The following is a 55,348-nucleotide window of genomic DNA, read 5'->3' as shown; positions in this document are numbered from 1 at the left end:
TAAATACCGTATTTATAGAAGTTGAAATGCCCATAACTTCTCTTTCTACTGAAAAAGTTAGGAGATTTATTAAAGCGACATTAAGGAATGCCGCACCTAGCATTGAAATTGAAGAAATTAATATGATTAACATTATTGGCGTGGAAGATCCATTATAAACTAATAATGAAGTTATGAAGTACGTAGGAATTAAAATTCCAGAGCCTAAAATTAGGATCGGCTTAGGTCCTTTTAATGAAATACTCCTTCCTGCACTCATAGCTCCTATTATTTGTATTAATGCTAATGGAAGTAAAGATAGCCCAGTCGTGAAAATATCCAAGTTATAGCCTATAGGAGTTGGCTCTTCAAACAAGTAAGTTAAGGATTGGTAAGCCATGAATATAGCAAATCCTGCTACTACTGCAGCTAAGTTAGATATTAGGACGTTTCTCCTCCTTAATAAATTTACAGAAATTAGAGGATATTTGACTTTACTCTCAAAAAATATAAAAATACCAAATATTACTATAGATAAACTTAGTAAGCTTATAGTACTAAATGAAGTCCAACCCCAGCTAGGTGCTTCAGTCGTTCCTACGATTATTCCTGCTAAAGACGTACCAAGAATTCCTGCGCCTATATAATCTATTTTATAATCTTGTAACCTTACTCTAGATTCCCTTATTTCCTTAATTATGAGTACCGCAAGTATTATTACTAAAGGAATAACGGTGTGATAAGTATATTGCCATCCTAATGTTTGTGAAATATATGCACCTATGGGAAGAGATATTGCACTACCTATTCCAAACATTGCACTTATAGTACCTTGAGCTTTCGGAACTAAGTTGGGCGGAAACTCTTCCCTTATTAGACTAAACGCTAGTGGAAACATTGCTAAGCCTAGTCCTTGAATTGCCCTAAATATTATGAGTGCAATAAAATTTGGCGAAAATCCAGTCAATGTAACTCCTATTGCGTATATCCAGATCACGATACTCAGAATCTTTTTCTTACCATAAATGTCTCCTAATTTTCCTGCTATTGGGTTCATTATTATTCCACTTAGTAAATAAATTGAAATTATCCAACTTGCTTGAGATGTAGTTACATTAAATTCTCTTTCTATTGAAGGAAGTGAAGGTATTAACATTCCTTCAGTATACATTACCATGATTGCTAATGGAGCCATAATGTAAAGTGCTTTTTTAGCATAATTTAGGTCATAATCCATGTTAGAACGTATTTTAGATATATCTAAAGTTTATAAAACTTAGCTAAAGCTTGTTTAAATATTGATCGACTATTCAACAATTTTGTAATTAAAAGCGTATATAATTTCTACCAACAACTTAATTCTTATTAAAAATCAGATCATCGACCCTGTCTTCATTATTCCGTTTATGTCGGCATCATCATGTACCCCGTCCGGCTGTGAGTCCTCATTAAAGCATTACTGCTTTTCAGACCCAAATAGGGGACGGGGCATTTTCATTATTTTGTAAACTCTATATAAAAGGATTATTAAGACTACTTGACCTAAATCCAATTGCAATGCCTTAGCGCCATTATATATTATCTCTATAAAGAATGGGAGAATATACATTTGTGGATGCCACGTTAAGTAAATTACAGCATAATTCAAATAATTGAGGAAAATAAAAGAAATTGCAGACGAATCAATTATTATATTATACCAAGGATTTTTACTACCCCAAAGTATTACTGCAGATATTATGAAAACCATTAAAGAGATAAAGGCTGAAAATGAAACTCCTACTGCATCACCTAAATTGTAAATTTTACCGTCATAAGCATAAACCTTTGGTTCATCCAACGGGGCTAAAGGACCTAGGGCAAGAGAGATTAATATCAGAACTACTGCTACTATCCCTACTGTCATGTAATATTCTCCTTTAGTCGTAGGAGAAAAGCTCATAGGTAAAGCTTTATGCCTTTAATATATAGGTTTTTTCATATGTCGTTTTCAAAGAAGTTTTACGATATGCAGGACTTTATCCTATCAAGGACTGCACTAGAAAAGGTAAAAAGACACGTAGAGGAAAGAAAAGAAAATAGTATTTATAAATGGATTTCATCAGAATTAAATTATTTCATCAATAAATACGAAAATGAACCGGATTTGAAAGAGTGCATAAAAAGATTAAAAGACGGAATATCGGCAGAAAATTATACTTACATTTTACAAGGTTCCAAAGAATGCATAGAAATTCTTTCCAAAAAAATTAATGAGCTTTACGAAAGTTTAATGGAACAAGACCATTAGTCCATTAATATTTTCATACATAATGTAAATGGCTACGGCTATAATTATTCCTGCAAATATTTTCCTTAACATTCCTCTAGGCATTCTTGATGCAATAGAAGCTCCTGCATATCCTCCCGCTATTCCACCTACTAAATAAGCTATGCTGACTAGTGGAAGAACGTAACCATAATATGCATAAACTGCTGCCGACGTTATTCCAAAAGTTCCTACTGAGATTAATGATGTCCCTACTGCCTTAATCATGCATAGTCCAGTGCTGAATAAAAGTCCAGGCACTATTAGGAATCCTCCACCTATTCCAAAATATCCAGATGCAAAGCCTACTATGAAACCCGTAGGAATTACTTTCTTTATTGAAACGTCAGAAGTTAAGGATTTTATTGATAAAGCTGAGAATCCTCTCAAACTTATTTGAGTTGTTTGAGTTTTTGCAATAGTTTTTGTTGCCTGCTTTTGTGGCCTTAACATAAGTAATGCCACAACTATCATTAAAATTCCGAAGAAGAACAATAAGGACTGTCCAGGAGTTATATGACTAGCGTACCCGCCTAACATTGCACCTACAACGCCGGGTATTGTAAACATTATGCCTTCTGGCAACCTTACATTTCCTTTCCTAAAATGCATGTAACTGTTAATATACGCATTCAATCCTACAGCAAGTGCGGTGGTTCCTAAAGCTACGTGGGCAACATAATCAGAATATTCATGTGCCAAAGTAGGATTTGAGGCATATTGTGGAGGAACAGTAGCTAATCCTACGAAATACAGTAATAAAGGCACCGCTAGTATTGAACCTCCCCCACCAATTAAACCTAAACTAAATCCAACTAGAACTCCTGAGATTATAGCGAGAATGTATTCGATTGGGGTAACTACTATTGTTATCATAACTTTATTCTCTTTACTTTATATTTTAAAAAGTTTCGATTGTAAAAAGTTAAGGTATTTCTTCTCCATGAGGACAATTTGAAGGTTTTCCAAGAAATATGTATAGCTTCTCAATTATCTCTTCTGGAACCATTAAGTCAAATTGTTTAGAATACTTACAAGCTTCATCCTTACTCATGCCTAATTTAACTAGGAAAGATTCTATTACTCTATGAGCCCTAATAGCTTTAATAATGTATTGTTTTCCTTCATCGGTAATCCATATTTCGCTCTTATCCTTGATGATCAAACCTTTTTCAGCAAGATGATTTAGCTCTTCGAATGCACTGGCTGGAGCTACATTAATATCCTTAGCTATTGAGGTCAACCTTGCTGGCCTTCCACTATCGTTGTACCTCTTAATTATTAGCAAATATTGTAGTTCCCTATGAGAGTACCTCATCAAATTTATATTTCCTAAGAAAGTAATAAACCTTCACTATGAGTTTAGTAATAATATCTCTTCTTTATTTAGGCATAATGCTGATACTAGCAAAATTAATGGAAGAGGCTTTTTCCAGGTTAAGACTAGTGCCCTTCGTCGGTCCAATATTCTTAGGAATTATTCTTGGTCAAGGAGTTCTAAATTTTATAAGGGTTAACGAAATAATCTCATTCATAACGTCTTTAGGTATAGTATTTTTACTATTTTTAGCTGGTGCGGAAGAAATAGGTTTAAATGAAATAAATACTGATAAAAGCGTTTTAATATCATCTATCATACAATTAATATTACCATTTACACTTATCTTTCTTTTGTTATACTTTCTAGAAATACCAGACGCAATACTTCTTTCAATACCACTAGGTATGACAAGTGTAGGGCCATTAACTAGATTACTTCTTGACTTAGGAATATCTAAGGAGAAAATAGGAGTCGTGATATTTTACGAGGGAACAATAGTAGAAATAACTTCAGTAATAATTTTCGCTATTATAAGTAACTTTGCAAAGAATTTTATAATTACAATTTTAGGAATTCTAGGTATCATCCTTGGCATTTTTTTATTATCGCCTTATATAGCTAAAGCTCTTGAAAAAATAGAGATATACATAAATGCTAGAGAAGTTGAGTTTGCGAGTATAATATCTCTAATTCTTATAATTTCATTTATATCTGAGGCATTCAGCTTTAATTCTGCTATATCTGCATTATTTCTAGGGTTTTTACTCAGAGATTACTTTAAAGATAGAAAAGATCTTTTAGATAAACTTCACGGGTTTACCTATGGATTTTTTGAACCGTTATTTTTCGTTAGCATAGGACTTTACTTCACGAAATTGAATTTTTCTATACTTTCTATAGGTATTATAATAACAGCAGTAATAATTGCAAGTAAATTCCTAGCTGGATTTATATCCGCTATCCTAGTAAAAGTTCCACGTATGATTAACGCATTAGGAACTTCTACTAAAGGAGGAATCGACGCTTCGCTATTAATTAGTGCGCTGAGTTTAGGCCTTATAAATCAAATTGAATATTCGTTCTCGGCATTGGCAATATCCATTTCAGCTCTTTTAGTTCCATTAATATTCAAGGCAATATCAGGTTATAAAGTAAAAACTAGACAAAGAAATAAAAGTCTTATTGAAAATAAAATTTCAAATATTTTACCTAGTTTAAAGTATGTAACAGCTTCTTGCGAAGAGAACTTAAGAAGTGTCATTCAAAAAATAAACGAGTTAGGAGTTAATTCAATAATTGTATGTAATGAGGGAAAAGCGCTAGGATATATATCTACAGAAGAATTATTAGAAATAGAACCATCAAAATATGAAGAGTTAAGAGCTTGCGACGTCGAGCTTCATGAAATTATTACACTTTATGATGAGGATAAAATAAAGAAACTCCTAGACACCTTCAGAGAGAAAGAGGTTCCCGTTATAGGAATTTTGAATAAAAATGGAGAACTAGTAGGCACAGTGTATGAAAGAGATCTACTTAGATTATTATTAACGTTAAAGATTTAATCTTCAATTCTTGCAGAGAAGTATGAAAGGATTATTAACAGCTTTAGTTACTCCGTTTAATTCTTCTGGTGATTTAAACTTAGATGCCCTTGATACGCTTATAAAGTTCAATTTAAGCAGAGGAGTTGATGGTTTTTGGGTTCTAGGAACTACTGGAGAATTTAATATGCTCTCAATAGAGGAAAAGATGCAAGTAGCTAAGAAGGTTATTGATGTAGCTAAAGGTAAAGTACTATTGGGGGTTAACGAAAATTCCACATATAATTCTTTAAAATTAGCAAAATATTTTATTGACCTAGGAGTTAATGGAATTTTCTCTGTGCCCCCAATATATCATAAGCCTAGCGAAAAAGGTTTAATTCATTATTATGAAGACTTAGGTAAATTCGGAGAAGAGGTTTACGTGTATAATATTCCTTCCTTAGTAGGATACAATATTCCACTTACGGTACTACAGAAGCTTGTAGAAGATGGAATTATACAAGGTATGAAGTATACTACTTCCGATTTTGAGAGTTTAATAAACTACATGAGATTCCTAAAGAATTTAAATAGTAAATTTGAGTTTTTAGCAGGAAATGATAAATTTATACTTATATCATTACTTTATGGTGTAGATGGCATAGTATCAGGGGTCTCAAATTTCGCCCCAGAAGTGGTTTCGCAACTTTATAAGAATGTGAAGGAAGGTAAAATTACTGAAGCCTTAAAACTTCAAGAAATTGTAGACAAATTGGTCGAAGTTACTTCTTTAGCGGATTATCCATCAGGAATTAAGATTGCTTTAAGATACAGAGGAATTGACGTAGGAAGTAGTAGAAAACCCTTAGAAGAAAATATAACTGCTGACTCTGCAATTTATCATACTCTAAAGGAATTTAACTTGTGATGAACTCGATGAAGGATGAATAGATGAATAGAATATCCCCGGCTGATTTAATTAACATAAATTTGCAAGTACTGAGTACATGAATTAACCTTTATTGGAATAATCAAAAGTGAATCTTTTTGTAAATTGTTAAGTTTTATAGTTATTGATAGCAAAATTTTATTATTAGTCATATTTTCATAGATTGAACAAATATGATAATATCCTTCTCCTGCAGGTATACTTACATGGATATCGCAAATATTTGAATAAACATGAATTGATATATTAAAGGTTATTTTAGAGTTTCCAGAGTTAGTGCACACAAATCTGGGCAAAATATTAAAGCATACATTAGAATATTCGGCAGGACCTGCTATGATATTACCAACTAATGTTACATTAGGAGGGCCTAATATGAAATTATCAACTGTTACATTAGATAAGGAAGCTGGTATATAATATGTAATACCTGCCTCAGAATAGTTTATCTCTAAGTTTCGATAGTATGCTAGCATATAAAGATTTCCGTACTGTTTATTAGATGGTTGAGAATAAAATTCAACAGGCATCATTAGAACTACAAAGAAGGCTATTATTATAGCAAAAGCTAAGCCTATTATTACCATTAATAAAGGACTCACAAAATCTACCTACTTTTAAAAAGTTTTATACTTATTCATCATATATACAGTTGTATACAAACAGATTTTTATTTTAGTGTATAACATAATTTTGATAACATGGAGAGCATTAATAGCAATGAGACTAGGAAGAAAATTTATTATTATCTCCTTAAACAAGGAAAGCCAATAGGATTAAAGAAAATCCAGAGAGATTTAGGAATAAGCTCGCCGTCATTAGTTCATTATCATCTAAAGAGGCTTGAAGAACAAGGTCTAGTTAAAGAAACTCCAGAAGGTTATGTAATTAATAAGGTTTTACTCTCAGAATTTGTAAAAGTTGCCAATCATTTAATACCAATTTCCGCATTCTGGTCATCCTTTTTCCTTACTTCCTTAGTTTTAGAGATCGCTCTGTTATTAACTGGAAAAATAATTGATTCTGCAGTTTTTGGGATAATAATAGTTGCAATTTCCTCCGCATTAAGTGTAAAGGAACTAATTAAAAAGTACAAGGAGATTAAACTCTAGTAATATAATAATAAATGAGAATTATACTTAGAGTTGTAAAAACAGAGATTGCGAGCGAAGGATAAATTATAACTGGATTTCTATTAGAGCTCCACATTGAAAACGCGAATAAGTCAGATATACTATCTAAAGTTAGTAATATGGAAACTGCTAATAATACTGAAAATACCTTACTCTTATTGAACTCCTTTTTAAGTTTGTAAAACTCCGCTAATATCAATATGGATACAATAACTGATATTATGGCAAGCGTAATATGAATGTACCAGATCTCAAACATAAGATAAAAGTAAGAAGAGAGCTTATAAAGAATTTACCCAAATCTCGCGCTCAATTATAGTCAGAAAAAGTTTAAACATTTTAAACACAATAAACTTTTGAGTAATATGGAAAAGAGAATAAAGGTTATAATTGCAAAACTTGGTTTAGATGGACATGATAGGGGAGCAAAAGTAGTAGCCAGAGCATTAAAGGATGCAGGGATGGAAGTAGTTTATACTGGATTAAGACAAACTCCTTCTCAAATAGTTAAAACCGCAATCCAAGAAGATGCAGATGTTATAGGAGTGAGCATATTGAGCGGCGCTCATTTAGAGCTAATACCGCCATTAATTAATCTCATGAAAGAAAATGGGCTAACTGACGTAGGATTAATAGTTGGTGGAGTTATACCACCACAAGATGTTGAAAAACTAAAAAGTATGGGAGTAGATGAAGTTTTTCTACCAGGGTCTAGTCTAAAGGAAATCGTTGAAAAGGTTAAAAAGGTAGCTGAAAAGAAAAGAGGTATAAAAATTGGACAAACTACTTGAAAATGCATTAAAGGGAGACGAGCTTTCTATATCTAGAGTACTTACAAAAATTGAATACATGACCGACGAAGGAATGAAATATTTAGAAGAATTAAGTAAAAAAGCAGGTAACGCTCACACAATAGGAATTACTGGAATTCCAGGAGCGGGAAAGAGTACATTAATTTCGTCATTAATCGAAGAATTCTCAAAACGAAGGAATAAAAAAATAGGAGTTGTTATGATAGATCCATCTAGTCCCATTTCTATGGGCTCATTTATGGGAAATAGAATAAGAATACAAGATAAAACAATGATGAACAATGTTTTCATAAGAAGCATTGCTTCTAGGGGTCATTTAGGCGGAGTATCCTCTGAGGCTATAATGCTAATTGAAGCTATGGACGGCTTAGGGTTTAATCCCATAATAGTTGAAACCGTTGGAGCAGGTCAAACTGATACTGAAGTAGTCTCAAGTGTACACACAATTACAGTGGTTAACGTTCCCGGTACTGGAGACGAGATACAGGCGTTAAAAGCTGGAATAATGGAAATAGGAGATATATATGTAATAAATAAGGCAGAATATCCAGAAGCTGATGTACTTTATGATGAAATAAAATTTGCAATAGACAGTGGCAATTGGGATGGATGGAAGCCATTAGTTCTTAAGGTAAGTGCATTAAAGAAGATAGGAATAAAAGAATTAGTTGATGCAATTGAGGCTCATGAAAAATATCTAAAAGAAAGCGGGAAGTTTACCAAGAAGATAGACGAAAGAAGAAAGAAAATGATAGAACTAATTATAAGAAGGAAAATAGATGAGAAGATAAGTGAAGTAATAAATAAAGAAGCGTTAGATAACTGGACCGACCTTCTAACCATAGTAAATAGAATATACGATGATGTGAAAAAATCATTATAGATTATTTTGGTATAATACCTCTTCTTTTCATTTCCCTTACTACAAGCTCTCCAATCCTTGAAAGACCATAATACTTATGGTGCGTTCTTGTTTCTTTTTTAGGCTTTGATTTTCTGTCTCCAAATTTTATTATCTTAGCTTTTGCTTCCTCTAATAATCCCATCCTTTCTAGCTCTTCCAATTTTGGAGTAACTTCCTCTAAAGTCTTGTGAGTTAATTTGGCATAAGTTAAAGCATGATCAGCATTTAACTCCTCTGCAAGCCTTAAAATATCCTTAGCTAAATCATCATTTTTCACTAAATCAATGTAAGCCTTTATTAATTCCTTCTCATCTAGATTCCTTAAAAGATGATCTCCTTCTCTTGTAAGCCTATAATACGTATGGTGCTTATGTACTTCAGAACTTAATTTAAACTTTGCTTCAGTGTTCTTTAGCGTGGCTCCATGTACTCTTTCTATTAAGCCTAATGCTTCCAATTTATCCAAAATATCTACAACCTCTTGAATAGGTATTTTAGTGTTTAGCATTATTGATTTTCCATAATCTACATTAGCTTTCTTTAAATGTTGAAGAACTTGCAAGTATCGCTTATCTTTTAAAACCTCTTTGAGTTTGTCTTTTAATTCCTCCTCCATCATAAGCCCTTCAAGAAGTCCTTTATTTGTGAATTAAATCCTTCTGGATCGTCTAAATAACAAGCGTGTTGATTACCTACGTTAACGAACTTAGCTGTTTTGACATATTTCATGATTAATTCTGCATTTCTTTTAGGCGAAGTAGTATCATGGCGCCCCCATATTAAAAGAATTGGTAAACCGTCTAGGTTTTTTAGCTTGCTTTCATAAGAGCTTACTCCTACTGCGCCAACTAATATTAACCCTCCTAATTTATCAGCATGATCTACTGCATAACCTAAAACTGCCTCTCCTCCCATAGATGCTCCAAGAAGAATTGGTTTTTCTAATTTCATTGTCTCTATGAAATCTCCTATAAATTCAGAGAGAGATGAAAAGTTACCTTCTTCAGATTTTCCAAAGCCTGGAAAATCTATTGAGATTGCCCTATATCCTACTTCAGCTATTGCAGAGATTGTTCCTACCTCTTTCCAAGTATAAGCATTAAATCTTGCGCCATGGTGAAGAACGACTGGTCTTCCACTTCCTTCTTCAAGGTAATGAATTTTAGCTCCTTTTACTTCAATGAATTTATCTTCTAACTGCATACATATATCTGCGAATTAAAAAGATATAAAGTTTCTGAAGATTTTGTAGATTTTTAGATAAAAAACAATTTCGACGAAAAATTAACTAAGATGAATAACGTATAAACATTTTTAAACAAAAGTTTATAATTGTTAAAGATATAATGATATTCGATCCTGCATGACAAAAGTATTAGTGTTAGGAGGAAGATTTGGAGCTTTAACTGCAGCATATACATTAAAGAGACTAGTAGGGAGTAAAGCTGATGTTAAAGTAATCAATAAGAGTAGATTCAGTTATTTTAGGCCAGCTTTACCACATGTTGCTATAGGAGTAAGAGACGTCGATGAACTTAAGGTCGATTTAAGCGAGGCATTACCGGAAAAAGGAATACAATTCCAAGAAGGTACAGTAGAAAAGATTGACGCTAAAAGTAGCATGGTGTACTACACAAAGCCTGATGGCTCCATGGCAGAAGAAGAGTACGATTATGTAATTGTTGGAATAGGTGCACATTTGGCTACAGAACTTGTTAAAGGCTGGGATAAATATGGTTACAGTGTTTGTGAACCAGAATTTGCAACAAAACTAAGAGAAAAATTGGAGAGCTTCCAAGGAGGAAATATAGCTATAGGTTCTGGTCCATTCTATCAAGGACATAATCCAAAGCCAAAAGTTCCTGAAAATTTTGTGCCAAATGCCGACTCTGCTTGTGAAGGACCGGTCTTCGAAGTGTCCTTAATGCTTCACGGCTACTTCAAGAAGAAAGGAATGCTAGATAAAGTTCACGTTACAGTATTCTCACCAGGAGAGTACTTATCAGATTTATCTCCTAACTCCAGAAAGGCAGTAGCAAGTATATATAACCAATTAGGAATAAAGTTGGTTCACAACTTTAGAATAAAAGAGATAAAAGAGCATGAAATTGTAGACGAAAAAGGAAATACTATACCAGCAGATATTACAATATTACTTCCACCATATACCGGGAATCCTGCATTAAAGAATTCTACTCCAGATTTAATTGACGATGGCGGTTTCATACCAACCGATTTAAACATGGTCTCAATAAAATACGATAACGTTTATGCCGTAGGAGACGCAAATTCCATGACAGTTCCAAAGCTAGGATACCTGGCAGTAATGACTGGAAGGATTGCTGCACAGCATTTAGCTAATAGATTAGGAGTGCCGACGAAGGTTGATAAATATTATCCAACAATTGTATGTGTAGCAGACAATCCGTATGAAGGATACGCCGTAGCAGTAAAGGATGACACTTGGTACGGGGGAACAGTAAGCATAGCTGACCCAGCTGCAGTAAACCACCTTAAGAAGGAGCTATTCACTAAATATTACATGTGGACTAAAGGGGACATGGCACTAGAGAAGTTCTTGGCCAGCTGGTGACTTAAAACGGCAGAGGTTGAGCTTAAAGCTCTAGATGAAATTTTAACTCCTGAAAAACTACTAAGCGTAAATCATGCGCTAGAATTATTAGAAAAGTTGGACAAACTAGGCCTTATAGATGTAGTTAATGGACTACTTGATGATGAGGAATATTTAGGAAAAATAATGGGAGCAATAGTAAATGATAAGACTCTTAGTTTAATAAATAACTTTAATAAGATTACTGGATTGCTTGACTTTTTCATGGACGCAGAAACTATGGATAATATAAAATATGCCCTTAGTCTAGTAGGCAAACTAAAGAGTTCTGGAATTATAGATCCTATAATAGGAATTTTACAAGACGAAGAGTACATGAGCAAAATAATGGGGGCAATAGTAAATGATAAGGTACTAGAGTTAATAGGTAAATGGAATAATATAGTTGATCTTATATCTGATCTAACCGATGACGAGACTCTTTCTGCAATAAAATCTGTGGTTGGATTACTTAAAGATCTAAACAAAACAGGGATCTTAGATCCTATAAAAGGTATATTACGCGATGAGGAGTACATGGGAAAAATAATGGGGGCATTAATTAACGACTTCACATTAAACTTAATAAGTAACTGGAATCAGATAACGTCAGATTTATCTAAAATTGATCTAACAAATTTCAAGTACTATATACAACTAATAAACTCTATTGGAGAAGGATTGAAAGAAGGAAAGACAATGGATACTATAAACTTAGTAAAAGAGATCGCAAAAGAGCAATCGACAGTCAACTTATTAACGGCAATAGGAAATGCGTTAAAAGCTGAAAAAGTAAAGCCTATCGGATTAGGCGGATTATTATCGAGCCTAAGAGATCCACAAGTTCAGAAAGGCTTAGGAGTAGTAATAGAAATTTTAAGGAATATTGGATCGTATTATAAGTCATGAATTAAATAATCTATAATTTTATCATTTTTTGATGTAAATATCTCTAAGTCAAATGATTTTTCGATTTTTAAATATTTAATTAAGTTTGAAGTTCTTATTATCCAGGGCGGGAGAGAAAACAATGAAACAACTTTCCTAAATTCCTCTCCTTTTATTGCAAAAGCTTTAGCGGGCGAAACTAAGAAGACGTAATCAACATTAATTGCAGAAGGAATGGGAGCCGAAGCGTCATTGTATGATTCTATTATTTCATCTTCTCTATGTTGAATGCACGATTCTGTAATGTACCAAGAATTATTAATAGTCTCCCTTAACTCGTTACTGGATACAATCTCTGGTTTAAATCTCTCATAAATTTGCTGAAGAACATCTTTCATTGTTTTGGGAATTAGATGAGTTTCCGTGGCATAATATTTATCATTATTTCCACAAGAAATTCTGATCATTACTGGATAACCGTTAGCCATAAGGGAATTATAATATTCTACATTAAAGTTCAATATTTCTAAGTCTACTGGAGATAATAGTACAGCAAAAGGATTTATTTTTCTTATGTCTTCCTTTGTTTCATCGTAATACTTTAAAGCATCATTACCTACTAATATTCCAAGATCATAGCTTCTTAATAATGTATTGAAACTATACCAAGCATTATGACCTGCAACCGGCTTTAGTGGAAATAATTTTATTCCAACAGCTTTTAACTCTCTTATGAGCATTAGTGAAAAAGTCGTTTTACCAGAATCAAAGGGCAATAATCCGTTTACTAGGATTTTCATATTGTTCTCATTTTCATTGGTCGTTAAAAAGTAAGCTTCAAATACGCAAAAAATAAAATAGATGTCATGGAAACTCCTAAGATAAAGCCTTGGAAAGGAACTACCACTGTAGGCATTTTAGCGAAAGATGGCGTAGTATTAGCAGCAGATAGAAGAGCTAGCGAGGGATTTTTTGTTGCAAATAAGATGGTGAGAAAGATACTATATATAACAGATAATATTGGTATAACCACGGCAGGGAGTGTGGCAGATTTACAATTTCTATACTACGTATTAAAAAATTTATACCATTATAATTATATCTCAGGAAATAGACCTACTACTGTAAAAGCTTTAGCAACGTATTTGGCTAATACTCTTTCTCAGACTAAGTATTTCCCCTATTTAGTTCAGATTCTGATAGGAGGATATGATACTCAGCCTAGATTATATAACTTAGATTACTTTGGAGATATGACTGAGGAAAAATACGTTGCCACTGGATCTGGTTCTCCAGTAGCAATGGGCGTTCTGGAGGACGAATATAGAGAAGATTTGACTGCAGATCAAGCAATGGATATTGCAGCAAGAGCAGTTTTATCAGCAATAAAAAGGGATTCTTATACTGGAACTGGAGTTATTGTATCAAAGATAACTAAAACTGGCCATGTAGAAAAGGAAGTCTATTTAAGGAAGGGAGCGGTTAATGCAAGTTAAATCGAGTTTTAAGAATGAAGAATTCATTCCAGTAAAGTATACGTGCGATGGAGAAGATATATCGCCACCTTTAGAATGGGACAAAGTAGATAATGCCAAAACTTATGCAATAATAGTAGAAGATCCAGATGCGCCGGCTGGTACTTTCATACATTGGGTTATTTATAATATAAAGGGTAACTCCTTACCAGAAAATGTTCCAAAAAAAGAGAAAAGCGAATATGGAATTCAAGGGATTAATGACTTTGAACTTATAGGTTATAATGGACCTTGTCCCCCAAGAACTCACGGTGCTCATAGATATTATTTTAATGTATACGCTTTAGATACTGAATTAGATTATAAATCTAAAATCACCGCAGACGAACTTAAGGAAATGATGGAAGGTCATATTTTGGCTACTGGTAGCATAATGGGTAAGTACAAGAGGAAGTGAATCCTTTTTAATTTTAGGCAAGAATATTTGTCTCGATGGAAGAAGAAATCCTTTGGGCGGAGAAATATAGGCCAAGAAGTTTAGACGATATAGTTAATCAAAAAGACATAGTTGAAAGATTAAAAAGATTCGTGAAAGAAAAGAACATGCCACACTTACTTTTTGCTGGTCCGCCTGGTACTGGTAAAACTACTGCTGCATTGGCTCTAGTTCACGACCTTTATGGAGATTCATATGAGCAATTCTTTTTAGAATTAAACGCAAGTGATGAAAGAGGAATTGATGTAATCAGGAATAAGGTTAAAGAATTTGCCAGGACTATGGTTTCATCCTCTGTACCGTTTAAAGTGATTTTACTTGATGAGGCAGATAATATGACAGCCGATGCTCAGCAGGCATTAAGAAGAACAATGGAGCTTTATACGGAATCAACAAGGTTTATACTCGCTTGTAATTATTTAAGTAAAATAATTGACCCTATTCAGTCTAGGACTGCACTCTTTAGGTTTTATCCGCTAAAGAAAGAAGACGTAGTTAGCAGACTTGAGTATATAGCAAAAGAAGAGAAAGTAGAATACGATGAGAAAGCACTAGAGACTATTTACGATGTTACTATGGGTGATATGAGAAAAGCGATAAATACGCTTCAAGCAGCATCGGCTTATGGAAAAGTTACCGTTGAGACTGTTTTTAAGGTTCTTGGACTTGCACAGCCTAAAGAAGTTAGAGATATGCTAAAGCTTGCGTTATCTGGAAAATTCATGGAAGCTAGGGAAAAGTTGAGGTCATTACTAGTTACATATGGACTATCTGGTGAGGATATAGTTAAACAGCTTCATAGAGAATTGACTTCTAATGAATTGCAAATTCCAGAAGAGTTAAGAGTATTATTAATGGATTACATAGGTGAGGTTGAGTTTAGAATAATAGAAGGAGCTGATGATGAAATCCAATTGTCCGCATTACTAGCTAAAATAGCTATTTATGGAAATAAATATGTAGGGTCTTCTAAATGACTTTACCATGGATAATAAAGTATAGGCCTAAATCATTAAACGACGTTGAAAACCAGGATGACGTAAAACAAGAGTTAAAAAGATGGATCGAAAGTTGGTTGTCAGGAAAACCAGAAAATAAGGCTTTATTGCTATATGGTCCACCTGGAACTGGGAAAACTACATTAGCCCAGGCTTTAGCTCACGATTACGGTCTGGAATTATTAGAAATGAATGCTAGTGATAGCAGAAATCTAGAGGCAATAAAAAATATAGCACAAAGAGCAGCGGTAAGTGGTAGCCTTTTTGGCATAAAAGGGAAGCTAATCTTTCTAGATGAAGTTGATGGAATAAATGCAAGGCAAGATATGGGTGCAATTCCAGCAATAGCTGAACTAGTTCAAAAGACTAGATATCCAGTGTTATTAGCTGCAAATGATCCTTGGGATCCTTCTTTAAGAGAATTAAGAAACCTTGCAAAATTAGTTGAAGTTAAAAAACTTGGTAAATATGCTTTGAGGAAAATTCTTGGAAAAATATGCACTTCCGAAAAGTTGCAATGCGATGACGATGCTCTAGACGAAATTATAGAAATTAGTGATGGAGATGCTAGATATGCTATAAACCTTTTAGAAGCTACGGCAGAAGGATTTAAGAAGGTTACAGTAGAGAGCGTAAAGGAATTCGCCAGAAGAAAAGAGAGCGAATTAGATCCTTTTGAAACCGTAAGAGGAGTGTTTTGGGCAAAATATGCCTGGCAAGCTAAAAATGCAGTAACTAGTTCTCAAGTGGATTATGATTTGCTCATGAAATGGTTCTCAGAAAACATACCAGTTCAGTACGATAATATGGAAGATGTATATAGAGCGTATGACGCACTTGCCAGGGCGTCAATATTCTTGTCTAGGGCAAAGACTTCTAGCTGGGATATGTTAAGCTATACTTTTGATATGATGGGGCCTGGAGTTGCTATGGCCGAAATCGAGAAACAAAATCCTGGCTGGAAACCTAAGTGGAGGAAATACCAGTTTCCTCAAACTATCCAATTGCTCTCTAAATCGAAATCTAATAGGGAGATTAGGGATAAAATAGTTAGTAAAATAGCTAGTAAAATTCATTCATCTGAGAATAAAACTCTTAACGACGTTTATCCTTTATTCTTACAATTTTATAAGAAATATGAAGATAAATTGAGCAAAGACATGGATTTATCCCCAGACGAGATTAACTTTCTTAATGAAATATCTGGTAGATCTCAAGAAGCCGAAGAAGAAAAAGAAGAAACTAGTTATAGTAAAACTGGCGCAACGTCAAAAAGGTACTATAGTAGTGGAGGAAGAGGATATACTACTAAGAGGAAGAAATCTTAAGCTTATTAACGACTTTTATTCCATCAATTTGTGTAGTTGTATATTGGCCTTCTTCATTTTTCTCATATTTTTTAACCATATCCCATATTGTTAGCAATGCCACAGACGTAGCAGTTAACGCTTCCATTTCGACTCCAGTCTTATAATGGGCCTTTACTTCCGTTTTAACTCTAACTTTATCTTCTTCTAGTTCCACGTCAACATTTATTGATTCTAAAGGTATAGGATGACACATAGGTAATATTTCAGGAGTTTTCTTTGCAGCCATTATTCCTGCTACCTTAGCTACAGTTATCACGTCTCCTTTCTCTATTTCTCCTCTTTTAATTTTATTTATGGTCTCTTTTTTTAATTTAATATAACCTTCCGCTACAGCTATTCTAAGTACTGGTTGTTTTTCACTAATATCTACCATTCTTGCCTCTGTCATAAATCATCTAATTCTTCTAATAGGTTCTTTAAGATAATAATCTTTTGATTAGCGTAGTTCAATCTGACTATTTTAGCTCTTTCACCAGATAATATCTCTATATATCCCTTTTCACTTAAGTAATTTAATTCCCTCTTTAGAACATTAAATTTTACTCTAGCTAGTTTTGATAAATTTGATATAGGAAGATCACCATATTTTATTAATGTATAAATAATTTTAAATCTTATAAAATCATTTCTGCTCTGAATTCTTCAACGCCCCTATCAATTTTGTTACATAATCGTCTAATTCTTGGCTAGCAGGGAATGTTAATGAAAGTAAAGTTGTTCTTCCTCTCATTCCTTTACCGCTCTGTTGTGTATTGATTATTCCCATTAGTTTTAGTCTTCTCATATACTCAAAGACTTGAGTATGTCTCCTAGGCTCTACGCCTAATAGCTCGCATAATCTTGAATATTCATCTTCTACTTCTCCTATGGGGAATGACTCTTTTTTCTCTCTTTTTGACAAGTTTATCAAAGCTTTAACTAGCAACATAGGATGCAATTCTAGGTAATTTAATTCATCTAAAATTATACTAGCCTCTTCATTAAGCCTTGAATTAGCCTTTTTAGCATGTTCTACTGTAACTATAGGTGAGCCTTCTGCATCAGCTATTCTTCCAGCCAACTCTAAAGTTTCTATTGAAAGTCTGGCATTTCCGCTTCCTCCTTTATCAAAGCCATTAATGTCAGAAATGAATTTTACAGCATCATCTGAAACTGTTCCGTCATAAAATGCCATTTTAACCCTATCTTGTAAAATATCATATAACTCGTTTGACTTATACGGTGGAAATTCTATTATGTCTCTAGCTATATGATCTCTTACTGTTTTATCTAGGCTTGATAGCGTAGTCAAATCTCTAATGATGAAAATATAACTTACCCTTTTTACATTGACTGCTAATTCATCATATAACCTTACAATAAAGTAAATGTCTTCTGGTGGAGATGAATTAAGGAAATAATCAAATTCGTCTAGAGTTATTATTACATATATATTTCTTCTTTCCAAATATTCGTGAATTATTTTGAAAACTTCTTGTGAAGATAAACCTCTAGGTGGAATAGATAATTTTAGTTGCTCTGCAATTTTCAAAGTAATTAAATATAAAGTCCTTTCTCTGTGGCAATTTACATGAACATATTCAACTTTAATTCCCCTATTTTTAACTTGTTCTGCGAACGCTTTACCAAAAATCCTCGCAGTAACTGTTTTTCCAGTACCAGTCCTTCCAGTTATAACTACTCTCACTGACGATTTTCCTGGATCATTAACTATATCTCTAAAAGCTATTGTTAACTCCTTTAGCTTATCTTCTCTATGAGGTAATCTTTCTGGAATATAGTCTGGATTTAATTTAGATCCATCTTTTAACACGCTAGGTGAGTTTAAACTGCTATTTATTATATCACTAGGTAAAGCCATAACTTTCACTCATACGATATTTTAGTGGTAATACTTTATATTTTATTAGAGAGTGTTAACCGAAACTTTTTCCTGACCCTTCCTCATTATTGACAAATAGACCTTATCGCCTATTAAATTTACAAAAAGAATATAGTCTGGATTCTTATAATCTACTTCTAATTTGCCTTTCATTCTTAAGCCTATTCCTATTTCTATTGACCTACAATCAACTTGTTTATTACCTCTATTAATACATTCTACATAAAATTTTTTGAATTTTCTAGAAGATAATAATTTTTCTGCGTCTTCAAAAATATTGGATAAGTCGCTTATCTTATCTATAGTAAAAATCCTACCTATACATGAAGGAGGTGCTGAAATTATTAAACCGTAAGCCTCTAGTGGAGAAAGTTTAGAATAAATGAGGAATACATTTTGCTTAATCTCATCTATTTGCACATTCTCATCTTTTATTAAAAGCCTATCAAGTATCTCGGCTTTGCATTTCTTATCTTTTCCAGGTAACGTGGTAATAATCAGCTTAGGTTCCATATTGTTATTAAGCATAAAAATCAAATATAGAATATATGTTTAAAGTATTGCTAAGGGCTTTAGATAAATTACAACTAACAGAGAAGAAAAAGGTCGCTGTATTTGACGATATTGGTCCTTTAGATCTGGGATTTATAGAAATCTCGTTATCTAAAGGAAGCGAAGACGAAATTCCATTATGGCTTGCACAATATTTGGAAAAACAAAATCTAGTAAAAATTAATTCAATAACTACTGAAGAGTTAGGTAAATTACTTTTTCAGGAAAAACAAAATTCCACTACTCCTGCGTCACTAGTAAAAACGTACCCAGATATTTATTTTAGAATAAAAAAACTTGAGGAAGAACTTAAAGCAAAAGGACTTAATGGATTGGAAGAATTAAAGAAAGTGAAGAGCATGGTTAATGAAATTTCATTAATTAGATTAAGAAAAATTATACAATTAGCTTCTCTGAGCATAAATGACCAAACACTTATAAGTAAAATGACAAAAGAAGAATATTTGGCATACTTAAGTATGAGAAAGATTATAACCTCATTTTACGGTGATGTGATTGGAAACCCAACAAATTGATTTACCAACAGAGTTTGAGAACTTTATTAAGAATTTCAAGGACTCCTCGGGAAACTATAAATACATGAATCAATTGAACGAAATGATAGCCTATAGAAAGAAAAGTCTTTTGCTAGATTTTAGTGATATATATTCTTATAATGATAAGATAGCTACTGAAATAATTGCCAATCCTTTATATACACTCAAAATTCTTGACGAAAAACTACTTAAAATAATATCAGAAATAGATCCAACGTATCCAGATGAAGTTGAAAGAGTACATGTAAGACTAATAAATCTTCCAAGAACTATAGAATTAAGAAAGATAAGAAGTAATTATATCAATAAGCTGATTACAGTAGAAGGTATACTTACTAAGCAAACCCCAGTTAAGGAAAGAGCATACAAAGTGGTGTTTAAGCATATCCATCCAGATTGCAATCAAGAGTTTGAATGGCCAGAAGGAGACGAAGAAATGGATGAAATAATAAAAACTCCAACCGTATGTCCACTATGCGGAAAGCCAGGACAATTTGAAATAGTTGCAGAGAAAACTAAATTAACAGATTGGCAAAAGGTCATCTTACAAGAAAGGCCGGAAGAAGTGCCACCAGGCCAATTACCTAGGCAACTGGAAGTAGTCCTGGAAGATGATTTAGTAGATTCTGCTAGACCAGGAGATAGGGTAAAGATAACTGGCATTTTATTAATCAAGCAGGATTCTATAGTAAAAAGAGGCAGTAGAGCAGTATTTGATGTATACATGAAAGCTTTAAGCATAGAAGTTTCACAGAAAGTTCTAGACGAAGTAGAAATAACGGACGAGGATAAAAAGAAAATAGAAGATCTAGCTAAAGATCCATGGATAAAACAAAAAATTATATCTTCAATAGCACCATCAATATTTGATCATTGGGAAATAAAAGAAGCAATAGCTTTAGCTTTATTTGGCGGAGTTCCTAGGGTAATGCCAGACGGAACAAGAATAAGAGGAGATATACACGTACTTATAATAGGAGATCCAGGAACTGCAAAGTCGCAAATTTTGCAGTTCGCAGCTAGAGTTGCACCTAGATCAGTTTATACTACAGGAAAAGGTGCAACTGCTGCCGGTTTAACGGCCGCTGTAGTAAGAGAGAAAAACAGTGGTGATTATTATTTAGAAGCTGGGGCTTTAGTATTAGCAGACGGAGGAATTGCAGTAATTGATGAAATAGATAAAATGAGAGAAGAAGATAGAGTTGCCATACACGAAGCCATGGAACAACAAACTGTTTCAATAGCAAAAGCTGGCATTGTAGCAAAGCTTAATGCTAGAGCTACTATAATTGCTGCTGGCAACCCTAAGTTTGGAAGATATATTGCAGAAAGAGGAATTTCAGAAAACATTGATTTACCGCCTACCATACTGTCAAGGTTTGACTTAATTTTCATACTAGTTGATAAGCCAGGTGATGAAGATCAGAGATTAGCTACTCATATTCTAGATATGCACGGAGGTAAGCAGGTAAAGGATATTATACCGGTTGATTTACTCAAGAAGTATATAGCCTATGCCAGAAAGTACGTAAATCCAGAATTAACAGAAGAGGCTAAACAGTTATTAGCAGATTTTTACGTTGAAATGAGAAAGAAGAGCAGTGAAACTCCAGATTCTCCAATACTTATAACACCAAGGCAGCTTGAAGCCTTAATTAGATTATCGGAGGCTTACGCCAGAATGGCACTAAGAAAAACTGTAACAAAGGAAGATGCTGAAAATGCTATAAATATAATGAGGATATTCCTAGAAAAAGTTGGGATCGACGTAGAGTCAGGCACGATGGATATTGATACTATAATGACTGGAAAGCCTAAGAGTGCTAGAGAAAAAATGGTCAAAATTATGGAAATAATAGATACATTATCTGGATCTGAAGGTTGCGCAAAATTAAGGGAAATTGTTAAGGAAGCAGAAAGAGAAGGAATAGAAAGGCAAAGCACTGAAAAACTAATTTCCGATATGAAAAAGAGCGGATTAATTTACGAAGCAAAACCAGAGTGTTACAAGAAAGTTTAACTTCTCTTATATATAGTTTCTGGATACCACATTATCCATGCAGGAACTTGCTTTATCAAATCGTATGCCTCTTCCCATCCATTTAAGCCCAATTCCTTTGCCAACTCTTCTAAAGTCATCTGAGTCCTTACATATTTGTTCAAAATTTTCACTGTATCATCATTTATTTCTACTTCCCTACCAGTTGAAAGTTTAATTTTTATTGATTCCATAGGCTTAACTTTCACGTTTAATATAAATGTTTTTTCATGAGGACTCAAATATTATGCATGATATTGGTAACGTCGTTCACACCATAGAGATCCCATATAAGAATTGTCAATACTATAAGCACAAATAGTACACTAACTAATCCGAACTCAAACTGCTTTCTCTCAATTAGATATATACCTACAAGCACTAGGGCAATTAATATTATTCCGGCATCAAGGTAAGTAACTCCTGCTGGGGCTCCTCCATTAGAATACGTAATTGGTGATATATAATAAGGTATTGCAAGTACCCCCATTATGCCCATCATTATTAATACTATAAGGATTATTATAACATAACTGCTTAGAATTTCTGAGTAAAGCTTGTTAGTATTTCCCATACATAAACCTACCACGGAACACTTTTTATTTTTAATCGATATGCTACATTATTAGTAAGTATATGCATTATAAATGCTATTAGAATAATAAAGAGAAATTGACATAATTCAATATTAACATGTAAAAGAACCAATGCCAGAGACGACCCTAATACAAAGTCTAACTGGTCTAAACCTAATGCTCTCCCTCCTCTAGGAATATTTAGCCTCCTCTTTATAAATGCTCCAGCCATGTCACCAAGCATTGCCGCTAATGATTCTATGAAGGAAATAAAAATCCAAGAAGCTCCCCAAAATTTGGCAATTATAACACCTATAATGGTACCAAAAGTTAAAGCAACTAATAAGCCTTCAAAAGTCTTACCATCACCAAAAATTCTTCTACCGTCAAAGAAATTTTTATTAAAATCGATAGGATGTCCTTTCCTGACGAAAGGCGCAGAACCATTAGCAGCAAATGCAGGAAAATATATTACTAAGGCAATTAATAATTCCTCAAGCAACCTATAACGCCTCTATCCGTTATTTTAAACTTGCACTCTCTTAAATTACCTATTAAATAATTCTTGGTAACCCTTATTACGTCATCAGAAAAATACCTCATAAATTTCTCACCACTAACTCTATTATTCATGGATACCTGCCACGTTATTATGACTTTTTTATATTTAGAAAACTCCTTAAGAAAAATTAACGGATGAATTAAATCTACCGCCTTTCTACTTAATCTGTAGAAAGTATTAATAGAATCTACTACAAGAAGCTCAGGTTGAAGTTGAATACCTCGAACAATATTTTCTACTAGTTCGTCTGCACTATTTGCCTCAACAAAGAAAGTATTTTTATTAGTAAGTGTCATACTCTCTACTCTTGCCTCATACGATTTTCCTTGAGTAGAAATATATATTGACGGTGTTATATCTTCAAGCACTTGAAGAGCTACTGCAGTCTTTCCACTACCAGCTACTCCATATAGCGAGACTAAGTTACCGTTCTTGAAAATAAATTCACTTAACTTACAATGCTTATATTCCACTAAGTATAATTTTTATTTGTGGGTATTAAAAAGGTAGCAATTAAGGTCAACAACCCAAGAATTTTTAGACAACTTGTTCAAGAGCTAAGGAAAAGTGATCTAATTCCCACAGTAGATTCAGGAGATTTAACAATTTCAGATTTTGATAAGAATGCTGACGTTTTTATACAAGGAGAAGACGATATAAAGAAAGCAATAACGTATTTACAATGTTTAAAACTAGGAAAAAGAAAATTTGATGAGTTGCTTATAGGAATAGATACTAATTCTCCTAAATTAACTGTAGTTATTCTAGGAGACGGAATAATAATAGATATATTAGAAGCTTGGATAGATGAAATTGAGGATATCATAGAAGAAGTAATATCGAAATACCCTTACAAGAGAATATACATAGGAGTAGGAACTGGAAACAAATACGGAGAACTTGTTTATAAATTATTAAGTATAAGGTTCCCATTTGTTAAAAAGGTTAATGAGAGCAGAACTAGCCTAAGAAATCCATATGTTAATATTAAGGATAAAGATGTTAGAGCGGCTTATATGATAGCCTTAAGGTCTACTAAATGTTAGTTAAAAAGGGAATAGATTATATAAGCAAGGGACCTTGTAAGCTAACTGTAATAAAAGGAAGAATATTGATAAAAGGAATTGAAATTAACGAGAAAGAATACAGACAAATTGACGAAGAAAGCTTCAGTATAGTTCCAGAAGAAGAGTCAGAAATAGACACAGATTGCAAAATATTAGCCGAAATCCCTCATCTGGGCTGGGAAGAGTTAGCATCTCAGATATCTGGAGGAAAAGTCCTACTTTTAGGAAATACTGACTCTGGAAAAAGTTACTTTTCTGACATAATTCATAACATGAATAAAGATTCGGTGATTATAGATGCAGACGTCGGACAGTCTAGATATTTACCAACTTTTATATCGTCAACAGATGGGATTCTGGAGTTTTTTGGAGACATTTCTCCTTCTAGAAATTACAGACTTCACATAGAACTTATAGGAAAAATTCTAGATAAGGAAAAACATTCTCTGACTATAATTGATACAGACGGATGGATAAGAGGCTATAAAGCTTTTTTGCACAAGCTCTACATGATCTATGAATTAGACCCAGATTTCATAATTTCGTTTGATGAGAAGATCGTTGATTATTTTCCATCTAATATCAGAAAAAAGGCAATCATGGCGAAGAAAATTCCATCATTTTTAGAAAGAAGTAGAGCAAAGAGAATATCATATAGAATTTCAAAATATAAAAAATATTTCGAGAAAGCCTCTATAGTAACCCTTGAATATGAACAAGTATTAGGTAAGAAATTAGCAGAAGGTCTGTTCGTCGGATTTGACGAGCCTTTACAACTATTCTATGAGGAGCCTTGTAGCGGATATTTTATTGAGGAACTTCTAGGGGGGTTAGTTGGAATAGTAAATGAGGGAAAAATCTCTGGTGCAGGAATAATAAAAGAGATAAATCAAGATGGGGTTAAAATTCTTACACCAATAAATAAAGTTCAAGGGGTAATTTTAGGTAATATAAGTTTAAATGAGGAATTTAAGGAGAGAAGAATAAGGTTTAGCAAATGTTAATTGCAATAGAAGGCATAGACGGTTCCGGAAAAACTACTTTGGCAAAAGAGCTTAAGAAATGGCTAGAGAACGAGAAGAAAAAGAAAGTATTACTTACTGCTGAGCCCTTTACTGAAGAGATCTCAAAGTTAATTCAAGAAGAAGGATGGAAAGATCCAGTAACGCTTACTCTCTTATTTTCTGCAGATAGAGGCGTTCATGTAAATTGGATTATGAAACAAAATCAATATAATATTATCATAACCGACAGATATTATTATTCTACCATTGCTTATCAATCAGCAATGGGAATAGATAAAAACTGGATAGTCGAAGTAAACAAGTTCTTTCCAAAGCCTGAACTTACACTTTTGTTAGATATACCAGCTGAAATAGCTATAACAAGAATTAAAAAAGATGATAAATTTAACTTTAAGGAGAAACTTTCTCTCCTCCAAAAGGTCAGGGAAAATTACTTGGAAATTGCCAAAAATGAGAATTCAATAAAAATTATCAATTCTACTAAAACTTTTGAAGAAGTATTAAGCGAAGCTAAGAATTATGTTGAGGAACTAATTTCCTAATCCTTTCTATTGCATCTAAATATCTAATTATTTGAACCAACGTCTCACTATCGTAAGGGTCTTCCTTTATCTTTTTTGCAGTAGAATATAATCCTTCAACAAGAAAGTCCTCAACAGAACTTAACATTATATCTTTCTTGACCTTTTTTTCTTCCTCATCGCTCTTCACGATATAAACTTTGCCGTGAACTGGGCATATTACATCTCCGGTCTTTAACCTAAATAAAGGAGACCCACAAACTGGACATGCTTCACTTAGCATTGTAGCTCCTTGTCTCAATAATTCTGCTGCTTTCTTAATGGAGTCGTCAGTCATTTTATACCCGAAATAATTCTTAATCTATTAGAGTAAAAAGTATATCTGGTGAGAAACCATGGCAACTCTTTATGACAATGAAGCTAAAATTAAACAAGCCGTAATCATTTTACAAAAAATAGTTAATGACACTAGCGTTCCAAGAAACATTAGAAGAGCAGCAACAGATGCCATAAGAAATTTGCAAGACCCTAATTTGAGTGCAGGAATTAGGGCTGCCAATGCAATTGGAATCCTTGAAGATATAAGTCAAGATCCGAATATGCCTACTCATACTAGAATATCTATCTGGAACGTAGTCTCAATTTTGGAAACTGTAAAGGACTAAAATTTTTTAAGCCTAATATCCGAATATTTAAGGTGCGGGGATGCCCGAGCTAGGACGAAGGGGGTAGGCTTAGGCCCTACTGGCGAAGGCCTTCGCGGGTTCAAATCCCGCTCCCCGCACCCTGGAAGTTTGTGTTAACTTCCTCCGGTTCTTCATACCACTTAACTCTTTCGCCAATTTTAGCCCTCATCTTCCACTTTAATGATTTAGGATGAGATTCTATCATTTCTCTTAATTTATCTAATTTAGGCAAGATGTTAGAAGCATAAACATTTCCTTTCAAATATTCTTTCATTCTATCGTGATTTATTGTAAAAGTCTTATAAAAGCCCCAATCATCAGATAACAGTTTTGCAATATAATTGCCATCTAATGTCTTATCTTCATCCTTGTCACCTATCTCAAAGTCGTATAATAATGCAGCGATATCTTTCTTATCGTTCTCTGTAAGGTTAATTATTTGCATCTTAGTTAAAAGTAAATCTGAAGGAGGTATAGACGGATAATAGATTTTTAATCTATCCTTCAAAATTAATTTATGACACATTACAAACTCATCCAAGAAAACATCAATTGTGGAATTTAATACTGGATCATAAAACATTAATCTATTATACCCATGAAGAGCATTAAACCTCTTATTAGGCTCCATATTTAAGCCTTCTAGTAATGAAGTAATTTCTTTCCTTTGAGAAGAAAGGCCAAAGTAATCCGCGTCCTTATATGTTCTAGAAAATAACTCACTTCCTTTTGGTGCTATTACTGCTACAGCGGCTCCTCCTATTAACCTTAGCACTATTCCTTTTTCCTTAGCTTTTTCAACAACTTCTAAGGCTCTATTTATTAGAACGCTCTTTTCAACTGGAATTACATTACACCGAAATGAATTATGGTGTTATGATAAAAATAATTTTACCTATAATTCAATTAAACGATAAATAGAAATAACGTGGCTTTATTTAACATTTTTTAATTTGACCTATAAGAAAAGGCTAAAAATGACGGATATGAGTAGATACAGTGTACAATGTATTAGTTACTAAAAAATTACCTGGAAATTGGATAGAGTATTTAAAAAGAGAATGCAATGTGACGCTATGGGAAGACATTTATCCACCTCCAAAAGAGTGGATTTTAAATAACATAGAGGACAAAGATGGAATACTTATCACATTGACAGAGAAAATTGATAAAGAGATAATAGATCGTGCTAAAAAACTTAAAGTTATAAGCACGTATAGCGTAGGCTATGATCACATTGACATAAAATATGCAAAATCTAGAGGAATCATAGTAACTTATACTCCAGAAGTGCTTACAGATGCTACTGCAGACTTAATTTTTGGATTAATACTTTCAGTAGCAAGAAGAATTTGTGAAGGTGACTCATTAATTAGGAAAGGAGAATGGAAAACTCCTTGGTACCCAACATTTATGCTTGGAACAGAGGTTCACGGTAAAACTTTAGGTATAGTAGGTATGGGAAGAATAGGCAAAGCACTAGTTAAAAGGGCAAAAGGTTTTGATATGAGGATTATTTATAACAGTAGAAGAAAACATGAAGAAGTCGATGCAGAATATGTAGACTTAGACTACTTATTGGAGAATTCTGATTATGTGGTTATTACCGTGGACCTAAACGATAGCACTTACCATCTAATAAACGAAGATAGACTAAAGAAAATGAAAAGGAGTGCATTCTTAATAAATGCCTCTAGAGGTCAAGTAGTAGACGAAAAAGCGTTAATTAAGGCGTTACAAGAAGGATGGATAAAAGGAGCTGGTCTAGATGTATTTGAAATTGAACCACTGCCAAAAGATAGCCCTTTACTTAAATTAAATAATGTAGTTTTAACACCGCATTTAGGTAGTGCTACTATTGAAACTAGAGAAAAAATGGCAGAAATTGCTGTAAAAAACTTATTATTAGCGCTAAAAGGTGAGAAACCAATATATGAAGTTCAATAATCTATTACAAAATTTTTACGATGCAAAGAACGGATATTATAGGCATTTAGCTATAATTTTAGGTAAAAATTATCTAGATAATACTATAGAGTTAATCAAAACTTACCTGCAAGTTAATAGTAATCCGAGAATAGCTTACGCCTTTCACCCTTGGGTTAATGGAAGCAAAGACAGATTAGCTACTCTTAAGGATATAATAAAGACTAATGAGATTGTTGACATAGATTATTCTTCTTCAGAAAAGTACCTAGGTGAAAGCTTTGATTTAACAATTTTAGACGCAGTTGACGATTTTAGACCAAATTATATCTCAAGGCTAGTAGATTTAACTAGAGGTGGAGGTTTAGTAATAATTTACTCTGACGATATTTCAGATATTAATAAGTTATATAAATTTTCGCTGACTAGAAACGGAATTGTAAAGAACTTATTTGAAAATAGATTCATAAAAATTGCTATAAACTCTAGGGGAATAATTCTTGTCAAAGATAATGAGATTAAGTTCAAACCCTTCTCCTCATCAGAGGTCTCAAAGCCTCATAAGAAAAGTTATGATAAAACAATCCCTAAAAGTTTGTACGACCTATGTTTAACTGACGATCAAGTTAAATTAATAAGGGAATTCGATTTTGTCCTGGAAAAAGGTAAAAGAATTCTTATAGTTACAGCTCCTAGAGGTAGGGGAAAGAGTGCAGGAGTAGGACTTGCACTATCCTTTTATGTAAAAAGGACATTATCTAAGCCTACTAACGTCATAATTACATCTCCATCTTATTATTCATCACAAGCAATAATACAATTTCTTGAAGAAGGATTAAGAGCTTTAAAAATTAGGTACAAGAAAAAAATATCCAAAGAAGGAAAAATTATGAAAATATCGGCAGGAGAGGTTAATATAAAATGGACTTCTCCAGATCTGGCAAAAGACGAAAGTGGAGACTTGATAATAGTTGATGAAGCAGCCGCTTTAGGAATAGAAAACTTAGAATACATAAGAAATTCATGGGATAAAATAGTTTTTATTAGCACTATTCACGGTTACGAGGGATCTGGAAAAGCGTTCATGAAGTACATAAATTCCCTAGATAATTCTCAAATAATAAAGCTAGATTATCCTATTAGATATGCTAAAGGTGATCCAGTAGAGAAATTCATATATAATGTAATGCTTTTAGATGCAGAACCAGAAGTTTATAATAATACTCAATTTATGGAAATTACTCAGGAAGAACTATTCTCTAATGAAGAATTATTAAGGCAGATTTATGGAATACTAGTTTCGGCACATTATAGAAATTCTCCAGACGATTTAATGTTTCTTGGAGATATGGCTTTTCAGAGAATTTTCACTATAGGTTATAACGCTGTAGCAGAAATAGTTGAAGAAGGGAATTTAGATGAAACTACAGCAGAACATATACTTAACGGTGAGGAAAATGAAGGAAATTTAATACCTCACAGAATTATAAAGTACATGAGGATAAGAAATTTTGGGAAATTAAAAGGATGGAGAATAATGAGAATAGCTGTAACTCCGGAATTGCAAAATCAAGGCCTTGGAACTAAACTTTTATCTAATGTGGAAAAAATTGCGCTAAAAAATAATATTGATTGGATAGGCTCTTCATTCGTTGCTGATTATAAAGTTCTAAATTTTTGGATAAAAAATGGATTTAAACCTATTTATCTTGCATCCAGAAAAAATGAAGGATTAGGAGGATATTCTATAATAGTAATGAAAGCTTTAACTGCGAGTGCAGAAAAGTTTCTAGTCGAGTTAGGAAAATTATTGAAAGATAAGATTCTTAGAACATCTCATCAAGTTTACTTTAACGTTAATCCAAGAATTTTAGCAAAAATACTGACTAATATAGAGTTTAAAAAAGAAATCGAAATTGATAACACTTATGTAAGTAAAATTTATGCTTACTTAAATGGAAAAATACCTTATAATTCTGCCTCAGAAGCTATACATGCTATTGCTGAAAAATATTTTTACGACTTGAGTTTTAAATTGGACGAGGAAGAAGTATCAGCCATAATAGCAAGAACTTTTCAAGGGAAAAGCTGGTCTCATACCGCAAAGATGCTAGGAGTAAATAATCAAGAAGCTGAAAATCTACTAAGGAGAGGAATTGAGAAGATAGTTAAAAAATATTATGGGCAAAAAGAGAAGGATTACATAGAGCTTTAACTTAGTTTAAACTTCATTTGCATAGAATATAATTAAAATATAACTTGCTTAAATTTAAGGAAACATTTTTAAACTATATAGTTTCCATAGTTTACTGCAATGAGCTCACAAAGGGATTTCTTATATATGGCTATAACTTTAGCTTTAATTACAATCACCTCAAGAGCTACAAATAACATGGTAACTACTACATTAACACCGCTAGGAAAATACGTATTTGGATTAACTAATTTAATGGCAGGATTACTCGAATCGTTAATATATATAAGCACATTCATATCAACGTCTTACCTAAATCCTAGAATGAATGCCAGAGTAAGGAGAAATGCATTCATAGCGTCAAACTTGGCTATTGTTATAATTCTAGTTTTATATTATTTCTCTAATGCGGAATTAATATGGCTAATAACTCCTTTAGCAGGAATCTCATTTGGATTAATATTACCTAATTTAATAACATCTGCATCACTAGTTAAAGATAAAAAGACTGCAGAGAGACTTCTAGGATTATATTCAACAAGCTTAAGCATAAGCTTGATTATAGGACCTTCATTAGAAACTTACATTCTTCATTTAACTGGGAGCTATAAAATGGTATTTCTAGCTTTTACGCCTTTAGCGTTAATAGGCGCAGGAATAGCTTGGACTATAAAATTCCCTAATGTTAAGAGAGAAAAATATGGACTATCAGTACTAAAGAATAAAGGCTTCATAACCTCTGTACTTTCTATTACAACTTATAATGTTCCCTTTGCAGCATTTACAGCATTTTTAACAATTTATGCAATAGAAAAATTTCACGTAAGTTCTGCAATAGGCTACTCTTCATACATTCCATTCTTTGTTTTATCATTCTTAACCAGAAGCTTTATGACTATTAGACCTTTTAATTCACTTAAATATCCTCTACTGATTTCTATAATAATTACTGCATTTGGGCTAGGATTCATGGTATTTGCACCTAGCTTCATGTCATTCTTAATAATGATGGCTTTACTTGGTATTCCTCACGGCTCAATATTTCCAATGTCAACAGTAATGATAGCTAGAGCTACAACGCAAGAAGAAAGAAATGCTGTTAACTCGTACTTCTTGGCATATAATAACATTTTATTTACTAGCATACCTGCAATAATAGGATTCTTATCTGGGTTCATAGGATTAGGATATTCAATGCTCTTATTGGAAATTCCAGTAATAGTTTCTGCTGTGATCTTTTTCGTTAAGTATTGGTCAGACCCTATTATCAATAGAAGATAAAAGATAGATATAAATTCTTTAATTTCTTCTAAAGCTTTTTGTGAATCATTCTCACTTCTTTCCATTATAGCTATATTTTCATTTAATATGTAGTAAACTAATTTTGTACTACCGTAATTTCCACAAATTTTAATAAAGCCTCTTTTTAAGTTACAAAAAGGGAGTTAAGGAGAGAGAAGGGAATGGGTAGCCCAGGGCGTTAATGACGCTCCTCCCCAGCATTCCTCTGGGGTTGATTCTTTGAGCAACCAGAATTGATGAGCCCACCTTGGGGGAACCCTTCCAAGAGGAAGTCAGTTAAATCAACTTCTGCCAACTTGCTGTCAATAAAGATTTTCACGCTTCCACAACAATTAAAAACCTCGTGAGAAGTAGAGAGAGATAAAAGAAGAAACAGCCTGGCTAGCTTTTTCCTCTCATCACTAAAAAAGGAATAGATAGTCCTTAAACTTCAAATAATTCTCTTTAACTAAAAACGGGAGTTCTATGCAATGTTCATCTGTGGCATAGCTTATCCTTATTTTTAATCACTTTCAATTCAGCCACTGACTTGAGAAATCATACATACCCATCCTCAAGTCCTTGGAGATAGTCGAGAAAAACGCCCTCCAACTCCTCGTGAGCGGTCATCAATACGGTGTAATACTATATAAATATAACTATCCAAAACGGTATTTAGAAATGATTTAAGAGACGAGTAGTTACGTGAAAGAGTTGCATTATTCTAATTTTCTCTCGTTGTTAAAGATTATTTTCTCATCCTTAATAAATACTGATTTCCCCATAAAATACAAGAATTTGTGCCCTCTTCCTTACAAATTTTCAATTTCCTTTCAGAAGACGTATTCTCTTCCCATCAAATACGAATATAAGCTCACCTTTAGATTTTACTTTCCTATCGCTAACTAAGATAACAATACTTCTCCCTAGTTCTCTCTTTAGCTTTAACAAGCTCTCTAACCTCAGAGAATCTCCCTTGTCGGAAATAGATTTTAAGTCCCTTACCAATTCTACAGTTGAGTAGGAATCTGAGATCTTAAACACTTCGTTGTTATCAAATTCTAGAATTTTACCATCGTCGACTATGAATGTTATATCAACGTCCTTAAATTTCCTCAATAGATTATTTATAAATTTAAATAATACAAGATAGTCAATATTCGAATTAAGATCAATCGCCACTAATGGTCTCATATTTAACATTACAGATTAATGGTATATATATTTTGCCATTATCAATCTTTTCAATTGTACACAATTTTATTCTGTAATACAAAGAAATTTTCCTTTCATTCAACTTTATATAATGCGTTATCTACATAAGAAATTGAGGAAATATGTTTAAACATGTGTTAGTAGCCTACGATGGTTCGTCACATGCAAAAAGAGCATTAGAAATTGCAATTGATTTAGCAAAGAAATATGAGGCAAAATTAGACATCGTTGAGGTGGTGGACTCTACTGTATTTGCAGGAGCAGGAATAGCTCCAGTACCTGCAGACGTTATAGAATCAGTTTATAATAGAGCAAAGGCAGATATCGAAGAGGCTAAAAAGAAGTCTAAGGAAGGAGGAGTCGAAGCAGAAGGAGTTATACTAGAAGGTGATCCGGCAAGTGCAATCCTAGAATACGCAAATAAAAACAACGTAGATTTAATAGTTACAGGAAGTAGAGGGCTTTCAACTCTAAAGAGAGTATTTTTAGGTAGCGTATCGACTAGGCTTGTTCAGGAAGCTAAGATACCAGTAATGGTAGTAAAGTAAATTTTTTAATTTTTATATTATAAAACTTTTCGATAAAAATGAATATTACGATAATAGGTTCTGGTCCTGCGGGTATTTATTCTGCAATTGCTTCGGCCAAACTAGGGAACAAAGTCAGGCTTATAGAAAAGAATGATAAACTAGGAGGTACTTGTGTACTTTATGGTTGTATTCCATCTAAAGCAATGTTACACCCTCTTTTCTTGAAATATTTTGCAGAAGAGACCGGAAGAGAGCTTAATTTCTCATTTAGTGAAATACAGAAAATTGCAAAAAACGTAGTAAATAGACTTTCTAAAGGAGTAGAGTATATGCTAGAATCTTACGGAATAGAAGTAATTCACGGAAAAGCCCAATTAAAAGGAGGTAACATACAAGTAGGAGGACAAACAATTCCCTCAGATAAATTAATAGTAGCTACAGGCACAGAAAAACCTCAAATAGAAGGAACTATTGCTTCTGATGATTTACCTTACCTAGATAAAGAGTTTTCTAAAGTTCTAGTCATAGGTGGGGGAGCAGGTGGAGTAGAATACGCTTGGTTACTTAAGATGTCGGGAAAAGAAGTGAGTATAGTAGAAAAATCCGATAGCTTGTTGCCTTATCTTGACGAGGATTTAAAGAAAGCTGTTACAGCTTATTTTAAGAAAATAGGGATCAAACTTTATCTATCTTCTGAGATTACTTTAGGCGATAAACCACGCATTGGAAACGAAGAATTACCGCAATCTGACATTATACTTTATACATTTGGAAGAAAGCCCGCATTAGAAGGATTTGAAGAATTACCGCACGAAAAGTGGGTTAAAGTTGATAAAAGAATGTATACTGGAGTAAATAATATTTATGCAGCAGGTGATATAACTGGAACTTTTACTGCTCATGAAGCAATTCACGAAGGATTTGTAGCAGGATTAAATGCTTCTGGTATAGAAAAATATTATAACCCAGAAGCTGTGCCAAAGGTCATTTACACTGAACCACAAATAGCATACGTAGGAAATACAAAAGGTAAATGCGTAAAAATTAATATGACAGAAATACCTAGGGCGATAGCTGAAGGATTAACTGAAGGATTTCTGAAAGTGTGCACAGAAGGTAAAAAAATAACTGGTGCAGTAGCTTTCTCTCATGACGCTGAAAATATTATTACATTAATTTCAATGTTCATAAATTACGGTATAGATATAGATAAAGCAATTGACTTTATAGAACCGCATCCATCATATTTAGAGGCTGTATTTGAGGCTTTACTTAGACTCAACTCGTAAAATGTCCTCAACTTCGAAGATTCCACAGTCAGTAACTAGCCTTCCAAACTTATCTACAAATAGGGCAGTGCATTCGACTTTTGTTTCGTCTCTTCTAGTTATAACTACTTTTTTATTCTTTATAGATAGATAATTATTAATTTTACTTACAATTTCTTCAAAATCTTCCTTAAGAGAGAGATAATAGTCTATCTTTGATATTACTTCGTTAAGCAGTTCGTCATTATTAACTTCCTTTCCAGTCTCCATTAAAATTGAAGTGGCTTTAATGTCAGGAGGAAATTCCTTAACGTTAGTATTTATACCCACACCTATAAATAGATCCGTGACATCACCAGCATATATTGCCTCAATTAAAATTCCAGAAACTTTCTTGTCATTAACAACTACATCATTAGGCCAACGTATTTTTGCATCAAAAAATGAAGATAAAACATCCCTCACTGCTAAAGACACTTTAAGTGTAGCTACTGGAATTTCTTCCACATTAAAATTCTTCTTTACATAAGTAAACCATAATCCACCTTTAGGAGAGTACCAAGCTCTTTTATACCTACCTCTAGCTTTAGTTTGCTCCTCAGCAGTTACTAAAAAATCTTCATAAAGCATTGAAGAAATAGCTTCTGCAAAATCTTGTGTTGATGTTACTTTACTTAACTTAAATTTCAACATATTTTTTCACATCATCTAAAGTCTTGATTATTGAGAAACCAGAGGCCTTTCTAGCTCTATTCATTATTGCAAAACCTATTCCTTTCTCTGGTACTCCTTCCATAACACCCATATCAACGTCTAATCTATCTAGCTTTCTAAACGAGTCAAATAGATTCTTTGCAATCTCGTACAGGTTTTCCCTACTACCTAGAATTATTCTTGGTTCGTCAAAATCCTTAAAGTCCTCAGTAGTACAAAGTACAGCAACCTTATACTTGCTTCTAAGCAATTTTACAACTTCCTTAAATATTGAGTAATTCTCTACTAGAAGAAGCTTTTTACTAGGCGCGTAATGCCTATATTTCATTCCTGGGGCTAACGCTACTGTAAATTCTCCACCTTTTATTAGTTGTTCCGGAATGACTATTTCTGGTAAAAATTGATGCAACTCTTCTAGCGTAAATGGGCCTGGCCTTAAAAGTACTGGTGGATTGACGGTCATATTTATGATAGTAGATTCTACGCCGAAGAAAGTGTCCCCACCATCAATTATAACGTCAACCCTTCCATTTAAATCTGATATTACATGCTCAGCTTTAGTAGGACTTGGTTTAGTGGCTAGATTAGCACTTGGGGCAGCTATTGGTACGCCGCTCTCCCTTATTAGTTGTAACGCTATCGGATGGGCGGGCATTCTTACCGCAACAGTATCAAGTCCTCCAGTTGTTTCTTTAGGAACCTTGTCGGTCTTCTTTAATACAAACGTTAAAGGACCGGGCCAAACTTTTTGTGCCATATCTAAGACAATATCTGGAATGTCTTTTGCCACATCAAATAATTGGTTAAGATCTGCTATGTGAACAATTAACGGATTATCCATAGGCCTATTTTTAGCCTTAAAAACTTTTATCGCAGCCTCAGGATTATATGCGTCGCCGCCTAAACCGTAAACTGTTTCAGTTGGAAAAGCTACTATTCCGCCTAACTTTATATATTTTGCAGCTTCCCTTATTTTATCTATCTCTGGATTTAGTGGATCTACTTTAAGTATTAGAGTCATACTAAAAGACTCTTCTAGTTTAAAGAATTTTATAGTTATTCAAACTTTTAACCTTTCTAAACGATCTTAATACAATGATTTGATGATTAATGAGGTGATCGCTGACGTATGATGAAATCATTATAACAAATTTATATAAACTGGAAAATGTAATGTCCAAATATGACAGATCAAATTCTCCTCACAGGAAATTTAAAAGAAGCTGCTAGAAAAGCTGCACAATGGCTAGCTAATAGAAAGCCTATAAGAGATTTAAGAGATTGGGGTACAGCGTTCTCGTTGTGGCCTCCCCACTTTACCACTAGTTGTTGTGGGGCTGAATTTGGAGCATTCGCTGCTGCAAGATTTGATGCAGAGAGGTTCGGTATGCTTCCTTTCTCTTCTTCAAGACAATCAAATATTCTAGTTATAGAAGGTACAATGACTAGGAAAATGGCAAGGGCTGCAAGAATAGTTTATGAACAAATGCCAGAGCCAAAGTATGTAATGGCCATAGGAGCATGCAGTCTAGAAGGAGGTATTTTCTGGAATTCTTATAATACGGTCTTACCTTCAGAAGTAGGAATACCAGTAGATATTTACGTGCCAGGCTGTCCAATTAGACCAGAGGCAATAGCTAGAGGACTTCTAATGTTACAGAAAAAAATAAGACATCAATCAACCATTAAGATGTAAACGTTATTTACATTAGTATACGTAAGGCCTGTTTTGATTACTGCAGAATACCTCTCTAAGAGTTCATAACTTGAATGATTTTTTAGACTTTCCTCAATTTCCTCATAACTTATATTCATGTCTCCTCTAATTACACAGCCTGCATACTCACTATTTCCATCTATTCCGTCTGTGGCAATTGCATAAAATTCATAATTTCCTCTAGCCTCTTGTAAAAGCGAAAGGGCTACTTCGCCATTTCTTCCCCCTTTTCCGAATCTCCCAGTTATTGTAACTTCTGGTTCTCCACCTATTATTATGCTACCTTTTTTGAAAGGTATAGAATATTGTAAAATTGATTTATATATTGATGCAATAAATTTTCCTAGATCTTTTGCCTCTCCAACTACTTGGGAAGTAAGAATAAGAGGATTATAAAGATGAGAAGAAATCTTCTTTAATACGTCCATGTTATCCAGAATAATATAATTATCAGCATTAACTTCTTTTGGCGTTTCTATTAAGTATCTAGAATACTCTGGAAGACCTATATCTTCAAGAATTTCTTTAGCGTCCTTAACTGTGCTTTTATCTGCTACAGTATACCCGCTACCTATACTTCCTAAATCATTACCCGGAACGTCACTTACAATAAGAGTCAAAACTTTGGCTTTAGATAATTTAGCCAAAGAACCTCCTTTAAGCCTCGATAAGTGCTTTCTCACTATGTTAATTTTTGTTATCTCCAAACCAGATTTTATCAACCTATCGTTAATTTTTCTATATTCTTCTAGAGGAATGACTGGATCTTCTAGTAGAGCTGATGCTCCTCCAGAAAGTAAGAAAATTAAAAGATCATAATCTTCTGTTGTAAGCATTTCCTTTACTCTTTCCCCTGCTTTTAGGCTGAACTCGTCAACTTGAGGGTGACCTGCTTCTATGACGTTCTTTAAAGGTAAATTAGACCCATGAGGAGTTATAACCAAATAGTCTACTGGTTCTATTCTATCTAGAAAGAATTTAGCCATTTTATAAGAGGCTTTACCAACTGCTATCATAAGAGGCTTGGAAAATTTGTATTCCTTACCTTGTACTATTATCTTATCCTTTTCGACTTTCACTTTTTCCATAAGTGCATTATAAGGATCTGCGTATTCTAGAATCTTATCTATAATAGAGAAATTCATGATATTTTATATTTGAAAATCAAATAATAAAAACTACTACTTATTACTAACTTTTCTTCTTATTATTAGTTTTCTGGCTGGATTTATTAGCAGACTCCAATGATCTCTTATATTCCTTATAAAGATCCGAAGCAATCCTACGCCCTTCCTTAGATAGATCAAAGTATATTCCCTTAGGTTTGTGACCTAATTCTTTCGCCTTAACTTTTAGCCAAGGTTTTACTGAAGAAGTTACTGATTTCTTTAATGCTCCTTGAAATCTCACTAAATAACCCATTTCTTCAAGTTTTCTACAAGCGGCATCAATCTCGTCTTCATTATATTTAGGAGCCCATCCGCTTTCTCCTAATAACCTTCTAGCCATATACCATGGGTTATCTGGACCGTATTTATATATATGGATAAGAATTTTTTTCATTAAATCGTTAAGTTCAGACATTTACAACTACCTGATCAGCTAATGTTTTTGTTATTTCACTTATTTTACCATTAATTTGAACAATAAACTTATCTTCATCCTTTTTTAAAAGCTTTATAGTCTCCCCCGGTTTTATTCCTAACATTTCCATATTTCTTAATATCCATTCTTCTTCTTTAACTATCATAATTACCTTGTATTCTCCCTCATTTACTTCTGATAATAATTTACCAGTAGGTATCTTCATTCTACCTGGTATAGGATGCCCGTGGGGACAGGTGGAGGGAAAGCCTAATATCGCATCAATCTTATCTAAAACGTCGTCAGGCCAAATGTGCTCTAACCTATGGGCTATTTCATGAGCCCTAATCCAATCAACTCCAATAACATCAGTAAGCAACCTTTCGGAAAGCCTATGAGATCTTATTAACCTTTCTGCAATCTTTCTTCCATCATCAGTAAGTTTCAACTTCCTATTGGATCTAGTAATTAGCCCCAATGATTCTAATCTATCTAAAGCCTTACTTATTGTACCAGGAGAAACTTGAAAAGCAATAATTAAGTCAGTAACTTTAGCTTGACCTTTTACTTCTTCGAGCTCGTAAATTTCTTTAATATAATTCTCAAGCGCTTCCGATAATTCCATACTTTATGTTTTGATTTTAGCTTTTATAGTTTCTACCAACCTTGACATAGTCTCTTCTTTTACAAATACTTCTACATTAGTTGAGAATTTACCACTAATTCCTTGTTCTTTTAAATACTCCTTAAGATTTTCTAAAGCTTCGTCAACTGCTGAAGAAATATGTGAATGTAATCTGCTTACTCCTACATTATCTGGTAAATCCAGGTTATCTACTTTTACCACTGCATAATATTTTTTGTTATCTTCCTCAACTTCCATCATATTCTCATGATACTCTTCAATTCGAGAGTAAAAAGATTAAGGTTCGAAAATAGAACTAAGAAAAAATATTAAACTTCCGAATTAAATGATTATAAGTATGTACAAGGTTATCTTTAAAGTCACTAAAGGCTCTGCCAGTAATTTGTCACAAACATTGAGGAAAATAGGGTTTATACCAATATACAGAAAAATTCAAGGTGATTATGATATGTATATGACATTATTTAAAGGAAACAATTTAGCCGAAGTGAAAGAAGCAATCTCTGAGGCCGCATTCTATTTTGCAAAAGAGGGAAAATTCGGTAGGCAGGATTTTGCGACAATATATGAAGTAGATGACAAGTACTTAGGAAAAGGAATAGGAAGTTTACTAGGAGCGGGCTTAGGATATAAATTGGCTGGATTACCTGGTTTAATATTAGGTTTATTAGGCGGTGTAATAATAGGTGAACTAGCAGATATAACTATGGGAGAAAAATTTGTAGGTGTTATGGAATGGCCGAAACTAAGCTACTAAAATTACTAGGAAATAGAGTAACAAGTGGAATCTTAGGCTTATCTCTCCTCGTCTCTTCACTTTACCTAGTTATTTCAATTAAAGTTAACTTTTACGATTTACTTTATGAAACTCTAGTATATTTTAATCCGTATTTCCTATATGTAATTGGTATTCCTTTAGGATTAGAAAGGTTAATTTACGGAATAACTGGCAATAAAAAATTCTCAGACTTCTTCTTTGGAAGAACAGAATTTACAGCTATGTACCTATACTTCCTTTCTTTATTTGGAATAATAATGGGAATATTTATTGTAATTTATTCAATAGCACTAACTGGGATATTAGTAAGGACAATGGATATAATAGATGGCGTGAGTTTCATTCTATTTGGAATTTCATTGGTAGCACTTTAATTAGTTTTTTTACATTTTAAAAGAAGCCAAGGTCCATATTTTTTACTCTCAAGTAAAGTAAGTTTATTTTCCCTAATTGCAGATAAATAGTAATCCTTATGCCTTAATTCTATCTTCCACCATTTAGATAAGAAACTCGAAATGAAATTACTTTTGACCAAAACCAAAATTTCGCACCTACCATTAGGCTTCAAGACTCTGGAAATTTCCTTTATTGCTAGAGAAGGATTACTTAACATGTGCAAGACTAGAAAAGACGATACAGAATCCATAGAGGCAGATTCTATAGGTAGAGAAATCGCATCAGCCCTTACTGCTATAACATGAGAAAATTTCTTCTTTAGAATTGAAAGAAATTTTGTAGAAATATCAAGACCTACACAATATTCACATTTAACATACTTGAATATTATTCCTGGACCAGTACCTATGTCAAGAAAGCTTTGAGAAGATAAAAATTCACCTGCATCCTTGAATATTTTATTATATGAATAAAAAGAAGTTAAGAAAAACCCTAAAGGTGCCCAAATTTTATCGTAGATAGGAGCAATTCGCTCCAGTAACTTATCTCCCTTAACGTCTGAATTTACTAGGAAATCGTATATTCCATCATGATACATAAACTTATGTCCTTTCCCGCATTCTAACTTATCATTAACTGGAGTTCCATCGTAGGGGCAAATAAATCTCATAAATTACTTTATCTGAAAGGTGGTAAATATATATCGTATAAAATCCTTTAAAGTAACTATTTTATTCTTATTTACGCAAAGACTTCCAATATTATATTCTTTCATCACCTTTACAGCTTCACTCATTGAATAGTTTTCATCAACACATATAAGATGTGGATTCATCACTTCCATTACTGGTACGTCTACCGTGTATTTCTGTGCATAGTAATAAATTATATCCCTAGCTGAAAGCATTCCTATTGGTTCTTTCTCAATTACTGGTAAATGTCTTATATGATTTTTAACCATTATTTCAATAGCCGAAATTAAGTTAGTATAGGGCGGTATATTTAATGCATCCTTAGCTATATTGTTTACATCTACTTCCTTAGGAAAGTGGTAAGAAAATACAACATCTTTCTCAGTTATTATCTTATCATCATAAATAACTGAGTCAACATTATTCTCAACCATCGATTTAACTATATGTATAATATCTGTAGAAGGTATTTTTACTGCCTTCTTCAATTCCACATCTCTTAACCTAGCTTCGCTTTTAAATAGTAAATTTCTTAATGCTTCATCAACAGTAAAAATTCCATAAATTTTATTATTACAGTAAATTACAATTCTCCTTATATTGTTTCTCGCCATAAAAAATATTGCTTCATCTATAGTGCTTTCACAACTTATTGAAATTATTTTTGATCCATTAATCTGCAATTCTAATCTCCTTTATTCCATATTTTTTCATAATTGTATATAAGAAGAATGTAAGCAAAGACTTTTGAGCCTTTTCTCCATTAATCTCTATATTGGGGTAACTTATACATCCTTCAGCTTTTTTGGATATATTTTCAGCAATCTCCTTGGCTTCTTCTGGAGATCTTATTTCAAATTTATCACCTAGGTTTAAATCCTTAAATCCTTCAATAAGTATAATATCTGCAGGGAATAACGAGAGATAATCAAAGTCTTTACAATCAAAGAATAATGCACAATCATTACTATGGAAGATTACTAAGTCTGCCCCCTCTTTCTTAAACTTAAAAGTATCTTTATTTTCATCATCAATAACGTGGTGAGAGTGCTTTACTACTGCTATTATTAAGTCTTTTCTTTTGCGTTTTAATTCCTTTATTACTTCAAGAATAGTTGTAGTTTTCCCTGAATCTTTCTTACCAACTATCTGAAAAACGCATGCCATATTAACTTATACTCTTATTAAATATTGATGCTTATCCCTTTAGAAGAAGCTAGAAAAATTATCGAGGAAACCGAATTTCCCAAGCCTTCTGTAAGAGAAGTTGATTTACTAGACTCAGTAGGTAAAATTGTAGCAGAAGATATTATTTCAATAGAAGACATCCCAGAGAGAGACTTATCTGCAATGGACGGATATGCAATAAGAAGCGAGGATTTTGGAAAGAAATTGAAGGTCGTTGGTTCTCTTTTTCCGTCAAGTAAGGAAGTACCTAAAATTAATGAAGGAGAAGCATTTTACGTAACTACTGGAGCCCCAATACCTGAAGGAGCAGATGCAGTATGTAGAGTTGAAGCAACTAAGAGAGAAGGAGATTACGTAATTATAGGAGAAAAAGTTCACAAAGGAAAGGATATAAGACCTAAAGGAGAAGATATCAAAAAAGGAGAAAAAATACTTAATAAAGGAGAAAAAATAACTCCTTATCATTTAGGAATTTTAGCATACGAGAAAATATACAAAATAAAGGTGCTTAACATAAGCTTTGCTGTATTTGCAAACGGAGATGAACTTTCGCCTTTTCATTCTAATGGTGAAAAAGTAGATTCAATAACACCAATTCTAATTCCTTTGTTATCATCTTTTGGTAATGTAACATATCTTGGTGTAGCTAAGGACAATCCAGACGATGTAGAAAAATTCATCGAAAAAGCTTCTTCGTTTGATTTTATAATATCTATTGGTGGGTCTTCGGTAGGTGAAAAGGATTATGTGAAGAGAGTTATTGAAAAGAAAGGAGGAAAATTACTTTTTGAAGGCGTTTCAGTAAACGTACTAAAGAGAGGCAGTGTTGGTTTAATAAACGGAAAACCAATCTTAATCTTACCAGGGCAAGTAGTTTCTGCAATAACTGTATTTCATGAACATGGATTGCATATAATTTCTAGGATGATAGGGAAGGAAATAAGAAAATTTGAGGAAATAGAACTTGGAGAAGAAATAGAAATAAGACACAATATGGATTCTACATTCTTGTTCGAAAACAAAGGCGGAAAAGCCCATCCATTAAGATGGGGGGTAGGACTTTACAGTGAGTTATACAAAGCGTATTGGTTTGGTGTTCTAAAGAGAGGAAGAAAATATGAAAGAGGAGAAAAAATCCTCTTGCAAAGACTTCTTTGATGCAATAATATTAGCTGGAGGAGAATCAAGGAGATTTGGAACCGATAAATGCTCCTTTGAAATAGATGGAAAAACAATGCTACAAAGAGTTGCTGAAAACTTTGAGAGGCCTATAATTGTTACTAGAATTCCAAGAAATTGCGGAATAGAAATAATAGATGAAGGTATAGGACCAATAAGAGCTTTGGAAATTGCAGTTAAAAGAATTGAAAAAGATAAAGTTTTTGTAACGGGATGCGATTTTCCTTTTCTTAAAAGAAGAGTTGTAGAATATATCTGCAGCAAGGATTATGAGATCGCAATGCCTTTATTGGAGTATCCGCAACCACTTTTAGGCTGCTATAATACGAGATTCTTGAAAAATAATATTTCAAAAGTTAACTCTCTCCAAGAGTTAATAGGCATTGCAAATAGCGCTTATTTAATTGGAACTGAAGAAATAAAAATGATAGATTTAAGCCTTGATTCTTTACGAAATATTAATAGATTAACTGATTTCTACACAAAAGTAAAAATTTTTACTAAATCTAAAATTTTATTAAGATAAAGATTTTAGTTTCTTCATGATATCTCTAAACGTTGTTTAAATCTTTAGCGTAATTTTATAGTAGTTTACAGTTTTCTCTTAAATCTTTTAACAAGAACACTAAAGATAATCCTTTTATACGTTTATGAGTAAAATTATATTTAGACCATAAATGGCAAAAAAGAAGAAATCTACTAGCGAATCATCAAGCAGTTCATCAAGCAGCGGGGAAAAGAAAAAGTAATTAAGGCAAGTATTCATCTAACCTTAAAGTTAATATGTTTTTTCTTTAGTTACTTTTAAATGCTTGCCCCATTTATTCCAACTCCTGAAGAAGTTATTAAGGAAATGCTAAGTTGTGCCAATGTAGGAAGAAAAGACATTATTGTAGACTTTGGAAGCGGAGACGGCAGAATACTTAAAGTTGCAAAGACGTATTTTCACGTTAAATTAGCTATAGGTGTGGAATTAAATAAAATCTTATGCAAAGAATCTAAATCTAAGGACGTGGAAATAATATGCGGTGATTTACTATCTCTTTCAGAAGTTCTAATCCCAAGGGCTACAGTAATTACTACATATCTTTCACCCAGAAGTAACGAGCTCTTGGAAGATATAATTTTAAGAAACGGCAAAAAAGGTCTAAAGGTTATAAGTCATGACTTTGAATTTAATAAATTACCTCTAGAGAAAATTAAGAAAGTAAAAGCAATGGGTTTATTGGGCTTAACAGAACACACTATTTATTGTTACAAATTATGAAAGTTTGCGTATTATACTCTGGAGGAAAAGATAGCACATACGCCTTACATTGGGCAGTATTTAAAGGTTTCGAAGTAATATCTTTACTTACTCTCCTGCCCAAAAGAGAAGACTCTTGGATGTTTCAATATCCTAATGTCGAATATACTAAATATCAAGCTGAAGTCATGGGGATAAATATTATTCAAATGCCGACCTCGGGTGAAAAGAACAACGAACTTGAGGATTTATACGTTGCTTTTAAAAAATGCAAAGATTTAGGAGCTCAAGGCATTGTAACGGGGGCCTTGCTTTCTGATTATCAAAGACTTAATGCTAATATTATAGCTGAAAAACTATCATTGAAAACTTATTCTCCATTGTGGAGAAAAGATCAGGAAAAATACATGTACGAACTTATAGATGAGGGATTCGAGTTCATAATTACTTCTACCTCTGCTTATGGTTTTCCTCACGAACTTTTAGGAAAGGTAATAAAGAGAGAGGACGTAGATCTAATAATAAGGAGAGCAAGAGAATATGGCTTTAATCCTGCATTTGAAGGTGGAGAAGCTGAAACTTTCGTTACTTATGCACCGTTATTTAAAAGAAGATTAAAAGTATTTGGCGAAATAAAAAGATTAGGAGAGGATAATTGGAGGTTTTTAATAAAACGTATACTTTGAAAAATTGCTCCTTCGTAGTAGACTCAGAAAAAGTCCTAGAAAATGTTAACATAGTAATTGATAACGACAAAATAAAAAACGTAGGCAAGGAAATAGAAGGAGATGAAATAGACTGTTCAGAATATGTAGTAACACCTGGTTTTGTTAATTCGCATACTCATTCTGCAATGATCTTCTTAAGAGGATATTACGATGATAGCGAATTACAAGAATGGCTAGATAAAATGTGGGAAAAGGAAAGATCTGCAGGCAAGAACATACTTAGGTTAAGTAGCGAATTAGCAGTACTAGAAATGTTGTCTTCGGGAACTACAGCATTCGTTGACATGTATTTTAATCCGGAAGATATAATAGAGATTTCTCAACAATACGGTATTAGGGCTGCCGCAGGTTATACTTTCTTAGATAAAATCTTTGACCCGGAGGAAGTAGCAAAAATGCAAAGAAGACTTCGCGAGACTAACCTATTTAAACCAATAATTAATGTGCACAGCATATACGCAGTAAACGAAAAAACATTACTTTTAGCAAAAGATCTAGCTGAAGAACAAAACACTTGGATAAATATACACTTATCAGAAACTAGGAAAGAAATTTATGAGACAAAATTAAGAAAAGGAAAATTTCCAGTAGAGTATTTGCGCTCTTTGGGGATAACAAAGTTCCAAGCAGTCCATTTAGGTTGGGTAGCTAGTTGGGAAATAGATATGTTGAAGGATTCTGTTGCAGTAACTCATTGCCCAACATCTAACATGAAATTGGCAACGGCAGGAGCGTTTCCATTCTATGAAATGATGAACGCAGGAATTAATGTTACAATAGGCACTGACGGTCCTGCAAGCAATAATTCTTTGGATATCATAAGGGAAATGAAAAACGCAGTATTATTACAACGCCACTCCTATTGGGACACAAGAATAAAGGCCATGCATGTATTTAAAGCTACTACAGAAAATGGATATAAATTATTTGGAATTAAAGGCGGATTAATAAAAGAGGATTATGTAGCTGACTTAGTGCTGTTTAATAAGTACGACTTGTATCCACTAAAAAAAGATAGGTTGTTATCAAATATAGTTTATTATGCCACTGGAGAGAATGTAAATAAAATAATCATAAATGGAAAGATAATAGATAAGAAGACCATAAAAGAAAAGATTCACGAACTAGCAAAAAAATTAAATGAACTCATTTAAGGTTTAAACTCACTTTCAACTAGTGATGCCATCTTATCTGAACAGTCCTTAATATCTTGTAAAATCTTAGACTTTAGCTCGTTGTAATCCTTTGCCTTATAAAGGTATCTTGGCCTTCCTGCCTTATTTCCTGGTTCCTTAATCCTCATTACTAATGCCATTTCTAAAAGCTTATTTAGACTTCTGTTAATTGATGCCTTGGAAAGCTTTAAGTCGCTCTCAAGTTCTTCAGTTCCTCTTGCATCTCCTTTCATTAGTGCCATTAATACTTGTACGTCAGTTTCTGAAAGTCCGTAGCAAAATGACAATATATCTACCAACCCTGCATCTTTTCCAGATGGTAACTTTATTCTTGATCCACTTATCTGACTTTGCTCCATTTTAACCACAAATAAAGATTCTAAACTCCTCATATATATATTTTTTCCATGTATTTTAAGGATAGCATTTCAACTTTTATAGAGAAGTAAGACGTTATACAAAAGAACTCATAAAAGTTAATTATATATTTATGTAAATCGTTCCCAAAGTATTCACTATGTTCTTAATACTTTCAAAGCTATTTTTTACTGTATATAAAAAGATTTATATATTAGAATATTAAATAGGTAACATAGTGATCTATAAATGGCAGACGTAGAAGAAATTGTAAAAGTAAGTAGAAACTACCAGGTTACAATTCCCGCTAAAATAAGGCAGAAGTTCCAAATAAAGGAAGGCGATCTAGTTAAAGTAGTATTCGACGAAAAAGAGAATGCAGTAAAGATAACACTACTTAAGGAACCTTGGAAGTAAATTTTTTAAATTAATTCCCATTTTTTTATTTTCTATGCTCATTGATATTCATGCTCACTTAAATTCTGATGAACTTAAAGATAAGATAGATGAGATTTTATCCAAATGTAGTATAAAAATAATAAACGCTGGAGTAGATTTAGATAGCGACATAGAAACTCTAGAACTAGCAAGAAAATATAAAGACATTATATACCCTGCAATAGGATTTCATCCAGAATATATAGAGAAGGCGGAGAAAGAAGTTGATAAAATATTGCCCTTAATAGATAAGGCGATAGCAATAAGCGAAGTAGGACTAGATTACTACTGGATAAAGGATGAAAAACTGAGAAAAAAGGAAATAGAAGTACTATCTGCTTTCTTAGAAATAGGAGAAAAGAGCAGAAAACCAGTAATATTACACATAAGAGGTGGAATGAACGACTTTCTTCAGTTAGTATCTTCATATAAATTAACTTTCATAATTCATGCATTCGAAGGTAGTATAAAAATAGCGAGAAAGATTCTAGACCTTGGAGGATATTTATCTTTCCCACCAATTATAGTAAGAGATAAGCTAAGAAGACAAATCGCAAAAGAAGTGCCCATAGATAGATTATTCACTGAAACGGATTCGCCATTTTTAGGACCAGAAAAAGGAAAGATGAATGAACCATGCAATGTTAACATAACGCTAGATGAATTATCTATAATTAAAGGATTGAGCAAGGATGAAATAGAAAAGCAGATTGAGAAAAATTTTTACAGAGTCTTCATACAATAAGGAAACTAATAAAAGAAAAATATTACCTTATTTTTACTTCTTTTCCTCTTCTTGAGGTGCGAAGTAAACGAATAGGAAGAACGATATGAAGCCTATGAAAGCCATTATAGTGAATAGCATTGTATATGGAGCAGCTGCTGCGTGAAGTGTAGCGTCAGCCAATTCCCATACTAGTAACGCTATAGCTAATATGTAACCTATTCCCAAAACTTTGAAGAAGCTAACCATTTTAATCACACTCCACTAATATTACTCCCCATGCACCCATAATATATCCTTTCTGTATTCCTATTAGGTCTCCAAGCTTAGTACTTAAGCCACAAGGATTATAGTTATAGTATACTGGAGTTATTATTCCGTATAAGTATGCTGGCGCAGTAGCGTTAAAAGTGAAGCACATTGTAGTTCCATAAGATATTGGAACTTGCTTTACTAAAGTAATTGTACCATTCCACCATATCGCATATATTCCTACATATACTGAAGTTACTGGATAAGCTGTTCCATTTACGGAATAATTGTATAAGTAATTCCTATCGTCATCTGGAGTTGGCATATACATTTTAACAGTGACAGTCTTATGGGCATAAGTTATTAACGTAGGGCCTGGCACAGTATCGTTAAATATTCCACATTGATTTCCTACTAAATAGAAGGATGTTGAAGGCCCAATTATTGGTGGATTATACGGGTCTCCCTTTAATGCCACACTCTGTGCAACTGAAGTTTGCTTCTCATACGCTGTTATATTTCCTGAAGTGAAATATCCGCTATATGGCAAACTTAAGAGTAATCCTGTTTGATAGCTGAACCAAGGTCCGTTGTATTCTCCTCCTAAGAATGCATAAGCCCCAGTTATATTTGGAACTGGTAATACGTCATATTCGACTAAACCTGGAACTATTTGGTCTGTCACTACTCTATCAGAATAGTCTGCAAAATAGAAGTTAGAAGTTACGTCCGCTGAGGTCATTGTTATATTTAAGTACTCTCCAGGATGTCCTATTATTAGATTATAGTAATAAGGACTTCCTAGTTCATCCGATATTATTCCACCACCGCTTTCATTTATCTTGAATAGGTACTGGTACGAGGTAATATGAACGTCGATAATTTTAGATGTAGGAACTCCCACTAGACATCTTTCTACTGAGGGAACTCCACCTACTACAAAATCTTCAGGTAAAGTTCCTGCTATTACGATTGCAAATAAAACTATTACAAATATTGTCCAGGCTAATTCCCATCTTTCCTTTTTGTCCATTTAAATCACCTTTTAGATAGAATCATATTTAGTAAAAAAAGAAATTATAAACTCTTCGCACCCTTTAGTACTGGATAAGAAATTAATATTATGCCAAGTGTTAGTAGGATTATCCACGCCCACGGCATTGTGTTATACATATCTCCGCCCAATGCTAGAGGTATTGTACTAATTACTATTATTAAAGCGCCTATAATTCCTAGAGCCCAATACGCTCCTAACGCTTTGCTATTCATAGTTTTTCCTATTTTATTGAAGTTATTAAGTTTAAACCCAGCAGAACTCCAATCTAAACTCATGGCAACCGTGTTAATGAGCTGGCCTAGTGATAATCCTTCTAATCTTGCAGTCCTTCCTTTCACTAGTGTTGCTACTAGATTTACGAACCAAACTAGTGTAGAGATTTCAGCAATAAGTGCTCCAACTGTTGCTAAATTCTCAGCAAATACTAAGCCAGGAACCCTTGGATATATTTCCGCCCTTCTTACAACGCCGTAAAGGCCTATTATTTCAAAGCCAATTATTAGGATTGAAGCCCCTATTGTATAACCAATGTAATGAATCCACGCCATCTTGCTAGAATACCACTGCCTTCCAGTCATCATTGGTATCATGAAATATAATACCGCCATTGCTGCAGGTACAATTGATAATAAGATCATAGCGTGGAAGTGCCCAACTACCCACATGCTATTGTGGACTATTGAATCAAAGGCTATTGTTGCGTTTGAAATTCCAGTTACTCCTGCGGCAATTGCCCCTGCAAATGACGTTGCTACAAACGCAGTAATTACGTTAAAGTTAACTTGAGCACCTTTTGCTGTAGCCCATAAGTTAAGGAAAGTCATCATTGAGGGAACTACTACTGCATAAGTTAATATTTCTTGCAGTACTTTTATTGCTACTGGTAAATTAACCATGTATAAGTGATGTATAGGAACGTTATTAGAGAAGATTAAGTAGAGTAATGCGGAAATTCTTCCCATTCTATCACTATATAATGGTTTATTTGCTAGAGTTGGTATTAGTAAGTAGAGTGCAGCTACCGCAGGTAACCATGCCATGTAAACTACTGCATGGCCAAATATCCAGAAAGCTATTTGGTTAGCTATTGGATTTAATCCAACTATTCCAGCATAAGCTAGAATATCCCATATGTCAGCAGCAGTTACTCCGGAGTAACCTATTGCATACAATAAGGTATTCATTAGGAAGAATACTAGAGGTACTGGCAATTTTTCCTTTAATGACTTAGATGCAATATAGTAATGGTATATGATCCATACTGAGGCCATATAAGTGAAGGCATCAAGTAATAACCAGCCTATGAAGAATAGCGGAGAAACTACGTACTCAGAATAAGGAGGAATCCCCATTGGAGATATATAGTACCAATCAGTTGCAGAAAAGTAATTGTCATTAAATGTTGGGAATGCAACAATGGGTCCTTCCATGAACATCATGGAAATGTTTATTGCAATAAATGCTGCATTTAATAACCATTTTGCTCTAGGCTGAAGGTTTAGTAATTTTATTGTAAAGTAAATGAATAATGCAAACTCGACTTGCTCTGCAAATCCAAATAAGTCCCTCTCTGCATGTAGAGTTATTCCTGCATAGTACTCCTGTGAAGTCATTGCCAATACTCCATAGGTTCCCCAGGTAGACTCTTGGATTCTAACCATTAAGGAGTCTATAACTCCTAATAAGCCCCATATAACTCCCATTACTAACATTGCCATTACGATTCTAGTAGTCCAGTCTTTGTCAAGTTGGAATAAGGAAATTACAAGATCCTTTAGACTCATATCGGATCTATGAGTAATGTATATTTTTAGTTCTTATATTTTACATTGATATTTTTTTATAAAGTTACTTTAACACAGTTAAACTATCTATAATAAAGGAAAATGTCACATATAAGGTAAAGTATGTTAAATATTGAATTTAAAGATTTTTTATTAAAAATCAAGAATTCTATGCCTAGCAACATAGAACAGTAAATGATGACAGTTACTAGATCTAGTGCACTAAATAAAAGTACAATTGAATAAATTGCGAAATTGAGAGAGAATAATATTTAGTTAGATTATAAGTACTTTACCCTACCCCACAATTAATCTTGAACTCTGTAGCGCCGGGAGCGGGATTTGAACCCGCGCGGGGTTTCCCCCAACGGCTTAGCAGGCCGCCGCCCTAACCGAGCTAGGCGATCCCGGCATTATATTTATTCTAATCTATAACTTAAAAATCTTTAGATAAGTTGCTCAACGCCAAGCATCTAAGTATTTGCTTTGTATATAGAGCTAATAATTTTAACCTCATTTATATGTAGATAATTTAGAGATGCTCAGGGACTAAAATATGAAGGCGGATAATCCCCTGATACCCCCCAGTCCCTGGGCATCTATAAATAATATAGAAATCCCATGTTACCTTTCCTCCAAATATAATACTTTTCTATGAATCTCTTCATCAATGACCTAATTTTAGAAACTTTAACTTCTTGATAATTAATTCCCCAAGGTACTTTAGACCTTATATGAATGCCTTCTCTTCCAGTAGTAACTATGTGAATATAAATCGGTTCAAATCCTCCCTCAAGTTTTCCAGATATTCTTTTACCAACGTATATTCCTTCTCTCATTGCCAACTCTCCTAATTTTGGCCAACCTTTAATAATATCTCCTATTGCATAAACGTTTTTCTTAACTTCAAGATAACTATTAACACTTAGTAGGCCGGTAAACTCTGGAGGAACACATTTTTCGATAATGAGGTTAGGTTCTTCACAAGTTTTAATGTATTTTTGTGTTACTTCACTTACGACATTGGCTACCTTATTACCTAGATAAGATAAGAATTTACCATGATATTTTACGTTCTTGCCAGCAATTTTTGAATATAGTGCTATCTGCAGGGCCAAATAATCGTCGTACTCATCTTCTGCAGTTATACAAATTTCTTTATCGTTCCTTATTTTCTCCATTATGCGAGCTAAATTAGGTCTTTCACAACCTAAAGCAATGATTATTTTATCTGCCTTATACTCGCCTTTATTAGTTTTTATTTCTAAATTAGAAATATCAACATCTTTTATCTCCTCTTTTTGGACAAAATTTAAACTAACTTCATATTTCGTATTTTTTATCAGATTTCTAAGATATGCTGTATAGAAAATGAATTTACTCTCGCGAGAAAGAATTACTTTTCCCGCTCCTCCTTTTATATTATAATATGCGTTTAATCCTGCATATCCAGAACCTAATATGAATATCACATGAGTTGTAAGTAGAAAGATTAATAATTTTTGTGTAATCTCTCTCTTATTGGATTGAAGCTCACTTTAGCTTATTCAAAAGAAGAGGAACTACTACCTATATTACCTATTTTAGATAAGGAAATAGATAAAGGAATTGAAATAGAAGCAATAAAAGTTAAGGAAGAAGAAATTAAGTTTAAATACACTAATTTTGACCTATATTATCTTCCTCTTCCAGACTTAAATTATATTGAAACAAAAATATTATCAAACGGGGCTTATGCGGTAAATTCTTTAGGATTAGATAGTTTGAAGAACGAAGTCTGCATAAATAGTAATTCCACGGAGTTTTACCTTCTAAAGGTTTTAATGAATTACAGAGGAATTCCAAATGGTAGAGATAACTGTAACGGGAGTAAATTCACTACAAAGGACTTTAAGATATCATTAAGTGATAAGTGGAAAGAGACATGCGGAGATTTACCAATAATTTTGAACGTTATAGGTAGTAATTTGCCTGAAGACGTAATAAGCAAGGTAAAAATAGTAATTAGGGAATCCGCAAGTTTGCAAGAAGCGAAAGGTGCAATAACGTCAGTTTCAAAGGAATTAGGACTTAAAGGAAGAAAAGCTATTGATTGTTTCTTCAACTTATGTAGGAAGAAGAACTTGTGTAATGTAAATAATTACGTAATTTTGTGAGAAAATTGATTAAAGATTTTTTGACTACCCTTTTATATTTCGTAGAAGAAAAAGGATATCCTTTGCCTGTTGCTTTCAAAAAAACTAAAGAGATTAAGAAAGTTAAGGGGATGAATTACGACAAATTATATGAGATATCTAGGCTACTCTTACTTTCATATAATTCTCTAAAGGGTAAAAGGTCTAAAAAAGTAGATCAGTTTTTACAAGGTAATTATGAAATTTTATTACCTTCATGGGCCAGGGAAGAGTTATCAAGATATCTAGATGTAGAGTATTTAGAGAGATCTTTGAGAATTAAAAATACGTGGGTTAGGATAAATACCTTAAAGGCTGATGTAGACAAGGTTTTAAAATCATTAGAGAATCAAGGAGTTAATTTTGAGGTTGATAAAGACGTCTATTATTTGATTAAAGTTGAGAACGAGAGTGCACTGAAAAAGACTAAGGAGTTTGCAAATTTTGAAGTTATTATTCAAGATAAGGCAAGCGTATTAACTGTTGAGAGTTTAGAAGTTGGAAAGGGCGATAAAATTATAGATTTATCCTCTGCTCCAGGTAATAAAGCGTCGCAGATTATGCAACTAGGTGAGAATAGCGTTGAATTATTTCTAGCAGATATTGACATAAATAGACTAAAAAGAGAGGTGGATTTACTTAAAAAAATGGGAGTTAATATGAATAAAATTCATATTATACACCAAGATTCTACTAATAATTCAATGTTAAGGTCAGATAAAGTACTACTTGATGCACCTTGCTCCTCCTCTGGAATGATTTCTAATGAACCTGCAATAATGGTTAACCTTACAAGGGAAAAAGTAACTTATTATTCTCAGCTTCAAAGGAAAATGATAGATGAAGCTAGGAAAACTATTAATGCAGACTATTTAATTTACGCAGTATGTTCCTTATTCCCTGAAGAAGGAGAAGAACACTTTATGAATCTTAAGACTGAGAAACCTAAAATCCCTGGAGAGAGGCCTTATATTGATGGCGTTAATGGAATAAGGTTATTTCCTCACATCAACTTTACAGAAGGATTTTTTATAACTAAAATACTTTTGCAGTAGTCTATAATTTAAATACCTATTAAATTACGTGAAAATTCCTATTTATAAATATATTTCAAGAATATTTATTCCGGAAGGAGTGAATTACACTTTAGAAAATATCGAAGATACAATCTATTTAAAGACTGATTCAATAAGACAACCAGAGATTGTTCTTTTTCCTGAAGTAAGTATAGGAAAAGAGCCATGGGTTATTCAAAAAGGTAATAAGTTGATTCAAATCGACGGGAAAGAGGAAGTGCTGGAGGAAACTCAAGGAGATTTTCTAGGTGTCACTTACATTAACGTTGAGGGAGTATATGAGAAAATACTACAAATAAAGGAAAACGAATATATTTTTAGAGGAAATAAATACAATGAATTCTTGAAATATTTCAATACTTGTATCCTAGAAAATAGTAAAAAGATAACTCTCATATACGACAATATGGAAATTAATAGAGAAAAACCAAAATATTATATAGTAAATAAAAACGCAATTTCGCTAGTTTATGATGGATATACAGAAATAATATCAAAGTCTGGATCCTTTAGAATAAATGAGGAAAAAATTCTTTTAGGTAAACAAGGCAACAAGTTGGTATTTCAAACTCTTGATGGTAAAATATTACTTGAGGATGAAGTAATAGGCTTCTGTGAAAACAAGGCAGAACTACTAGGGGTTATCGGTAACGGAGTAGTTATATCGTGCGTCGATAGGGTAAAATATTTTAATGACGGAATATGGCAGGAAATTGAAATTAATGTTAACCCTTTCTTAAGCTTTGTAAATTCTAACTTCATTATATTAACAACTAACATTCACACATTAGTTT

Annotated in this window: 69 protein-coding genes and 2 tRNA genes (2 of these 71 only partly in view); 37 read left to right on the top strand and 34 right to left on the bottom strand. The window is 33.3% G+C overall.

What is annotated here, in order from left to right:
- Positions 1-1,216, bottom strand: the 5' portion of a protein-coding gene (locus D1867_RS05865; RefSeq protein WP_155863177.1) for an MFS transporter. It extends 239 nt beyond the left edge of the window; only the first 1,216 of its 1,455 coding nucleotides appear in the window; it begins with the start codon at positions 1,214-1,216; the stop codon falls past the left edge of the window.
- A 219-nt stretch (positions 1,217-1,435) separates the two neighbouring features.
- Entirely contained in the window at positions 1,436-1,921 is a 486-nt protein-coding gene (locus tag D1867_RS05860; RefSeq protein WP_155863176.1) for a hypothetical protein, read from the bottom strand.
- 39 nt (positions 1,922-1,960) lie between these two features.
- Here D1867_RS05860 and D1867_RS05855 point away from each other — a divergent pair, with 39 nt between their 5' ends.
- Positions 1,961-2,269 (top strand): hypothetical protein, encoded by a 309-nt coding sequence (locus D1867_RS05855; protein ID WP_155863175.1) that lies wholly within the window; start codon positions 1,961-1,963, stop codon positions 2,267-2,269.
- Here the strand turns inward: D1867_RS05855 and D1867_RS05850 are convergent.
- Both D1867_RS05850 and D1867_RS05845 read right to left on the bottom strand, forming a co-directional pair.
- Positions 2,249-3,163, bottom strand: a complete 915-nt coding sequence (locus tag D1867_RS05850; protein WP_155863174.1) for a sulfite exporter TauE/SafE family protein — start codon at positions 3,161-3,163, stop codon at positions 2,249-2,251. The two genes, D1867_RS05855 and D1867_RS05850, sit on opposite strands and share 21 nt — an antisense overlap.
- 49 nt (positions 3,164-3,212) lie before the next feature.
- Positions 3,213-3,605, bottom strand: coding sequence for a metal-dependent transcriptional regulator (locus D1867_RS05845; protein ID WP_155863173.1), 393 nt, complete (start codon positions 3,603-3,605; stop codon positions 3,213-3,215).
- Between the two features lie 38 nt (positions 3,606-3,643).
- On the opposite strand from D1867_RS05845, the gene D1867_RS05840 reads away from it, so the two are divergent.
- Both D1867_RS05840 and D1867_RS05835 read left to right on the top strand, forming a co-directional pair.
- Positions 3,644-5,173, top strand: a complete 1,530-nt coding sequence (locus D1867_RS05840) for a cation:proton antiporter domain-containing protein (RefSeq protein WP_205737138.1) — start codon at positions 3,644-3,646, stop codon at positions 5,171-5,173.
- Positions 5,174-5,195: 22 nt separating this feature from the next.
- Positions 5,196-6,062, top strand: a complete 867-nt coding sequence (locus D1867_RS05835) for a dihydrodipicolinate synthase family protein (protein WP_155863172.1) — start codon at positions 5,196-5,198, stop codon at positions 6,060-6,062.
- Positions 6,063-6,109: 47 nt separating this feature from the next.
- Here D1867_RS05835 and D1867_RS05830 read toward each other — a convergent pair whose 3' ends face one another.
- On the bottom strand, positions 6,110-6,685 hold the full coding sequence (locus D1867_RS05830) for a hypothetical protein (RefSeq protein WP_155863171.1): 576 nt from the start codon (positions 6,683-6,685) through the stop codon (positions 6,110-6,112).
- A 99-nt stretch (positions 6,686-6,784) separates the two neighbouring features.
- Here D1867_RS05830 and D1867_RS05825 point away from each other — a divergent pair, with 99 nt between their 5' ends.
- Positions 6,785-7,195, top strand: coding sequence for a winged helix-turn-helix domain-containing protein (locus D1867_RS05825; protein WP_155863170.1), 411 nt, complete (start codon positions 6,785-6,787; stop codon positions 7,193-7,195).
- On the opposite strand, the gene D1867_RS05820 is transcribed toward D1867_RS05825, so the two are convergent.
- Positions 7,185-7,475 carry a hypothetical protein gene (locus tag D1867_RS05820; protein ID WP_155863169.1) on the bottom strand — a complete coding sequence of 97 codons (291 nt, stop codon included), beginning with the start codon at positions 7,473-7,475 and terminating at the stop codon, positions 7,185-7,187. The two genes, D1867_RS05825 and D1867_RS05820, sit on opposite strands and share 11 nt — an antisense overlap.
- Before the next feature lie 106 nt (positions 7,476-7,581).
- On the opposite strand from D1867_RS05820, the gene D1867_RS05815 reads away from it, so the two are divergent.
- Complete coding sequence (locus D1867_RS05815) at positions 7,582-8,007, top strand: cobalamin B12-binding domain-containing protein (RefSeq protein ID WP_155863168.1); 426 nt, start codon at positions 7,582-7,584, stop codon at positions 8,005-8,007.
- Positions 7,991-8,911, top strand: a complete 921-nt coding sequence (meaB, locus tag D1867_RS05810) for a methylmalonyl Co-A mutase-associated GTPase MeaB (RefSeq protein ID WP_155863167.1) — start codon at positions 7,991-7,993, stop codon at positions 8,909-8,911. The genes D1867_RS05815 and meaB overlap by 17 nt, the downstream gene beginning before the upstream one ends.
- A 1-nt stretch (position 8,912) precedes the next feature.
- Here meaB and D1867_RS05805 read toward each other — a convergent pair whose 3' ends face one another.
- Complete coding sequence (locus tag D1867_RS05805; protein ID WP_013775315.1) at positions 8,913-9,548, bottom strand: DUF2250 domain-containing protein; 636 nt, start codon at positions 9,546-9,548, stop codon at positions 8,913-8,915.
- Positions 9,548-10,135 (bottom strand): alpha/beta fold hydrolase, encoded by a 588-nt coding sequence (locus tag D1867_RS05800; RefSeq protein ID WP_155863166.1) that lies wholly within the window; start codon positions 10,133-10,135, stop codon positions 9,548-9,550. Before D1867_RS05800 ends, D1867_RS05805 begins: the two co-directional genes overlap by 1 nt.
- A gap of 160 nt (positions 10,136-10,295) precedes the next feature.
- On the opposite strand from D1867_RS05800, the gene D1867_RS05795 reads away from it, so the two are divergent.
- Together D1867_RS05795 and D1867_RS05790 are read left to right on the top strand one after the other, a co-directional pair.
- On the top strand, positions 10,296-11,525 hold the full coding sequence (locus D1867_RS05795) for an NAD(P)/FAD-dependent oxidoreductase (RefSeq protein WP_155863165.1): 1,230 nt from the start codon (positions 10,296-10,298) through the stop codon (positions 11,523-11,525).
- Between the two features lie 96 nt (positions 11,526-11,621).
- Positions 11,622-12,452, top strand: coding sequence for a helical membrane plugin domain-containing protein (locus tag D1867_RS05790; RefSeq protein ID WP_155863164.1), 831 nt, complete (start codon positions 11,622-11,624; stop codon positions 12,450-12,452).
- Here the strand turns inward: D1867_RS05790 and D1867_RS05785 are convergent.
- A complete protein-coding gene (locus tag D1867_RS05785; RefSeq protein ID WP_155863163.1) occupies positions 12,440-13,231 on the bottom strand; it encodes an ATPase in 792 nt (263 codons plus the stop codon). The genes D1867_RS05790 and D1867_RS05785 overlap by 13 nt on opposite strands.
- Positions 13,232-13,297: 66 nt before the next feature.
- Here D1867_RS05785 and psmB point away from each other — a divergent pair, with 66 nt between their 5' ends.
- The 4 genes from psmB to D1867_RS05765 are packed head-to-tail and all read left to right on the top strand — an operon-like array spanning position 13,298 to position 16,728.
- Positions 13,298-13,927 (top strand): archaeal proteasome endopeptidase complex subunit beta, encoded by a 630-nt coding sequence (gene psmB, locus D1867_RS05780; RefSeq protein WP_155863162.1) that lies wholly within the window; start codon positions 13,298-13,300, stop codon positions 13,925-13,927.
- Complete coding sequence (locus D1867_RS05775; RefSeq protein WP_155863161.1) at positions 13,917-14,363, top strand: YbhB/YbcL family Raf kinase inhibitor-like protein; 447 nt, start codon at positions 13,917-13,919, stop codon at positions 14,361-14,363. The genes psmB and D1867_RS05775 overlap by 11 nt, the downstream gene beginning before the upstream one ends.
- Positions 14,364-14,398: 35 nt before the next feature.
- On the top strand, positions 14,399-15,379 hold the full coding sequence (locus D1867_RS05770; protein WP_155863160.1) for a replication factor C small subunit: 981 nt from the start codon (positions 14,399-14,401) through the stop codon (positions 15,377-15,379).
- A complete protein-coding gene (locus D1867_RS05765; protein WP_155863159.1) occupies positions 15,376-16,728 on the top strand; it encodes a replication factor C large subunit in 1,353 nt (450 codons plus the stop codon). Before D1867_RS05770 ends, D1867_RS05765 begins: the two co-directional genes overlap by 4 nt.
- On the opposite strand, the gene moaC is transcribed toward D1867_RS05765, so the two are convergent.
- From moaC to D1867_RS05750, 3 genes are all read right to left on the bottom strand, one after another.
- Positions 16,709-17,158 (bottom strand): cyclic pyranopterin monophosphate synthase MoaC, encoded by a 450-nt coding sequence (gene moaC / locus D1867_RS05760; protein ID WP_155863158.1) that lies wholly within the window; start codon positions 17,156-17,158, stop codon positions 16,709-16,711. The two genes, D1867_RS05765 and moaC, sit on opposite strands and share 20 nt — an antisense overlap.
- Positions 17,159-17,392: 234 nt before the next feature.
- Positions 17,393-18,631, bottom strand: a complete 1,239-nt coding sequence (locus tag D1867_RS05755; protein WP_155863157.1) for an ORC1-type DNA replication protein — start codon at positions 18,629-18,631, stop codon at positions 17,393-17,395.
- A 45-nt stretch (positions 18,632-18,676) separates the two neighbouring features.
- Positions 18,677-19,180: a THUMP domain-containing protein gene (locus D1867_RS05750; RefSeq protein WP_155863156.1), complete on the bottom strand. Its 504-nt coding sequence runs from the start codon at positions 19,178-19,180 to the stop codon at positions 18,677-18,679.
- Positions 19,181-19,200: 20 nt separating this feature from the next.
- On the opposite strand from D1867_RS05750, the gene gins23 reads away from it, so the two are divergent.
- Complete coding sequence (gene gins23, locus D1867_RS05745; protein WP_155863155.1) at positions 19,201-19,740, top strand: DNA replication protein Gins23; 540 nt, start codon at positions 19,201-19,203, stop codon at positions 19,738-19,740.
- Positions 19,721-21,781: a minichromosome maintenance protein MCM gene (mcm, locus tag D1867_RS05740; RefSeq protein ID WP_155863154.1), complete on the top strand. Its 2,061-nt coding sequence runs from the start codon at positions 19,721-19,723 to the stop codon at positions 21,779-21,781. Before gins23 ends, mcm begins: the two co-directional genes overlap by 20 nt.
- On the opposite strand, the gene D1867_RS05735 is transcribed toward mcm, so the two are convergent.
- Genes D1867_RS05735 through D1867_RS05720 form a run of 4 tightly spaced genes read right to left on the bottom strand, consistent with a single transcriptional unit; the run spans position 21,778 to position 23,409 of the window.
- Positions 21,778-21,993: a hypothetical protein gene (locus D1867_RS05735; protein ID WP_155863153.1), complete on the bottom strand. Its 216-nt coding sequence runs from the start codon at positions 21,991-21,993 to the stop codon at positions 21,778-21,780. The two genes, mcm and D1867_RS05735, sit on opposite strands and share 4 nt — an antisense overlap.
- A 44-nt stretch (positions 21,994-22,037) precedes the next feature.
- Positions 22,038-22,373, bottom strand: coding sequence for a hypothetical protein (locus D1867_RS05730; RefSeq protein WP_155863152.1), 336 nt, complete (start codon positions 22,371-22,373; stop codon positions 22,038-22,040).
- Between the two features lie 8 nt (positions 22,374-22,381).
- The gene (locus D1867_RS05725) at positions 22,382-22,876 is read right to left on the bottom strand and encodes a CDP-2,3-bis-(O-geranylgeranyl)-sn-glycerol synthase (protein WP_155863151.1); all 495 of its coding nucleotides are present in this window, start codon (positions 22,874-22,876) and stop codon (positions 22,382-22,384) included.
- The gene (locus D1867_RS05720; protein WP_240872172.1) at positions 22,858-23,409 is read right to left on the bottom strand and encodes a P-loop NTPase family protein; all 552 of its coding nucleotides are present in this window, start codon (positions 23,407-23,409) and stop codon (positions 22,858-22,860) included. The genes D1867_RS05725 and D1867_RS05720 overlap by 19 nt, the downstream gene beginning before the upstream one ends.
- 18 nt (positions 23,410-23,427) lie before the next feature.
- Between D1867_RS05720 and D1867_RS05715 the strand changes: the two genes are divergently transcribed.
- From D1867_RS05715 to tmk, 3 genes are read left to right on the top strand one after another with little or no spacing between them, the layout of a single operon-like run.
- Positions 23,428-23,982, top strand: a complete 555-nt coding sequence (locus D1867_RS05715; protein WP_155863150.1) for a hypothetical protein — start codon at positions 23,428-23,430, stop codon at positions 23,980-23,982.
- Positions 23,976-25,007 carry a Clp1/GlmU family protein gene (locus D1867_RS05710; protein WP_155863149.1) on the top strand — a complete coding sequence of 344 codons (1,032 nt, stop codon included), beginning with the start codon at positions 23,976-23,978 and terminating at the stop codon, positions 25,005-25,007. Before D1867_RS05715 ends, D1867_RS05710 begins: the two co-directional genes overlap by 7 nt.
- A complete protein-coding gene (gene tmk / locus D1867_RS05705) occupies positions 25,001-25,570 on the top strand; it encodes a dTMP kinase (RefSeq protein WP_155863148.1) in 570 nt (189 codons plus the stop codon). The genes D1867_RS05710 and tmk overlap by 7 nt, the downstream gene beginning before the upstream one ends.
- On the opposite strand, the gene D1867_RS05700 is transcribed toward tmk, so the two are convergent.
- The gene (locus D1867_RS05700) at positions 25,539-25,886 is read right to left on the bottom strand and encodes an Sjogren's syndrome/scleroderma autoantigen 1 family protein (RefSeq protein WP_155863147.1); all 348 of its coding nucleotides are present in this window, start codon (positions 25,884-25,886) and stop codon (positions 25,539-25,541) included. The genes tmk and D1867_RS05700 overlap by 32 nt on opposite strands.
- A 58-nt stretch (positions 25,887-25,944) precedes the next feature.
- Here D1867_RS05700 and D1867_RS05695 point away from each other — a divergent pair, with 58 nt between their 5' ends.
- Both D1867_RS05695 and D1867_RS05690 read left to right on the top strand, forming a co-directional pair.
- On the top strand, positions 25,945-26,214 hold the full coding sequence (locus D1867_RS05695; protein WP_013775337.1) for a stationary phase-response protein: 270 nt from the start codon (positions 25,945-25,947) through the stop codon (positions 26,212-26,214).
- Between the two features lie 34 nt (positions 26,215-26,248).
- A tRNA-Leu gene (locus tag D1867_RS05690) sits at positions 26,249-26,333 on the top strand.
- Here D1867_RS05690 and D1867_RS05685 read toward each other — a convergent pair.
- Complete coding sequence (locus tag D1867_RS05685) at positions 26,315-27,082, bottom strand: hypothetical protein (RefSeq protein ID WP_420809292.1); 768 nt, start codon at positions 27,080-27,082, stop codon at positions 26,315-26,317. The genes D1867_RS05690 and D1867_RS05685 overlap by 19 nt on opposite strands.
- 152 nt (positions 27,083-27,234) lie before the next feature.
- Between D1867_RS05685 and D1867_RS05680 the strand changes: the two genes are divergently transcribed.
- The 3 genes from D1867_RS05680 (at position 27,235) to D1867_RS05670 (ending at position 31,636) form a co-directional block, all read left to right on the top strand.
- Positions 27,235-28,182 carry a 2-hydroxyacid dehydrogenase gene (locus D1867_RS05680; protein ID WP_338077976.1) on the top strand — a complete coding sequence of 316 codons (948 nt, stop codon included), beginning with the start codon at positions 27,235-27,237 and terminating at the stop codon, positions 28,180-28,182.
- Positions 28,169-30,376 carry a tRNA(Met) cytidine acetyltransferase TmcA gene (locus tag D1867_RS05675; protein ID WP_155863146.1) on the top strand — a complete coding sequence of 736 codons (2,208 nt, stop codon included), beginning with the start codon at positions 28,169-28,171 and terminating at the stop codon, positions 30,374-30,376. Before D1867_RS05680 ends, D1867_RS05675 begins: the two co-directional genes overlap by 14 nt.
- A 99-nt stretch (positions 30,377-30,475) precedes the next feature.
- Complete coding sequence (locus D1867_RS05670) at positions 30,476-31,636, top strand: MFS transporter (RefSeq protein WP_170283903.1); 1,161 nt, start codon at positions 30,476-30,478, stop codon at positions 31,634-31,636.
- An 822-nt stretch (positions 31,637-32,458) separates the two neighbouring features.
- Here the strand turns inward: D1867_RS05670 and D1867_RS05665 are convergent.
- Complete coding sequence (locus tag D1867_RS05665; RefSeq protein ID WP_240872171.1) at positions 32,459-32,830, bottom strand: hypothetical protein; 372 nt, start codon at positions 32,828-32,830, stop codon at positions 32,459-32,461.
- A 143-nt stretch (positions 32,831-32,973) separates the two neighbouring features.
- Between D1867_RS05665 and D1867_RS05660 the strand changes: the two genes are divergently transcribed.
- Together D1867_RS05660 and D1867_RS05655 are read left to right on the top strand one after the other, a co-directional pair.
- Positions 32,974-33,399 (top strand): universal stress protein, encoded by a 426-nt coding sequence (locus D1867_RS05660; RefSeq protein WP_013775344.1) that lies wholly within the window; start codon positions 32,974-32,976, stop codon positions 33,397-33,399.
- 38 nt (positions 33,400-33,437) lie between these two features.
- The gene (locus tag D1867_RS05655; RefSeq protein WP_155863144.1) at positions 33,438-34,670 is read left to right on the top strand and encodes a dihydrolipoyl dehydrogenase family protein; all 1,233 of its coding nucleotides are present in this window, start codon (positions 33,438-33,440) and stop codon (positions 34,668-34,670) included.
- Here the strand turns inward: D1867_RS05655 and D1867_RS05650 are convergent.
- Together D1867_RS05650 and D1867_RS05645 are read right to left on the bottom strand one after the other, a co-directional pair.
- Positions 34,650-35,342 (bottom strand): biotin--[acetyl-CoA-carboxylase] ligase, encoded by a 693-nt coding sequence (locus tag D1867_RS05650; RefSeq protein ID WP_155863143.1) that lies wholly within the window; start codon positions 35,340-35,342, stop codon positions 34,650-34,652. The two genes, D1867_RS05655 and D1867_RS05650, sit on opposite strands and share 21 nt — an antisense overlap.
- Positions 35,329-36,384, bottom strand: coding sequence for an L-threonylcarbamoyladenylate synthase (locus D1867_RS05645; protein ID WP_155863142.1), 1,056 nt, complete (start codon positions 36,382-36,384; stop codon positions 35,329-35,331). Before D1867_RS05645 ends, D1867_RS05650 begins: the two co-directional genes overlap by 14 nt.
- A 162-nt stretch (positions 36,385-36,546) precedes the next feature.
- Between D1867_RS05645 and D1867_RS05640 the strand changes: the two genes are divergently transcribed.
- On the top strand, positions 36,547-37,059 hold the full coding sequence (locus tag D1867_RS05640) for an NADH-quinone oxidoreductase subunit B (protein WP_013775348.1): 513 nt from the start codon (positions 36,547-36,549) through the stop codon (positions 37,057-37,059).
- Here D1867_RS05640 and D1867_RS05635 read toward each other — a convergent pair.
- From D1867_RS05635 to D1867_RS05620, 4 genes are read right to left on the bottom strand one after another with little or no spacing between them, the layout of a single operon-like run.
- Positions 37,038-38,225 (bottom strand): glycerate 2-kinase, encoded by a 1,188-nt coding sequence (locus D1867_RS05635; RefSeq protein WP_155863141.1) that lies wholly within the window; start codon positions 38,223-38,225, stop codon positions 37,038-37,040. The genes D1867_RS05640 and D1867_RS05635 overlap by 22 nt on opposite strands.
- Positions 38,226-38,271: 46 nt before the next feature.
- Positions 38,272-38,664, bottom strand: coding sequence for a hypothetical protein (locus D1867_RS05630; protein ID WP_155863140.1), 393 nt, complete (start codon positions 38,662-38,664; stop codon positions 38,272-38,274).
- Positions 38,657-39,289, bottom strand: coding sequence for a metal-dependent transcriptional regulator (locus D1867_RS05625; protein ID WP_155863139.1), 633 nt, complete (start codon positions 39,287-39,289; stop codon positions 38,657-38,659). Before D1867_RS05625 ends, D1867_RS05630 begins: the two co-directional genes overlap by 8 nt.
- A gap of 3 nt (positions 39,290-39,292) precedes the next feature.
- Positions 39,293-39,550, bottom strand: coding sequence for a hypothetical protein (locus D1867_RS05620; RefSeq protein ID WP_240872169.1), 258 nt, complete (start codon positions 39,548-39,550; stop codon positions 39,293-39,295).
- Positions 39,551-39,647: 97 nt separating this feature from the next.
- On the opposite strand from D1867_RS05620, the gene D1867_RS05615 reads away from it, so the two are divergent.
- Together D1867_RS05615 and D1867_RS05610 are read left to right on the top strand one after the other, a co-directional pair.
- On the top strand, positions 39,648-40,067 hold the full coding sequence (locus tag D1867_RS05615) for a hypothetical protein (protein WP_155863138.1): 420 nt from the start codon (positions 39,648-39,650) through the stop codon (positions 40,065-40,067).
- Positions 40,046-40,462 (top strand): hypothetical protein, encoded by a 417-nt coding sequence (locus tag D1867_RS05610; RefSeq protein ID WP_155863137.1) that lies wholly within the window; start codon positions 40,046-40,048, stop codon positions 40,460-40,462. The genes D1867_RS05615 and D1867_RS05610 overlap by 22 nt, the downstream gene beginning before the upstream one ends.
- Here D1867_RS05610 and D1867_RS05605 read toward each other — a convergent pair.
- The 3 genes from D1867_RS05605 to mobB are packed head-to-tail and all read right to left on the bottom strand — an operon-like array spanning position 40,459 to position 42,343.
- Positions 40,459-41,154, bottom strand: a complete 696-nt coding sequence (locus D1867_RS05605; protein ID WP_155863136.1) for a class I SAM-dependent methyltransferase — start codon at positions 41,152-41,154, stop codon at positions 40,459-40,461. The two genes, D1867_RS05610 and D1867_RS05605, sit on opposite strands and share 4 nt — an antisense overlap.
- Before the next feature lie 3 nt (positions 41,155-41,157).
- Positions 41,158-41,859, bottom strand: coding sequence for a CBS domain-containing protein (locus D1867_RS05600; protein WP_155863135.1), 702 nt, complete (start codon positions 41,857-41,859; stop codon positions 41,158-41,160).
- Positions 41,849-42,343: a molybdopterin-guanine dinucleotide biosynthesis protein B gene (gene mobB / locus D1867_RS05595; protein WP_155863134.1), complete on the bottom strand. Its 495-nt coding sequence runs from the start codon at positions 42,341-42,343 to the stop codon at positions 41,849-41,851. Before mobB ends, D1867_RS05600 begins: the two co-directional genes overlap by 11 nt.
- Positions 42,344-42,367: 24 nt before the next feature.
- Between mobB and D1867_RS05590 the strand changes: the two genes are divergently transcribed.
- The 5 genes from D1867_RS05590 to D1867_RS05570 all read left to right on the top strand — a co-directional run bounded on the left by D1867_RS05590 (position 42,368) and on the right by D1867_RS05570 (position 46,671).
- Positions 42,368-43,522: a molybdopterin molybdotransferase MoeA gene (locus D1867_RS05590; protein ID WP_170283902.1), complete on the top strand. Its 1,155-nt coding sequence runs from the start codon at positions 42,368-42,370 to the stop codon at positions 43,520-43,522.
- A complete protein-coding gene (gene mobA, locus D1867_RS05585; RefSeq protein ID WP_155863132.1) occupies positions 43,482-44,069 on the top strand; it encodes a molybdenum cofactor guanylyltransferase in 588 nt (195 codons plus the stop codon). Before D1867_RS05590 ends, mobA begins: the two co-directional genes overlap by 41 nt.
- 282 nt (positions 44,070-44,351) lie before the next feature.
- On the top strand, positions 44,352-44,810 hold the full coding sequence (locus D1867_RS05580) for a class I SAM-dependent methyltransferase (protein WP_155863131.1): 459 nt from the start codon (positions 44,352-44,354) through the stop codon (positions 44,808-44,810).
- Entirely contained in the window at positions 44,807-45,475 is a 669-nt protein-coding gene (locus D1867_RS05575) for a diphthine--ammonia ligase (protein WP_155863130.1), read from the top strand. Before D1867_RS05580 ends, D1867_RS05575 begins: the two co-directional genes overlap by 4 nt.
- Positions 45,445-46,671 carry an amidohydrolase gene (locus D1867_RS05570; protein WP_155863129.1) on the top strand — a complete coding sequence of 409 codons (1,227 nt, stop codon included), beginning with the start codon at positions 45,445-45,447 and terminating at the stop codon, positions 46,669-46,671. Before D1867_RS05575 ends, D1867_RS05570 begins: the two co-directional genes overlap by 31 nt.
- Here the strand turns inward: D1867_RS05570 and lrs14 are convergent.
- On the bottom strand, positions 46,668-47,051 hold the full coding sequence (gene lrs14 / locus D1867_RS05565) for an Lrs14 family HTH-type transcriptional regulator (RefSeq protein ID WP_013775363.1): 384 nt from the start codon (positions 47,049-47,051) through the stop codon (positions 46,668-46,670). The two genes, D1867_RS05570 and lrs14, sit on opposite strands and share 4 nt — an antisense overlap.
- Positions 47,052-47,298: 247 nt before the next feature.
- On the opposite strand from lrs14, the gene D1867_RS05560 reads away from it, so the two are divergent.
- Together D1867_RS05560 and D1867_RS05555 are read left to right on the top strand one after the other, a co-directional pair.
- The gene (locus D1867_RS05560) at positions 47,299-47,466 is read left to right on the top strand and encodes an AbrB/MazE/SpoVT family DNA-binding domain-containing protein (protein WP_013775364.1); all 168 of its coding nucleotides are present in this window, start codon (positions 47,299-47,301) and stop codon (positions 47,464-47,466) included.
- A gap of 34 nt (positions 47,467-47,500) precedes the next feature.
- Complete coding sequence (locus tag D1867_RS05555) at positions 47,501-48,232, top strand: TatD family hydrolase (RefSeq protein WP_155863128.1); 732 nt, start codon at positions 47,501-47,503, stop codon at positions 48,230-48,232.
- A 33-nt stretch (positions 48,233-48,265) separates the two neighbouring features.
- Here D1867_RS05555 and D1867_RS05550 read toward each other — a convergent pair whose 3' ends face one another.
- The 5 genes from D1867_RS05550 to D1867_RS05530 all read right to left on the bottom strand — a co-directional run bounded on the left by D1867_RS05550 (position 48,266) and on the right by D1867_RS05530 (position 52,776).
- Positions 48,266-48,460: a hypothetical protein gene (locus tag D1867_RS05550; protein ID WP_155863127.1), complete on the bottom strand. Its 195-nt coding sequence runs from the start codon at positions 48,458-48,460 to the stop codon at positions 48,266-48,268.
- A 1-nt stretch (position 48,461) separates the two neighbouring features.
- Positions 48,462-49,496: an oxidase gene (locus D1867_RS05545; protein ID WP_155863126.1), complete on the bottom strand. Its 1,035-nt coding sequence runs from the start codon at positions 49,494-49,496 to the stop codon at positions 48,462-48,464.
- A gap of 44 nt (positions 49,497-49,540) precedes the next feature.
- Complete coding sequence (locus tag D1867_RS05540; RefSeq protein WP_155863125.1) at positions 49,541-51,304, bottom strand: cbb3-type cytochrome c oxidase subunit I; 1,764 nt, start codon at positions 51,302-51,304, stop codon at positions 49,541-49,543.
- 327 nt (positions 51,305-51,631) lie between these two features.
- Positions 51,632-51,716, bottom strand: a tRNA-Ser gene (locus tag D1867_RS05535).
- A gap of 187 nt (positions 51,717-51,903) precedes the next feature.
- Positions 51,904-52,776 carry an NAD(P)/FAD-dependent oxidoreductase gene (locus D1867_RS05530; RefSeq protein WP_155863124.1) on the bottom strand — a complete coding sequence of 291 codons (873 nt, stop codon included), beginning with the start codon at positions 52,774-52,776 and terminating at the stop codon, positions 51,904-51,906.
- A gap of 54 nt (positions 52,777-52,830) precedes the next feature.
- On the opposite strand from D1867_RS05530, the gene D1867_RS05525 reads away from it, so the two are divergent.
- From D1867_RS05525 to upsX, 3 genes are all read left to right on the top strand, one after another.
- On the top strand, positions 52,831-53,460 hold the full coding sequence (locus D1867_RS05525; RefSeq protein ID WP_155863123.1) for a hypothetical protein: 630 nt from the start codon (positions 52,831-52,833) through the stop codon (positions 53,458-53,460).
- A gap of 5 nt (positions 53,461-53,465) precedes the next feature.
- Positions 53,466-54,533 carry an RsmB/NOP family class I SAM-dependent RNA methyltransferase gene (locus tag D1867_RS05520; RefSeq protein ID WP_155863122.1) on the top strand — a complete coding sequence of 356 codons (1,068 nt, stop codon included), beginning with the start codon at positions 53,466-53,468 and terminating at the stop codon, positions 54,531-54,533.
- 79 nt (positions 54,534-54,612) lie between these two features.
- Positions 54,613-55,348: the start of a protein UpsX gene (upsX, locus tag D1867_RS05515; protein ID WP_155863121.1), read on the top strand. It continues 1,151 nt past the right edge of the window; only the first 736 of its 1,887 coding nucleotides appear in the window; the start codon lies at positions 54,613-54,615; its stop codon lies beyond the right edge, outside the window.

Source organism: Acidianus infernus (genome assembly GCF_009729545.1).
Taxonomy (GTDB): Archaea; Thermoproteota; Thermoprotei_A; order Sulfolobales; family Sulfolobaceae; genus Acidianus; species Acidianus infernus.
This window is presented reverse-complemented; position numbering and strand designations above follow the sequence as displayed.

What these genes read in the sequence shown, in the direction of transcription:
- D1867_RS05710 (WP_155863149.1), top strand. Translation starts at nt 23,976, where the DNA reads ATGTTAGTTAAAAAGGGAATAGATTATATAAGCAAGGGACCTTGTAAG.
- tmk (WP_155863148.1), top strand. Translation starts at nt 25,001, where the DNA reads ATGTTAATTGCAATAGAAGGCATAGACGGTTCCGGAAAAACTACTTTG.
- D1867_RS05605 (WP_155863136.1), bottom strand. Translation starts at nt 41,154, where the DNA reads ATGAGATTTATTTGCCCCTACGATGGAACTCCAGTTAATGATAAGTTA.
- D1867_RS05860 (WP_155863176.1), bottom strand. Translation starts at nt 1,921, where the DNA reads ATGAGCTTTTCTCCTACGACTAAAGGAGAATATTACATGACAGTAGGG.
- D1867_RS05650 (WP_155863143.1), bottom strand. Translation starts at nt 35,342, where the DNA reads ATGTTGAAATTTAAGTTAAGTAAAGTAACATCAACACAAGATTTTGCA.
- D1867_RS05820 (WP_155863169.1), bottom strand. Translation starts at nt 7,475, where the DNA reads ATGTTTGAGATCTGGTACATTCATATTACGCTTGCCATAATATCAGTT.
- D1867_RS05575 (WP_155863130.1), top strand. Translation starts at nt 44,807, where the DNA reads ATGAAAGTTTGCGTATTATACTCTGGAGGAAAAGATAGCACATACGCC.
- D1867_RS05615 (WP_155863138.1), top strand. Translation starts at nt 39,648, where the DNA reads ATGTACAAGGTTATCTTTAAAGTCACTAAAGGCTCTGCCAGTAATTTG.
- D1867_RS05695 (WP_013775337.1), top strand. Translation starts at nt 25,945, where the DNA reads ATGGCAACTCTTTATGACAATGAAGCTAAAATTAAACAAGCCGTAATC.
- mobA (WP_155863132.1), top strand. Translation starts at nt 43,482, where the DNA reads ATGAAAGAGGAGAAAAAATCCTCTTGCAAAGACTTCTTTGATGCAATA.
- D1867_RS05640 (WP_013775348.1), top strand. Translation starts at nt 36,547, where the DNA reads ATGACAGATCAAATTCTCCTCACAGGAAATTTAAAAGAAGCTGCTAGA.
- D1867_RS05625 (WP_155863139.1), bottom strand. Translation starts at nt 39,289, where the DNA reads ATGGAATTATCGGAAGCGCTTGAGAATTATATTAAAGAAATTTACGAG.
- D1867_RS05645 (WP_155863142.1), bottom strand. Translation starts at nt 36,384, where the DNA reads ATGACTCTAATACTTAAAGTAGATCCACTAAATCCAGAGATAGATAAA.
- D1867_RS05785 (WP_155863163.1), bottom strand. Translation starts at nt 13,231, where the DNA reads ATGAAAATCCTAGTAAACGGATTATTGCCCTTTGATTCTGGTAAAACG.
- D1867_RS05665 (WP_240872171.1), bottom strand. Translation starts at nt 32,830, where the DNA reads ATGAGACCATTAGTGGCGATTGATCTTAATTCGAATATTGACTATCTT.
- D1867_RS05540 (WP_155863125.1), bottom strand. Translation starts at nt 51,304, where the DNA reads ATGAGTCTAAAGGATCTTGTAATTTCCTTATTCCAACTTGACAAAGAC.
- D1867_RS05815 (WP_155863168.1), top strand. Translation starts at nt 7,582, where the DNA reads ATGGAAAAGAGAATAAAGGTTATAATTGCAAAACTTGGTTTAGATGGA.
- D1867_RS05655 (WP_155863144.1), top strand. Translation starts at nt 33,438, where the DNA reads ATGAATATTACGATAATAGGTTCTGGTCCTGCGGGTATTTATTCTGCA.
- D1867_RS05750 (WP_155863156.1), bottom strand. Translation starts at nt 19,180, where the DNA reads ATGCTTAATAACAATATGGAACCTAAGCTGATTATTACCACGTTACCT.
- D1867_RS05580 (WP_155863131.1), top strand. Translation starts at nt 44,352, where the DNA reads ATGCTTGCCCCATTTATTCCAACTCCTGAAGAAGTTATTAAGGAAATG.
- psmB (WP_155863162.1), top strand. Translation starts at nt 13,298, where the DNA reads ATGGAAACTCCTAAGATAAAGCCTTGGAAAGGAACTACCACTGTAGGC.
- D1867_RS05770 (WP_155863160.1), top strand. Translation starts at nt 14,399, where the DNA reads ATGGAAGAAGAAATCCTTTGGGCGGAGAAATATAGGCCAAGAAGTTTA.
- D1867_RS05775 (WP_155863161.1), top strand. Translation starts at nt 13,917, where the DNA reads ATGCAAGTTAAATCGAGTTTTAAGAATGAAGAATTCATTCCAGTAAAG.
- D1867_RS05610 (WP_155863137.1), top strand. Translation starts at nt 40,046, where the DNA reads ATGGCCGAAACTAAGCTACTAAAATTACTAGGAAATAGAGTAACAAGT.
- D1867_RS05555 (WP_155863128.1), top strand. Translation starts at nt 47,501, where the DNA reads ATGCTCATTGATATTCATGCTCACTTAAATTCTGATGAACTTAAAGAT.
- D1867_RS05620 (WP_240872169.1), bottom strand. Translation starts at nt 39,550, where the DNA reads ATGATGGAAGTTGAGGAAGATAACAAAAAATATTATGCAGTGGTAAAA.
- D1867_RS05635 (WP_155863141.1), bottom strand. Translation starts at nt 38,225, where the DNA reads ATGAATTTCTCTATTATAGATAAGATTCTAGAATACGCAGATCCTTAT.
- lrs14 (WP_013775363.1), bottom strand. Translation starts at nt 47,051, where the DNA reads ATGGAGCAAAGTCAGATAAGTGGATCAAGAATAAAGTTACCATCTGGA.
- D1867_RS05765 (WP_155863159.1), top strand. Translation starts at nt 15,376, where the DNA reads ATGACTTTACCATGGATAATAAAGTATAGGCCTAAATCATTAAACGAC.
- moaC (WP_155863158.1), bottom strand. Translation starts at nt 17,158, where the DNA reads ATGACAGAGGCAAGAATGGTAGATATTAGTGAAAAACAACCAGTACTT.
- D1867_RS05560 (WP_013775364.1), top strand. Translation starts at nt 47,299, where the DNA reads ATGGCAGACGTAGAAGAAATTGTAAAAGTAAGTAGAAACTACCAGGTT.
- D1867_RS05855 (WP_155863175.1), top strand. Translation starts at nt 1,961, where the DNA reads ATGTCGTTTTCAAAGAAGTTTTACGATATGCAGGACTTTATCCTATCA.
- D1867_RS05795 (WP_155863165.1), top strand. Translation starts at nt 10,296, where the DNA reads ATGACAAAAGTATTAGTGTTAGGAGGAAGATTTGGAGCTTTAACTGCA.
- D1867_RS05850 (WP_155863174.1), bottom strand. Translation starts at nt 3,163, where the DNA reads ATGATAACAATAGTAGTTACCCCAATCGAATACATTCTCGCTATAATC.
- D1867_RS05730 (WP_155863152.1), bottom strand. Translation starts at nt 22,373, where the DNA reads ATGGGAAATACTAACAAGCTTTACTCAGAAATTCTAAGCAGTTATGTT.
- D1867_RS05545 (WP_155863126.1), bottom strand. Translation starts at nt 49,496, where the DNA reads ATGGACAAAAAGGAAAGATGGGAATTAGCCTGGACAATATTTGTAATA.
- D1867_RS05845 (WP_155863173.1), bottom strand. Translation starts at nt 3,605, where the DNA reads ATGAGGTACTCTCATAGGGAACTACAATATTTGCTAATAATTAAGAGG.
- D1867_RS05630 (WP_155863140.1), bottom strand. Translation starts at nt 38,664, where the DNA reads ATGTCTGAACTTAACGATTTAATGAAAAAAATTCTTATCCATATATAT.
- mobB (WP_155863134.1), bottom strand. Translation starts at nt 42,343, where the DNA reads ATGGCATGCGTTTTTCAGATAGTTGGTAAGAAAGATTCAGGGAAAACT.
- D1867_RS05660 (WP_013775344.1), top strand. Translation starts at nt 32,974, where the DNA reads ATGTTTAAACATGTGTTAGTAGCCTACGATGGTTCGTCACATGCAAAA.
- D1867_RS05700 (WP_155863147.1), bottom strand. Translation starts at nt 25,886, where the DNA reads ATGACTGACGACTCCATTAAGAAAGCAGCAGAATTATTGAGACAAGGA.
- D1867_RS05735 (WP_155863153.1), bottom strand. Translation starts at nt 21,993, where the DNA reads ATGGAATCAATAAAAATTAAACTTTCAACTGGTAGGGAAGTAGAAATA.
- D1867_RS05840 (WP_205737138.1), top strand. Translation starts at nt 3,644, where the DNA reads ATGAGTTTAGTAATAATATCTCTTCTTTATTTAGGCATAATGCTGATA.
- D1867_RS05670 (WP_170283903.1), top strand. Translation starts at nt 30,476, where the DNA reads ATGAGCTCACAAAGGGATTTCTTATATATGGCTATAACTTTAGCTTTA.
- D1867_RS05550 (WP_155863127.1), bottom strand. Translation starts at nt 48,460, where the DNA reads ATGGTTAGCTTCTTCAAAGTTTTGGGAATAGGTTACATATTAGCTATA.
- D1867_RS05675 (WP_155863146.1), top strand. Translation starts at nt 28,169, where the DNA reads ATGAAGTTCAATAATCTATTACAAAATTTTTACGATGCAAAGAACGGA.
- D1867_RS05800 (WP_155863166.1), bottom strand. Translation starts at nt 10,135, where the DNA reads ATGCAGTTAGAAGATAAATTCATTGAAGTAAAAGGAGCTAAAATTCAT.
- gins23 (WP_155863155.1), top strand. Translation starts at nt 19,201, where the DNA reads ATGTTTAAAGTATTGCTAAGGGCTTTAGATAAATTACAACTAACAGAG.
- D1867_RS05825 (WP_155863170.1), top strand. Translation starts at nt 6,785, where the DNA reads ATGGAGAGCATTAATAGCAATGAGACTAGGAAGAAAATTTATTATTAT.
- D1867_RS05755 (WP_155863157.1), bottom strand. Translation starts at nt 18,631, where the DNA reads ATGGCTTTACCTAGTGATATAATAAATAGCAGTTTAAACTCACCTAGC.
- D1867_RS05835 (WP_155863172.1), top strand. Translation starts at nt 5,196, where the DNA reads ATGAAAGGATTATTAACAGCTTTAGTTACTCCGTTTAATTCTTCTGGT.
- D1867_RS05805 (WP_013775315.1), bottom strand. Translation starts at nt 9,548, where the DNA reads ATGGAGGAGGAATTAAAAGACAAACTCAAAGAGGTTTTAAAAGATAAG.